This window comes from Corynebacterium sp. HMSC077D03 (assembly GCF_001808545.1).
Taxonomy (GTDB): Bacteria; Actinomycetota; Actinomycetes; order Mycobacteriales; family Mycobacteriaceae; genus Corynebacterium; species Corynebacterium simulans.
Genome location: NZ_KV793706.1, coordinates 1 through 57,671 on the forward strand (window position 1 = coordinate 1; position 57,671 = coordinate 57,671).

At 60.0% G+C, this 57,671-nt stretch carries 51 protein-coding genes, 1 tRNA gene and 1 pseudogene (1 of these 53 running past the window's edge); 12 read left to right on the forward strand and 41 right to left on the reverse strand.

Translation table 11 applies throughout. From position 1 onward, the window contains the following. Positions 1–262 precede the first annotated feature (262 nt). The 22 genes and pseudogenes from tyrS to uvrA form a co-directional block, all read right to left on the reverse strand. Positions 263–1,522, reverse strand: a complete 1,260-nt coding sequence (gene tyrS, locus HMPREF2888_RS10445) for a tyrosine--tRNA ligase (protein WP_061922618.1) — start codon at positions 1,520–1,522, stop codon at positions 263–265. A 47-nt stretch (positions 1,523–1,569) separates the two neighbouring features. Further along, positions 1,570–1,755 (reverse strand): Trm112 family protein, encoded by a 186-nt coding sequence (locus tag HMPREF2888_RS10450; protein ID WP_061922621.1) that lies wholly within the window; start codon positions 1,753–1,755, stop codon positions 1,570–1,572. A gap of 112 nt (positions 1,756–1,867) precedes the next feature. Next, on the reverse strand, positions 1,868–3,301 hold the full coding sequence (gene argH / locus HMPREF2888_RS10455; RefSeq protein WP_061922624.1) for an argininosuccinate lyase: 1,434 nt from the start codon (positions 3,299–3,301) through the stop codon (positions 1,868–1,870). After that, positions 3,301–4,518 carry an argininosuccinate synthase gene (locus HMPREF2888_RS10460; protein WP_061922627.1) on the reverse strand — a complete coding sequence of 406 codons (1,218 nt, stop codon included), beginning with the start codon at positions 4,516–4,518 and terminating at the stop codon, positions 3,301–3,303. The genes argH and HMPREF2888_RS10460 overlap by 1 nt, the downstream gene beginning before the upstream one ends. 62 nt (positions 4,519–4,580) lie before the next feature. Continuing rightward, the gene (locus HMPREF2888_RS10465) at positions 4,581–5,093 is read right to left on the reverse strand and encodes an arginine repressor (RefSeq protein WP_256374959.1); all 513 of its coding nucleotides are present in this window, start codon (positions 5,091–5,093) and stop codon (positions 4,581–4,583) included. Positions 5,094–5,200: 107 nt separating this feature from the next. Continuing rightward, positions 5,201–6,172, reverse strand: coding sequence for a lactate/malate family dehydrogenase (locus HMPREF2888_RS10470; protein ID WP_141744861.1), 972 nt, complete (start codon positions 6,170–6,172; stop codon positions 5,201–5,203). Between the two features lie 38 nt (positions 6,173–6,210). Then, positions 6,211–7,386: pseudogene (locus tag HMPREF2888_RS10475) on the reverse strand (acetylornithine transaminase). Continuing rightward, the gene (argB, locus tag HMPREF2888_RS10480; RefSeq protein ID WP_061922633.1) at positions 7,383–8,312 is read right to left on the reverse strand and encodes an acetylglutamate kinase; all 930 of its coding nucleotides are present in this window, start codon (positions 8,310–8,312) and stop codon (positions 7,383–7,385) included. The pseudogene HMPREF2888_RS10475 and the gene argB overlap by 4 nt, the downstream one beginning before the upstream one ends. 30 nt (positions 8,313–8,342) lie before the next feature. Further along, positions 8,343–9,509, reverse strand: a complete 1,167-nt coding sequence (gene argJ / locus HMPREF2888_RS10485) for a bifunctional glutamate N-acetyltransferase/amino-acid acetyltransferase ArgJ (RefSeq protein WP_235591044.1) — start codon at positions 9,507–9,509, stop codon at positions 8,343–8,345. Between the two features lie 72 nt (positions 9,510–9,581). Next, on the reverse strand, positions 9,582–10,655 hold the full coding sequence (gene argC, locus HMPREF2888_RS10490) for an N-acetyl-gamma-glutamyl-phosphate reductase (protein ID WP_061922639.1): 1,074 nt from the start codon (positions 10,653–10,655) through the stop codon (positions 9,582–9,584). 174 nt (positions 10,656–10,829) lie between these two features. Next, on the reverse strand, positions 10,830–12,398 hold the full coding sequence (locus tag HMPREF2888_RS10495; protein WP_049147599.1) for a YfcC family protein: 1,569 nt from the start codon (positions 12,396–12,398) through the stop codon (positions 10,830–10,832). 73 nt (positions 12,399–12,471) lie between these two features. Further along, positions 12,472–13,407, reverse strand: a complete 936-nt coding sequence (arcC, locus tag HMPREF2888_RS10500; RefSeq protein ID WP_061922642.1) for a carbamate kinase — start codon at positions 13,405–13,407, stop codon at positions 12,472–12,474. 33 nt (positions 13,408–13,440) lie between these two features. After that, positions 13,441–14,436, reverse strand: a complete 996-nt coding sequence (argF, locus tag HMPREF2888_RS10505) for an ornithine carbamoyltransferase (protein WP_061922645.1) — start codon at positions 14,434–14,436, stop codon at positions 13,441–13,443. Positions 14,437–14,785: 349 nt separating this feature from the next. Further along, positions 14,786–15,766 carry a helix-turn-helix transcriptional regulator gene (locus HMPREF2888_RS10510; RefSeq protein ID WP_061922648.1) on the reverse strand — a complete coding sequence of 327 codons (981 nt, stop codon included), beginning with the start codon at positions 15,764–15,766 and terminating at the stop codon, positions 14,786–14,788. A 175-nt stretch (positions 15,767–15,941) separates the two neighbouring features. After that, the gene (pheT, locus tag HMPREF2888_RS10515; protein WP_070518756.1) at positions 15,942–18,470 is read right to left on the reverse strand and encodes a phenylalanine--tRNA ligase subunit beta; all 2,529 of its coding nucleotides are present in this window, start codon (positions 18,468–18,470) and stop codon (positions 15,942–15,944) included. Between the two features lie 36 nt (positions 18,471–18,506). Continuing rightward, positions 18,507–19,553 carry a phenylalanine--tRNA ligase subunit alpha gene (pheS, locus tag HMPREF2888_RS10520; RefSeq protein ID WP_061922654.1) on the reverse strand — a complete coding sequence of 349 codons (1,047 nt, stop codon included), beginning with the start codon at positions 19,551–19,553 and terminating at the stop codon, positions 18,507–18,509. An 86-nt stretch (positions 19,554–19,639) separates the two neighbouring features. Beyond that, on the reverse strand, positions 19,640–20,440 hold the full coding sequence (locus tag HMPREF2888_RS10525; protein WP_061922657.1) for a TrmH family RNA methyltransferase: 801 nt from the start codon (positions 20,438–20,440) through the stop codon (positions 19,640–19,642). Between the two features lie 150 nt (positions 20,441–20,590). Then, a complete protein-coding gene (locus tag HMPREF2888_RS10530) occupies positions 20,591–21,022 on the reverse strand; it encodes a TM2 domain-containing protein (protein ID WP_061922661.1) in 432 nt (143 codons plus the stop codon). A gap of 254 nt (positions 21,023–21,276) precedes the next feature. After that, entirely contained in the window at positions 21,277–21,660 is a 384-nt protein-coding gene (rplT, locus tag HMPREF2888_RS10535; RefSeq protein WP_061922666.1) for a 50S ribosomal protein L20, read from the reverse strand. A 54-nt stretch (positions 21,661–21,714) separates the two neighbouring features. Continuing rightward, complete coding sequence (gene rpmI / locus HMPREF2888_RS10540; RefSeq protein WP_046646844.1) at positions 21,715–21,909, reverse strand: 50S ribosomal protein L35; 195 nt, start codon at positions 21,907–21,909, stop codon at positions 21,715–21,717. 36 nt (positions 21,910–21,945) lie between these two features. Continuing rightward, the gene (gene infC, locus HMPREF2888_RS10545) at positions 21,946–22,467 is read right to left on the reverse strand and encodes a translation initiation factor IF-3 (protein WP_082778602.1); all 522 of its coding nucleotides are present in this window, start codon (positions 22,465–22,467) and stop codon (positions 21,946–21,948) included. Between the two features lie 304 nt (positions 22,468–22,771). Beyond that, the gene (gene uvrA / locus HMPREF2888_RS10550; RefSeq protein WP_061922673.1) at positions 22,772–25,609 is read right to left on the reverse strand and encodes an excinuclease ABC subunit UvrA; all 2,838 of its coding nucleotides are present in this window, start codon (positions 25,607–25,609) and stop codon (positions 22,772–22,774) included. A 112-nt stretch (positions 25,610–25,721) separates the two neighbouring features. On the opposite strand from uvrA, the gene HMPREF2888_RS10555 reads away from it, so the two are divergent. From HMPREF2888_RS10555 to HMPREF2888_RS10570, 4 genes are all read left to right on the forward strand, one after another. Next, positions 25,722–26,324 (forward strand): MBL fold metallo-hydrolase, encoded by a 603-nt coding sequence (locus HMPREF2888_RS10555; RefSeq protein WP_061922676.1) that lies wholly within the window; start codon positions 25,722–25,724, stop codon positions 26,322–26,324. 127 nt (positions 26,325–26,451) lie between these two features. Continuing rightward, complete coding sequence (locus tag HMPREF2888_RS10560; protein ID WP_061922679.1) at positions 26,452–27,369, forward strand: DoxX family protein; 918 nt, start codon at positions 26,452–26,454, stop codon at positions 27,367–27,369. Between the two features lie 87 nt (positions 27,370–27,456). Then, positions 27,457–29,688 carry a HelD family protein gene (locus HMPREF2888_RS10565; RefSeq protein WP_061922681.1) on the forward strand — a complete coding sequence of 744 codons (2,232 nt, stop codon included), beginning with the start codon at positions 27,457–27,459 and terminating at the stop codon, positions 29,686–29,688. A gap of 10 nt (positions 29,689–29,698) precedes the next feature. After that, on the forward strand, positions 29,699–30,763 hold the full coding sequence (locus HMPREF2888_RS10570) for an App1 family protein (protein ID WP_083296649.1): 1,065 nt from the start codon (positions 29,699–29,701) through the stop codon (positions 30,761–30,763). A 66-nt stretch (positions 30,764–30,829) separates the two neighbouring features. Here the strand turns inward: HMPREF2888_RS10570 and HMPREF2888_RS10575 are convergent, their stop codons facing one another. From HMPREF2888_RS10575 to rpsA, 5 genes are all read right to left on the reverse strand, one after another. Then, positions 30,830–31,270 carry a universal stress protein gene (locus tag HMPREF2888_RS10575; protein WP_061922687.1) on the reverse strand — a complete coding sequence of 147 codons (441 nt, stop codon included), beginning with the start codon at positions 31,268–31,270 and terminating at the stop codon, positions 30,830–30,832. A 192-nt stretch (positions 31,271–31,462) separates the two neighbouring features. Continuing rightward, the gene (uvrB, locus tag HMPREF2888_RS10580; protein ID WP_061922690.1) at positions 31,463–33,556 is read right to left on the reverse strand and encodes an excinuclease ABC subunit UvrB; all 2,094 of its coding nucleotides are present in this window, start codon (positions 33,554–33,556) and stop codon (positions 31,463–31,465) included. Positions 33,557–33,574: 18 nt separating this feature from the next. Then, positions 33,575–33,937, reverse strand: a complete 363-nt coding sequence (locus HMPREF2888_RS10585; protein WP_210386819.1) for a DUF4259 domain-containing protein — start codon at positions 33,935–33,937, stop codon at positions 33,575–33,577. 69 nt (positions 33,938–34,006) lie between these two features. Beyond that, positions 34,007–34,606, reverse strand: coding sequence for a dephospho-CoA kinase (gene coaE, locus HMPREF2888_RS10590; protein WP_070518758.1), 600 nt, complete (start codon positions 34,604–34,606; stop codon positions 34,007–34,009). A gap of 80 nt (positions 34,607–34,686) precedes the next feature. Then, complete coding sequence (gene rpsA, locus HMPREF2888_RS10595; RefSeq protein WP_070518759.1) at positions 34,687–36,147, reverse strand: 30S ribosomal protein S1; 1,461 nt, start codon at positions 36,145–36,147, stop codon at positions 34,687–34,689. A 239-nt stretch (positions 36,148–36,386) separates the two neighbouring features. Between rpsA and HMPREF2888_RS10600 the strand changes: the two genes are divergently transcribed. Next, positions 36,387–37,124, forward strand: coding sequence for a class I SAM-dependent methyltransferase (locus HMPREF2888_RS10600; protein ID WP_070518760.1), 738 nt, complete (start codon positions 36,387–36,389; stop codon positions 37,122–37,124). 30 nt (positions 37,125–37,154) lie between these two features. Then, positions 37,155–37,610, forward strand: a complete 456-nt coding sequence (locus HMPREF2888_RS10605) for an RDD family protein (RefSeq protein ID WP_201040707.1) — start codon at positions 37,155–37,157, stop codon at positions 37,608–37,610. A gap of 67 nt (positions 37,611–37,677) precedes the next feature. Here HMPREF2888_RS10605 and polA read toward each other — a convergent pair whose 3' ends face one another. Beyond that, positions 37,678–40,269: a DNA polymerase I gene (gene polA, locus HMPREF2888_RS10610; protein WP_235591060.1), complete on the reverse strand. Its 2,592-nt coding sequence runs from the start codon at positions 40,267–40,269 to the stop codon at positions 37,678–37,680. Positions 40,270–40,420: 151 nt separating this feature from the next. Here polA and HMPREF2888_RS10615 point away from each other — a divergent pair. The 6 genes from HMPREF2888_RS10615 (at position 40,421) to HMPREF2888_RS10640 (ending at position 45,208) form a co-directional block, all read left to right on the forward strand. After that, positions 40,421–40,494: transfer RNA gene (locus HMPREF2888_RS10615), tRNA-Leu, on the forward strand. 225 nt (positions 40,495–40,719) lie between these two features. After that, a complete protein-coding gene (locus HMPREF2888_RS10620; protein WP_061922705.1) occupies positions 40,720–41,556 on the forward strand; it encodes a DUF368 domain-containing protein in 837 nt (278 codons plus the stop codon). A gap of 9 nt (positions 41,557–41,565) precedes the next feature. Next, positions 41,566–42,444 carry an ABC transporter substrate-binding protein gene (locus HMPREF2888_RS10625; protein WP_070518761.1) on the forward strand — a complete coding sequence of 293 codons (879 nt, stop codon included), beginning with the start codon at positions 41,566–41,568 and terminating at the stop codon, positions 42,442–42,444. Beyond that, positions 42,437–43,366, forward strand: a complete 930-nt coding sequence (locus tag HMPREF2888_RS10630; protein ID WP_070518762.1) for an amino acid ABC transporter permease — start codon at positions 42,437–42,439, stop codon at positions 43,364–43,366. Before HMPREF2888_RS10625 ends, HMPREF2888_RS10630 begins: the two co-directional genes overlap by 8 nt. Further along, complete coding sequence (locus HMPREF2888_RS10635; RefSeq protein WP_062038895.1) at positions 43,366–44,130, forward strand: amino acid ABC transporter ATP-binding protein; 765 nt, start codon at positions 43,366–43,368, stop codon at positions 44,128–44,130. Before HMPREF2888_RS10630 ends, HMPREF2888_RS10635 begins: the two co-directional genes overlap by 1 nt. An 88-nt stretch (positions 44,131–44,218) precedes the next feature. Further along, positions 44,219–45,208 (forward strand): HNH endonuclease signature motif containing protein, encoded by a 990-nt coding sequence (locus HMPREF2888_RS10640; protein ID WP_061922720.1) that lies wholly within the window; start codon positions 44,219–44,221, stop codon positions 45,206–45,208. Between the two features lie 50 nt (positions 45,209–45,258). On the opposite strand, the gene nusB is transcribed toward HMPREF2888_RS10640, so the two are convergent. From nusB to HMPREF2888_RS10705, 13 genes are all read right to left on the reverse strand, one after another. Beyond that, a complete protein-coding gene (gene nusB, locus HMPREF2888_RS10645; RefSeq protein WP_061922723.1) occupies positions 45,259–45,738 on the reverse strand; it encodes a transcription antitermination factor NusB in 480 nt (159 codons plus the stop codon). 8 nt (positions 45,739–45,746) lie between these two features. Continuing rightward, complete coding sequence (efp, locus tag HMPREF2888_RS10650; protein WP_061922726.1) at positions 45,747–46,310, reverse strand: elongation factor P; 564 nt, start codon at positions 46,308–46,310, stop codon at positions 45,747–45,749. A gap of 82 nt (positions 46,311–46,392) precedes the next feature. Next, positions 46,393–47,484 (reverse strand): M24 family metallopeptidase, encoded by a 1,092-nt coding sequence (locus tag HMPREF2888_RS10655; RefSeq protein WP_070518763.1) that lies wholly within the window; start codon positions 47,482–47,484, stop codon positions 46,393–46,395. Between the two features lie 63 nt (positions 47,485–47,547). Beyond that, the gene (gene aroQ, locus HMPREF2888_RS10660) at positions 47,548–47,973 is read right to left on the reverse strand and encodes a type II 3-dehydroquinate dehydratase (protein WP_062040602.1); all 426 of its coding nucleotides are present in this window, start codon (positions 47,971–47,973) and stop codon (positions 47,548–47,550) included. Positions 47,974–47,985: 12 nt separating this feature from the next. Beyond that, entirely contained in the window at positions 47,986–49,056 is a 1,071-nt protein-coding gene (gene aroB, locus HMPREF2888_RS10665) for a 3-dehydroquinate synthase (protein WP_070518764.1), read from the reverse strand. Between the two features lie 13 nt (positions 49,057–49,069). Beyond that, a complete protein-coding gene (locus HMPREF2888_RS10670) occupies positions 49,070–49,606 on the reverse strand; it encodes a shikimate kinase (RefSeq protein ID WP_070518765.1) in 537 nt (178 codons plus the stop codon). Positions 49,607–49,609: 3 nt separating this feature from the next. Next, positions 49,610–50,821, reverse strand: coding sequence for a chorismate synthase (gene aroC / locus HMPREF2888_RS10675; RefSeq protein ID WP_070518766.1), 1,212 nt, complete (start codon positions 50,819–50,821; stop codon positions 49,610–49,612). Between the two features lie 51 nt (positions 50,822–50,872). Next, positions 50,873–51,262, reverse strand: coding sequence for a prepilin peptidase (locus HMPREF2888_RS10680; RefSeq protein WP_062040590.1), 390 nt, complete (start codon positions 51,260–51,262; stop codon positions 50,873–50,875). Positions 51,263–51,273: 11 nt separating this feature from the next. Further along, on the reverse strand, positions 51,274–52,080 hold the full coding sequence (locus HMPREF2888_RS10685) for a shikimate dehydrogenase (protein ID WP_070518767.1): 807 nt from the start codon (positions 52,078–52,080) through the stop codon (positions 51,274–51,276). Further along, positions 52,080–53,267, reverse strand: coding sequence for an endolytic transglycosylase MltG (gene mltG / locus HMPREF2888_RS10690; protein WP_070518768.1), 1,188 nt, complete (start codon positions 53,265–53,267; stop codon positions 52,080–52,082). Before mltG ends, HMPREF2888_RS10685 begins: the two co-directional genes overlap by 1 nt. A 37-nt stretch (positions 53,268–53,304) precedes the next feature. Further along, positions 53,305–53,847 (reverse strand): Holliday junction resolvase RuvX, encoded by a 543-nt coding sequence (gene ruvX / locus HMPREF2888_RS10695; protein ID WP_061922754.1) that lies wholly within the window; start codon positions 53,845–53,847, stop codon positions 53,305–53,307. Positions 53,848–54,064: 217 nt separating this feature from the next. After that, entirely contained in the window at positions 54,065–56,752 is a 2,688-nt protein-coding gene (alaS, locus tag HMPREF2888_RS10700) for an alanine--tRNA ligase (RefSeq protein ID WP_070518769.1), read from the reverse strand. Between the two features lie 91 nt (positions 56,753–56,843). Continuing rightward, positions 56,844–57,671, reverse strand: partial view of a replication-associated recombination protein A gene (locus HMPREF2888_RS10705; protein WP_070518770.1) — the 3' portion only. The gene runs 537 nt beyond the window's last position; the window shows 828 of its 1,365 coding nt (coding positions 538–1,365); its start codon lies beyond the right edge, outside the window; it ends in the stop codon at positions 56,844–56,846.

Below are 57,671 nucleotides of genomic sequence, written 5' to 3' on the forward strand. Positions count from 1 at the left end.
TTGGCACACTATTGAGTTCTCAGACATCATTCGCATTAGTTCAACAACATTTAACCTGCTGTTTCTCTAAGCGACTGGAGTTCATACTTTAGCTAACAAGTCGATATCTTGTCAACCAAGAGTTAATCTCTCCGCCGACCGCTTGTCGCGGCGACTTCGATAAATATACGCACGCCCCTAAAGGTTGACAAATCGCCAGGTCAAACACGAAAACCGCCCACCTTTGGTGGACGGTTCTCACGACTTGTCGCGCTAGAGGCCTTTAAGCCAGGCGTGCGCCCGCAAAGTTCTTCTTGCCGCGGCGTAGGACGAGCCAGGTGCCATGCAGTAGGTCCTCTGCTGCAGGCTCCCAGTCATCCGATTCAATGCGCTGGTTGTTGACGTAAGCGCCACCTTCCTTAATGGTGCGGCGTGCAGCGCCCTTGGAGTCAGCCAGACCAGAAGCCACCAGAAGGTCAACGATGGTCCGCGGCTCGCCTTCCGTAATCTCAGCGACTGTGGTTTCAGACAACGCACCCGCCAGGGTCTTTTCATCCAGTTCTTTAAGCTCCGCCTTACCGAAGAGTGCCTGGGCAGCAAGCTCGACTGCCTTGGTTGCCTCTTCACCATGAACCATGTTGGTCATCTCCTGAGCCAGGCGACGCTGCGCAGCGCGCTTGTATGGCTCTTCCGCCACGGCCTTCTCGTACTCCGCGATTTCTTCCTGAGTCAGGAAGGTGAACCAACGCAGGTAGTCAATGACGACAGAGTCGCCAGCGTTAAGGAAGTACTGGTACCAGGAGTAAGCAGAGGTCTTTTCAGGATCCAGCCACAACTTGCCGCCGCCGGTGGACTTACCGAACTTCTGGCCTTGGGCGTCGGTAACGAGCGGAACGGTGAGCGCATGGACCTTAGCGTTATCCATGCGACGGTTCAGATCGACACCAGAGACAATGTTGCCCCACTGATCGCCGCCGCCGATCTGCAGCACGCAGTCGTATTCACGGTGCAGGTGTACGTAGTCGTTGGACTGCAAAAGCATGTAGGAGAACTCGGTGTAGGAAATTCCGTCGGATTCCAAGCGGCGCTTGACGGTATCGCGGTCAAGCATCGTGTTCAGCGAAAAGTTCTTTCCGATATCACGCAGGAAGTCGATAACGGAAAGGTTCATGGTCCAATCAGCGTTGTTAACCATGATGGCGGCGTTCTCGCCTTCGAAGTCCACAAAACGACGCAGCTGCTTCTGGATTGCCTGCAGGTTCTGCTCGATGACGTCCATGCTGAGCATGGAACGCTCGCCGACGTCGCGTGGGTCACCAATAGTGCCGGTCGCACCACCAGCAACGGTGATCGGACGGTGGCCAAATTCCTGGAAGCGGCGCAGCATAATCATCGGCACTAGGTGCCCTGCGTGAAGGGAATCCCCCGTCGGGTCGAAACCGCAGTACAGGGTAATCGGCTTTTCGCACTCTTCGCGCAGTGCGTCGAGGTCGGTGGACTGGTTGATGAGGCCGCGCCAAGACAGCTCGTCAATAATGTTCATAAAGGTCTTCCTAATTTCTTCCTAGATTCGAGGTGCAGAAAAGTTTGTTAGGCCTCTGCTTGTGCAGGCCATGCTTTTGCGTGATCAGCTAGCATCACTGGGATGTCGTCCTCGATGGGATAGGCAATGCCGAGACGCTCATTGACCAGAACCTGTGCATCCTCGTTATAGGTCAGCGGCCCTTTATCTTGGGGGCAGACCAAAATCTCTAGAAGTTGTGGATCAAGACTCATGGCGTTAATCCTACACTCGGCGCTTCGGCCGGCGGCTCCAACCCAGCGATGCGAAATGCACAAGCGAAAAGCCGGCCGTCTTCACTCCCTGAAGATGACCGGCTCCACTGGCTTAAGCTTCTGGGATCACCGAAGCCTGTGCCCATTTCTTAAATTCCGCGGCAATCTCGTCAACGCGTTCACGCTGTTCAGCGACCCGCATACCTGCGGTTCCACCCTTGGTAGAACGCGAGGCCACCGCACCATCGATGGTGAGTACGTCACGCACTGCAGGGAGCAAGCGCTTATCGACGCCGGCGAGCTCCTCATCGCTGAGGTCCACCAGGTCCACTCCCCTTGCCTCGGCAATCTGAACGCACGCGCCCGAAGCCTCATGTGCCTCGCGGAACGGAACGCCTTGGCGAACCATCCACTCGGCGAGGTCCGTTGCCAGAGTGAATCCACGTGGGGCAAGCTCACGCATGCGGTCTTCGTGGAATTCCAAGGTAGAAACCAGGCCGGTCATGGCTGGCAGCAGCAGATTGAGCTGCGCCACCGAGTCAACAATCGGCTCTTTATCCTCTTGCAGGTCACGGTTATAGGCCAAAGGCTGTGCCTTCAGTGTGGCCAGCAATCCGGAAAGGTTGCCAATGAGGCGGCCCGTCTTACCACGGGTTAGCTCCGCAACATCGGGATTCTTCTTCTGCGGCATGATGGAAGAACCGGTCGACCAAGCATCATCCAGGGTGACGTAACCGTATTCCGGAGTGCACCAATAGATGATTTCTTCCGCCAGGCGAGACATATCGACCGCGATCTGTGCCAAGACGAAAGCTGCCTCCGAGGCAAAGTCACGCGATGAGGTTCCGTCCAGAGAGTTCTCCGCAGCAGAATCGAAGCCCAGCTCCGTAGCTATTGCCTCTGGGTCGAGGTGCAGCGAAGAACCCGCAAGCGCGCCAGAGCCATAAGGCGATACAGCAAGGCGCTTGTCCAGATCCTTTAAGCGATCGACGTCGCGAAGCAAAGGTTGCGCGTGCGCCAGCAGCTGGTGTGCCAACAAGATCGGCTGCGCTGCCTGCGAGTGAGTCTTACCCGGCATGATTGCCTCCGGGTGCGCTGCTGCCTGCTGAGACAAAGCATCCACCAGGTCAGTGACCTGCAGAGCAATATCGCGAATGGCATCGCGGACCCACATGCGAAACAGGGTTGCTACCTGGTCGTTGCGGGAACGACCCGCGCGCAGGCGGCCGCCGACCTCAGGCCCGACGATGTCGATAAGCCCGCGCTCCATCGCACCGTGGACGTCCTCGTCGGTGGGCAACGGGCGAAACTCGCCGGAGGCTACCTTCTCCCCCAGCTGTGTCAGGCCATCGAGCATGGTCTGCAGGTCGGCGTCGGAAAGCAGGCCTGCTTTGTGCAGCACCTTGGCGTGTGCCTTGGAAGCCAGGACATCATATGGCGCCAAGACCCAGTCGAAGTGAGTAGATACGGACAGGGCAAACATTGCCTCGGACGGGCCGCCGGTAAAGCGGCCGCCCCACAATGCGCCCTCGTTAGTCTTATGCATTATTTCTTTCCGGTTGGGAAGCCGCCGTCGCGGTCACGCTGGTTGGAGATCTGGGTGGACAAGCCGTGCAGCTGGACAAAGCCCTTGGCCGCGGACTGATCGAAGGCGTCGCCAGTGTCATAGGTGGCCAAGTCGAAGGAGTACAGAGACTCACCCGAGCGGCGACCATTGACAGTTGCGGTGCCGGCGTGGAGAACCATGCGGATATCGCCGGTGACGTTCTCCTGGGAGGACTCGATGAAGGCGTCCAGGGAACGCTTCAGCGGCGAGTACCAGAGGCCGTCGTAGACCTCTTCGCTCCAGCGAGCGTCGGTCAGGCGCTTATAACGTGCGAGCTCACGCTCGACGGTGACATCCTCCAGCGCCTCGTGAGCCTTGATGAGCACCATGGCACCCGGGGCCTCGTAGACCTCGCGGGACTTGATGCCCACGAGCCGGTCCTCAACCATGTCGAGACGGCCGACGCCTTGTGCACCCGCGCGGCGATTGAGCTCTTCGATTGCTTCCAGAACGGTCACCGGCTTGCCGTCGATGGCGACGGGCTTGCCTTTTTCAAAGGAAATGATGACCTCATCGGGGGCGTTACCCAATGCCGGATCCTCGGTGTAGGCGTAAAGATCCTTTGTTGGCGGATTCCACAGATCCTCCAAAAAGCCGGTTTCTACCGCGCGGCCCCACACGTTTTGGTCAATAGAAAATGGCGAGGATGCGGACTGCTCAATCGGCAGGTTGATCTCCTCTGCGAAGGCGATTGCCTTGTCACGAGTCCAGGCGTAGTCACGCGCTGGCGCGATGATCTCTAGCGAAGGATCGAGTGCGCGGAAGGAAACCTCGAAGCGGACCTGATCGTTACCTTTACCTGTGCAACCGTGGGAAACATGTGTTCCGCCGTGCTCCTGCGCAGCTTTCACGAGGTGTTTGGTGATAAGCGGGCGGGAAATCGCAGAAACGAGCGGGTACTGCTTCATGTACATGCCGTTAGCCTTGATGGTAGGCAGGCAGTACTCTTCTGCGAATTCATCCTTAGCGTCAATGACGATGGACTCGACCGCGCCGCAATCGAGGGCGCGTTGGCGTACCGACTCCATATCCTCGCCACCCTGGCCAAGGTCAAGAGAGACAGCAACAACGTCGCCGCCGGTCATCTTAGCCAGGTAAGGGATCGCCACGGACGTATCCAGTCCGCCGGAATAAGCCAGTACAACACGTGCGCTCATAATCATTCTCCTTTGGTTATCTTCGAGCTATCGTTAATATTATACAATAGAACGTATAAAACCTAGACGTCGCGTGCTGTGAGCTTCTTCGCAAGTTCCTCGCCGGTGGTCGACTCGCGCGCGAGGACGAAAATAGTGTCATCACCAGCAATGCAGCCGACTACATCGCTCAAACCAACGCGGTCAATAAAGGAGGCCAAATACTGCGCAGCGCCGGCTGGAGTGCGCAGCATGGCGATGTTTCCTGAATGATCATGCGAGACAACAAGTTCGTCGAGCATGCGGCGCAGCTTCTCGCGGGGTCCGTTAAGCTGGTCTTCGAATTGCTCCAGCTCTCCGCCGACCATATAGAAGGAACGCCCGCCACCGCGCTTTACTTTCTTCGCGCCGAGCTCGTCAAGATCGCGCGAAAGGGTTGCCTGGGTAATGTCGATTCCCTCATCAAGCAGCAGCTCAGAAAGCTGCACCTGGCTGGTGACACGGGTGCGATCCAGAATTTCCAGGATCTTGGCTTGGCGCGCATTGCGCGTGGTCGGCGTCGTTGTCATCGCTAAAGAATTCTCCTTAAAACTCATGCCGGCAATCCGATATCCTCAAATGCGCTAAGTCTTAGTGCATTAAATTCGCTTTCAAGCATAAACCTTCAGCGTGAAGGATTCCGGAATTGTCCCGGCGGGAGCCATTAACTCTGCGTACGCTCGAAAGTTGCGCGGATATAGCTTGCGGACTCAGCCAACTTCTGGGTCTCCCATTCATCGAGCTTGGGGGCCAAGCGCTTTTCGACACCGCCGCGGCCGACAACCGATGGCATGGAAAGCGCAACATCGTCGATGCCGTATTCCCCCTCCAGCATGGAGCAGACCGGATGAACCGCCTTCTCATCCAGCATGATCGATCGCGCAATCGCTACCGCGGAACGTGCCACACCAGCGTCGGTCCAGCCCTTTGCATTGAAGACGTCGTAGGCCGCGCCGACGACGGTTTCTTTGAGCTCTTCCTTACCTGGTAGCGAGCCCTGGTGGAGCTCTTCGAGTTCTTCCCAGCCCAAGCCCTGGACGTTCATTTTCGACAGCACTGGGAAGGCCGTCATGCCATGTTCACCCATCATGTAACCGGTGACAGACTTTGGATCGATACCGAGCTCGCGCCCTATAGCCCAGCGCAGACGCGCTGAATCGAGCATGGTGCCGGTACCAAAGAGTAGCTCGCGCGGGTAGTCGAACTCGCGGTGCGCAAGGGTAACCATTGCGTCCAGAGGATTGGTGATAAACAGGATGACCGCTTCACTCGTATGGGCAGTGATGCCTTCCATGACGTTGCGAATAACGTGGCCGGAAGAAACTGCCAACTCGGCACGGTCAGGAGCAGAACCCGGATTGTCCGGGTCCGGCTGCATGGACGCACCGGCAGATACGATGATGAGATCAGCATCAGCGCAGTCCGCGTAGGTACCGGCGTGGACGTGGATATGGTCAACGCCAGGCACGCCGGTGGATTGATCATGGTCCAGCGCCTCACCGTGTGCCACCTTATCGTTGACATCGATTGCGGCGATATCCGCGAAAAGGCCGGACTCCATGGCATAAGCAAGGACCGAGGATCCAACGTGACCCAGGCCAATACAAACAAGCTTTGTGGTGTTTAGGTTCTTCATGTTCCCGAGCATAAACCTCTCGCCGGACACGTGGCGCTTTAGCTGACGGTGGCGTCGGAAAGCGCCAGCGCAAAGCGGTTAACCGCGGCGTCCAGCTCTGCCTCTTCAATCACCAGCGGCGGCGTCAACCGCACGACGGAATCATTCGGCGCATTCACAATTACTCCGTGCTTGAAGCCGGCGCTGACCACCTGTTTGGCCACAGGGCGTTCCAGCACCACGCCCAGCATCAGGCCGCGACCGCGCACTTCTACTACGCCAGGCAACGCAGCTACGCGTTCTGCGAGCCGCTCTCCCTTGTTGCGTACCTCAGAAATGAACGCGGCGTCGATAGTGTCCAGTACCGCATTTGCCGCCGCACACGCAACGGGATTGCCGCCAAAGGTCGTGCCGTGGCTCCCCGGAGTAAGCAAATCCTTCGCCGCGCCCCGTACGATGGTCGCGCCGATGGGCAGGCCCGCCCCCAAGCCTTTGGCCATGGTGATCACATCGGGCAAGATTCCCGCGGACTGGAAAGCGAAGAAGTCACCAGTACGCCCGACGCCAGTCTGAACCTCATCAACAATCAAGAGGAGCCCATATTCATCGCATAACTGGCGCACCTTAACCAGAAATCCATCCGGCGCGGGAATCACTCCGGTTTCGCCTTGGATAGGCTCCAAAATGATTGCCGCGGTATTGGCTGGATCCTGCTCCACCAATGTGCGCAGATATTCAATGTCGCCATAGGGATAAAATTCCACGCCAGCTGGCAGCGGCTCGAAAGGCGCCCGTTTGCCCGGCTGCCCCGTCATCGCGAGCGCGCCCATAGTACGCCCGTGGAATCCGTGGTGCGCCGCCAGCACCCGCTTCTTTCCAGTCAAGCGCGCTACCTTGAACGCAGCCTCGTTGGCCTCGGTACCGGAGTTGCAGAAGAATACCCGGGCATCGCTATCGCCCACCCGAGCCTCGAGCTTCTGTGCAACCTCAACCACAGGCTCGCTAGCAAAAAGATTGGATACGTGCGCCAACTTAGCCACCTGCTGGCTTACCGCCTGAACTACGGCAGGATGCCCGTAGCCTAGTGAATTGACCGCAATGCCGGCCAGCATGTCGATGTAGGACTTCCCCTCTTCATCAACCACGGTAGATCCTGCACCTGAGACCAATCCGAGCGGCGGAGCGCCCTAGGTATTCGTGATCGCCTCGTTCCACCGCTTTATAAGCGAAGTCATGCGTTATCGTCCTTTCTAAAGACCGTTCCTTCCGGATAATCAGCGCGGTCATAGTTATCAGGCAGAATCATCGTTCCGATGCCGCCGGAGGTCAGCAGCTCTAGGACCACCGCATGCTCGGTGCGGCCATCGAAAACGTGGGCCGCATTTACCCCTGCCTCCACTGCTTTAAGGCAGGCCTCCATCTTGGGAATCATCCCGCTGTCTAAGGTGGGCAAGAGCTGCGAAAGCTCGCTGCACTCAATCTTGGAGACCAAAGAATCGGAATCTGGCCAGTCGGTATAAAGGCCCTCCACGTTGGTTAGGACCACGAGCCTTTCCGCGCCCACAGCGCTAGCGAGCGCACCCGCCGCGGTATCCGCATTCACGTTATAAACCTCGCCATCCCTACCGGGCGCAATGGTTGACACCACGGGAATCCTTCCCGCATCCACGATGTCCATCAAGGCTTCGGGGTTGACGTCGGTAATATCGCCGACCAAACCAATGTTTGTCAGCCGCCCATCGATGTTGACCAGGCGCTTTCGGGCGCGAAATAGTCCTGCGTCCTCGCCCGAAGTGCCCACCGCGTAGGGCCCGTGGGAGTTGATGAGGTTGACCAATCCCCTGCCCACCTGGCCAAACAAGACCATCCGTACGACTTCCATCACCTCCGGGGTGGTTACCCGAAAGCCACCTTTGAATTCGCCCTCGATGCCGAGCCTGCCCAGCATCTGATTGATCTGCGGGCCGCCGCCGTGGACGACAATCGGCTTCGCGCCCACCGCGCGCAGAAAAACCATGTCTGCCGCGAACGCCGCCTTGAGCCGCTCATCCACCATGGCGTTGCCGCCATACTTCACCACGACTATTTTGTCGCGATAATGCTGGAGCCACGGCAGTGCCTCCGCCAAGACCGTGGCCCGATCCAAGTTCGTTAACTGCATAGTCTCCTCGCCTTTGCCTATTCCCCGAAGCTAAGAGCTATAGGCCGAGTTGATTTCGACGTACTGATGAGACAGATCCGTAGTCCGTACAAATGCTCGGCCTGGCCCGTTAAGACCTAAGTGAACGTGGACGTCAATATCGATTCCTGAAAGGTCCACCTCGCGCGCGCCGGGCGCGCCCGTGGAGTTGATGCAGACAGGCTGATTGTTGAAGGCAACAGAAATGTTTTCCGGATCCATATCCGCGTCCGCCATGCCCACTGCCGCAAGGACGCGGCCCCAATTGGGATCGGAGCCAAACATCGCACACTTGAACAGGTTATCCCGGCCCAGCGTCCGCGCAGCGGCAAGCGCCTGCGCATCGTCAGTGGTGCCCTCGACGGTGATTTTGACGCGCTTGGTCACCCCTTCCGCGTCGGCCTGCAGCTGATCCGCGATATCGGCACAGGCTTTAAGAACAGCATCGTCGAGCTCTTCCTGCGAAGGCTCGATGCCCGATGCACCATTTGCCAAGATGATGACGGTGTCATTAGTCGAGGTCGAGCCATCAATATCTAAGGTATTGAAGGTCGCATCGCATGCACTGTGCAGCGCTTGCTGCAGCGCGGCAGGCGTGGCCGCGGCGTCGGTTGTCAGGCACACGAGCATCGTTGCAAGCGAGGGCGCCATCATGCCCACGCCCTTGCCCATCGCACCCAAAGTCCATCCACCACCGTGCACCACAGCTTCCTTCGCCACGGTATCGGTGGTCATTATCGCCTCGGCGGCAGCGTGACCTCCTTCTGAGCTGAGTTGCCCCACGACGCCGCGAACGCCGCCCAATGTTTTATTCATCGGCAAAGGCTCGCCAATCAGCCCTGTGGAGCATACAGCGATATCTTGCCCGACAATTCCAGTTAGAGCAGCAAGTTCATCCACCATGGCTTGGGCATCTTTGTCGCCTTGCTTCCCGTTACAGGCGTTGGCGTTGCCCGAGTTATACAACACGGCCCTTACCTGCCCGTCTGCGACGGCGGCCTTGGAAAGTTTTACCGGTGAGGCAACGACCCGGTTGCGGGTAAATACCGCCGCTGCATTAAAATGTGGGCCTTGATTTACAACGAGCGCCATATCTGATTTTCCAGATGGCTTAATCCCAGCAGTGGTTGCTCCCGCCACAAAACCTTTCGGCGCGGTAACGCCAGTTGGTTTGGTCACGGGCACTCCTGGCGTGGTGGGTGATAGAGACATGATCTTCTCCTAATTAAAAAGGTGGCTATTAATAACCGCCTAGGGCGCGACGGCCGCCTGTGGCAGGCCGGCGGCTTCTTCAAGCCCTAGCGCGAGATTCATACATTGAACGGCGGCACCGGCGGTACCCTTGGTCAGATTGTCGAGCGCAACAGTGATGAGCAATCGTCGGGCACGACCGTCCACATGGGCCTGGATATGCACCATGTTGGAGCCCACTACGTTCTGCGTTTCTGGCTGGATTCCTCCTGGCAAAACTAGGCAAAAAGGCTCGTCCTTGTAGAAGTCCGCGAAGGCTTTGTGCACCTGGGAGGCATCCACTCCTCCAGCAAGAGGAGCGCTGATAGTTGCCAAAATCCCCCGCACCAGCGGGGCCAAGACCGGAGTAAAGCTGAGGTTGAGCTCAGCGTCACCGTGCACGAAAGGCGCCAGGTTCTGCACCATCTCCGGGGTATGACGGTGCGTGCCGCCCGGCGAATAGGCGCGCAAACTGCCCATGGTCTCAGCACCAAGCAACCCCACTGCGGCCTTCTTGCCGGCGCCGGAAACGCCAGTAACCGCAACCACGTTGAGCTCAGGTTCGATGAGCTCCTGCGCCAAGGCCGGCACAGCACCCAAAGTCACGGCGGTGGGAAAGCATCCCGGCACCGCTACCTGCGATGCCCCCTGCAGCTGTGCGCGGTTTCCAGGCAGCTCTGGGATGCCATAAGGCCATGCGCCCGCGTAATCCCCGTCATAGAATTCCCGCCAGTCCTCTTCGCTGCGGAGGCGAAAGTCGGCCGCGCAATCAATCAACACCGGCGCTGCGACGCCGGTGCTTTGCGACGCCGCCTCAATCTCCCGCGCCAACTTCGCCGAGTGCCCGTGCGGCAGCGCCTGGAAGACCACCGAATGGCCAAGCAGGTTTTCCGCCGCAATGTCTTGAATAGTATTCCCCCACACCTGCGGCGCATTTGGCACGACCTGCGCCACCGGTTGCCCGGCTGTGGAGTGACCACAGAGGGCGCCAATCCGCAGCTTACCGGACAAATATGCTGGATGGGACAAGAGTAGGCGCAGAATCTCGCCGCCTGCATATCCGGAAACGCCCGCGATGGCTACTGAAATACTCATGCGGGAAACAATAACAAGTTATGCAAGGCACTGCAATATATACGAGGAGTCTTTTATATCGCTCCAAAACGCAAAGTGCCTCCCGCGGCCCTCCTCTAACAATTGAGTGGAGAAGAAAGCCAAGCGGGAGGCACTAAACACTGAGCCTGAGGGCCTCCACCCTCGAGCCACAGCTTAGGAGTAAATCAGCACCTGAGTTACCAGCATGATGCCGCCGAAGACCAGAAGGAAGACCATCATCGGCCAGACGAAGCGCAGCCAGTGCGTGTACTTCATCTTCAGCATCTGCAGCGTTGCCATGACCAGGCCGGTCGGGCAGATGAACAGCATTGCATACTGTCCCCACTGATAAGCACAGACCACAATCCAACGGTCGATGCCCACCGTATCTGCCAGCGGCGCCATAATCGGCATGGACAGCACAGCTAGGCCGGAGGAGGAAGGAACAACGAAGCCCAGCAGGAAGAAGATGATCATCAGCATGATGATGAAGACTGGACCATGCATTCCCTCAACCAGGTTGGTTGCAGAGTTCAGCAGTGTATCGGAGATATGACCATCATTGAGCACCAGGTTGATGCCGCGGGCCAGACCGATAATCAGGGAAACGCCGACCAGGCTGGAAGCACCCTCAGTGAAGGCGTCGCAAAGCTCAGCTTCGCCCAAGCGATTCTCACCGGTTGCCGCAATGAACATGATGGCCAGGGCCACCGTGAGGAATGCGGCCGCCATCGTTGGGAACCACCAGCCCTGGGACATAACACCCCAGACCATCAACGGGAACGCGATAGCGAAGAGGATGAGGATGACCTTCTGACGAAGGTCGAACTTCTTAACGTCACCGGTGGCGTCCATGGACCACTGGCCCTCAAAGACTTCCTTATCCTCCAGGACATAGGAGAAGTTCGGGTCTGCCTTGAGGCGACGCGCATACCAAGCCATGTAGCTAATCACCACGATGCCGCCGACGACACAGCCGACCAGACGCCATACGATGCCGTCTGTGAAGTTGATACCCGCCGCGTTCGACGCGATAACAACCGAGAACGGGTTAATCGTAGAGAACGCCGTACCCATGGAACCTGCCAGGAAGATGGCGCCCACCACGACGATGGCGTCATAGCCTAGCGAGATAAAGATTGGGGCGAGGATTGGGTAAAAAGCAACAGCTTCCTCCTCCAAGCCACAGGCGGAACCGCCCATCACCATCAGCACGGAGACCACGACGACGAGCAGGAACTCGTGCCCCTTCGTCTTCTTGGTCAGTGCGACCAGGCCCGACTCGAAAGCGCCCGTTGCGCGGACCACGCCAATGAGGCCACCCAGCACGAGGATGAACACGATGATGTCAACGGCCTCGATGGTGCCCTGCACCATGCTGACCGGGATATCCCACAGACCAGCCGGGTTCTGCGTGACATGCTCATAAGTGCCCGGGACGGAAACTGCCTGCGTCAGTGCACCAGAGGTGAACTGATCGATGTTGATCTGCACGCCCAGGCTATCGAGAGTCTTCTGCGTAGCGTCCAGAACGTCGACCGAACCATCAGGGTTGGTCACGTTCAGCTTGCCCGAGTCAGGGTCATACATCAGCTTCGAATACGAGCCTGCCGGAACCAGCCAGGTGGCGATTGCAGAGATGACCGTCAGGGCAAACAGAATCGTAAAAGCAGACGGAACTGAGAAGTGAAACCTCCGCCTCTTCTTGGGGTCTGTATCCTTCTCTTTCATTGGCGCGGTCATGGCGCCTTCCTTTCATGTGATAAAAGGCCGGGGAAGCCAGCACATACTGTCTTACCCGGCCAATAAATTTCTCCTAAGAGGTTATAACGGTTCCGACGGAACCAGTCATGGCTTCACCGGCATGTTCGAGCGAGGTGATGATTGCTCGACGGCCGGCGCCCGAACGGGCGAACTCCAAGCAGGCTTCCACCTTCGGCAGCATTGAGCCTGGTGCAAAGGCTGCATCATCAATCAGCTTCTGTACCTCGTCAACGGTGACCTTCTCCAGAGCCTTTTGTTCTGGGGTGTTAAAGCCGGAGTAGGCGTAGTCAACTGCGGTGAGAATCAACAGGGTGTCTGCCTCAATCTGCTGAGCGATAAGAGCCGCGGTGCGGTCCTTATCGATGACTGCGGTGACACCGCTGAGCTGGCCTTCCTTGCGGACTACTGGGATGCCGCCACCACCGGCTGCGATGGCAATGCCACCGGAGCCCAGGATGTTGGCGATGCTCTTTGCCTCTACAACCTCGATAGGAAGTGGCGAGGCAATGACCCAACGCCAGCCGCGGCCGGAATCCTCGACGTAGGTGTTGCCGGTTTCCTTAGCCAACCGCTTTGCCTCTTCCTCGCTGTAGTACACACCGATGGGCTTGGTTGGGTTATCAAAAGCCGGGTCGTTTTCGTCGACAACCGTCTGCGTGATGAGGGAATAGCAGTCGCGCTCTAGGTTCCGCATGCGCAGCACATTCTCAATGGCCTGCTGGAGGTGGTATCCGATGTAGCCTTCGGACATTGCACCGCACTCGGCGAAAGGAATCTCTGGCGTGGTTCCCTCCTGGTGTGAGAAGTCGGAGGAAACCTTGATCATGCCAACCTGTGGACCGTTGCCGTGGGTAACCACGACCTCGTGGCCGGCCTCGATGAGGTCAACGATTGAGTCGGCGGTCTGGCGGATTGCTTCCAGCTGCTCGGTTGGGGTGTTTCCAAGGGCGTTGCCACCGAGGGCAACGACAACACGTCGCTTATCCATTGCACTTTCTCCTGGTGAAAAGACCTTGATTTTCTAGGACAAGGTGGCGTACATGACCGCCTTGATGGTGTGCAGACGATTCTCTGCCTCATCGAAGACCTTGGAGTAAGCGGACTCGAAGACCTCGTCGGAGACCTCCATCTCGCTAACGCCGAGCTTCTCGGAGATTTCCTTGCCAATGACGGTCTTGACATCGTGGAAGGAAGGCAGGCAGTGCATGAAGATGGCGTCGTCGGCAGCCATTGCCATGACATCCTTGGTGACACGGTATGGCTCGAGCAGCTTGACGCGCTCCTCCCAGAGCTCAGCCGGCTCACCCATGGACAGCCAGATGTCGGTGTAGATGACGTGAGCGTCGGTGCAGGCTTCCTTGACGTCTTCGGTCAGAGTGACGGAGCCGCCGGTCTCGGCTGCAATCTTGGTGCACTCCTCGACCAGGCCATCTTCTGGCATCTGTGCCTTCGGGCCACAAGCGACGAAGTGCATGCCGAGCTTTGCACAGACAACCATGAGGGAGTTTGCAACGTTGTTGCCTGCATCGCCCATGAAGACCAGCTTCAGACCCCTCAGGCCCTGTGGGAAGTTCTCCTCTACAGTGAGCATGTCTGCAATCATCTGGGTTGGGTGGAACTCGGTGGTCAGGCCGTTCCAAACTGGAACGCCTGCGTTTGCGCCCAAGTCCTCAACAATCTCTTGAGCGAAGCCGCGGTACTCGATACCGTCATACATGCGGCCCAGCACGCGAGCGGTGTCCTCGATGGACTCCTTCTTGCCCATCTGCGAGCTATCCGGAGCCAAGTAGGTAACGCCCATGCCAAGGTCGGAGCCGGCAACCTCGAATGCACAGCGGGTACGGGTCGAGGTCTTCTCGAAGAGGAGGACGATGTTCTTGCCCTCGAGGTAGCGGTGCGGCACACCGGCCATCTTCATTTCTTTGAATTGCTTGGAGAGGCGGATAAGGTAGCGAATCTCGTCTGGGGTGTAGTCCAAGAGCTTGAGGAAGTTACGTCCGCTGAGGCTTACTGGCATTGTTGCCAACTCCTTTCTTTAATAGGGCCTTTTGCCCTATTTTCACTCCGGCTACTCCCCTTCAATTCACACTCATGGGGTGCGCCGGCCGAACCCGGAAGCCTTGTGCTTCTCATCTGAAGTTCTGGCTTTATCGTGACTCGATTTCCCCACCCAAGCAAGCGCTAATCGAGCTTATTTTTCATTAAATCCGGAGTTGACCGCCACTAAACCCGGTTTAAACCACTCTTGAGGTGCAGGTTTACACGCAAGGTTTATATTGTGACATCCATCTCTTCGTCTAGAGACGGTAACGCAACCTACAAATTCACCCGGTTTAAACCGCTGCCCAAACGCGAGCAAAAGCCGGTTACATTACCCCTGACCAGTACCCCTCGACCAATAGGTCACGAGACTCGTAGGATGACTTTTTCAAAATGTTGTGAACGTGGACCTTTACGGTAGAAAGCGAGATGCCGAGTTCGTCCGAGATCTCGCGATTGCTCTTGCGGGCAAGCACCAGGCCGGCCACTTCACGCTCGCGCTTCGAAAGGCCATGGACCTCCGAAAAGCGCTCAAGGCTGCGCTCATGAAAGTCATCCGCTGCCGCATCTGCGATTGGCTTAACCGCCGCATCCGCACCAACGTGGCGCAGAACCACTCGCGCATGAGAGATGACCGCCCAGCCGATGGCAACGATTAGAACGTTTTCCATAAAATTGCGCTCCGGCAAGAATGAGAGCACATCGGGCCCGGCAGCCTCCCAGTCAAAGATGAGCTGATAGTAAACGTTCTCTGCCACCACCAGCACGGCACAGATAGCGACCTGGAAGAAGAGATGGCGGTAGGAATAAAGGCGTGCGCGCTCCGCGGGATCATTCGCGCGCAAGTAGCAGCCAAAGCCATAGCAAAGCAGAAATGTCAGCGTGATAGGCCGCATGTTGAAGAAAAGGAACTGGCGTAGAGCCGGGTCCTCTACTGCCCACAAGGCCGCGACGCTGCCTATCAGGAACAGCCCGACGCAGGCATGCGGCAGAAAGCGCCAGCCATTTAAGTAGCGCTGCACCACGATGGCCATCACAGCCATCATCACGCCACCCAGCAATATCGACTCGAAAGGCGCCGTAATTGCGTAAACAGAAACCTCACGGTTAGCCATTCCGCCGTGGATGAACTGCGTTCGAAAGACAAGCGCTATATCGAACGCGTAGACGCCGAAGAATACCGCCAACAGTTTGAAGACTTGGGAGCGGGTGGCCACCAGGCATCCCACGCAGACGCCGGCGACTAGGACGCTGGCTAGCAGCATGCAGATAGTGAAATAGAAGACGGCATACTCTAGCACCAGCACCTACTTTCCCAGCAGCGAGAGAGAAACTGCCGGTCTCAAGTCACGTTCAATAGCGGGAGTAAGTCTAGCTCAGAAGGTTAAGGATTGATAAGAAAAGGCCGCGCAGCCACCCCATAGAAAAGGTGATCTGCGCGGCCCTTTTACGACGAGCTAGAGTTCGGCAGCTGAACCGAGCTTAAGCGCGCATCTGCGCACCCAAACGCTGCTCGGCCAACTTCGCTGCAGCCAGACGGTGCTCGTTTGCTTCCTCGTCGGTCAGCGTGCGGTCGGAGGCACGGAAGATCAGCTGGAAGGCTAGTGACTTTTTATCCTCACCGAGCTGCTCACCGCGGAAGACGTCGAAAAGCTCAACGCCCTCGAGCAGTTCGCCGGCGCCTTCCTCCACGACCTTACGCACGGACTCAGCAGGAGTGTCTTCGTCGACTACCAACGCGATGTCTTGGTGCAGTGCCGGGAATGCAGACAGAACCGGAGCCGGGAACATCTCCTCAGTAGGTAGCGCGTTTACGTCCATCTCCATCGCGCAGGTGCGTGCCGGCAGGTTCAGTGCCTCGAGGATCTCTGGATGCAGCTCGCCTGCATGGCCCACGACGACGCTTTCACCATCGACGACAGCCTTGATCGCTGCGCAACGGCCCGGGTGCCACGGCAGCTCGGAGGCAGCCTCTACCTCGATCTCTACGCCGGCCGCGCGAGCGACCAGGCGCGCAGACTCAATGGCATCGGCGTAGGTGTAGGCGCGACCCTTGCCCCAGGGGCCCTCGTGCTCGACGTTGCCGGTAGCAACGGTGGCCACGTGCAGCGGCTGGTACGGCAGGGAGTCGCGCAGCTCCTGAACGACGGCGTCGCTTGGACGCTCCTCAACGGAAGGCATTGCGGAAGCGTCCGCACGCTTGAACGAAACCTGCTGCAGGCCGAACAGCGCGAGGTCGTTACGGCCGCGGGCGACGTTGCGTGCGACTGCTTCGAGCATGTTCGGCAGCAAGGTGGTGCTCAGAATTGCCTTATCTGACTCGAGCGGGTTCTGCACGGAAACGGTCTTGCGGCGCTCGTCATCGCCTTCCAGGCCCCAGACATCGAAGGTGTTGTTGGCGATGAACGGCGAAGGCAGCACCTCAGCGTAGCCTGCATATGCCAAGCCGTGACCGATAGCGCGGCGACGCTTCTGAGCCGGGGTCAGACCGCGGCCACCAACTGGGGTCGGCAAAATGGTCGGGATGTCCTCTAGGCCTTCCAGACGCAGCACCTCCTCGATGAGGTCAACATCCATGGTGATGTCGGTGCGCCAGGTTGCCGGGGTAACCAGCAGGTTGTCACCGGACTCTTCAACCTCGCAGCCGACCTCTTGGAGACGGTTCACGACGGTCTCACGGGAGTATTCAACACCGGCGTACTCGCTCGGCTTGGTGGCGCGCATGGTGATCTGCTGCGGGCGAGCGACCTCGCCGACCAGGGTGCGGCCGGCCTCGATGGTTCCGCCAGCGATCTGCACGAGCAGTGCACAGGCGACGTCGAGTGCGACCTCAACGATGGCCGGATCTACGCCTCGCTCAAAGCGACGGGATGCCTCAGAAGACAGTTTGTGGCGGCGCGAGGTGCGAGCCACGGTGATGGAATCCCAGTTCGCGGCCTCGAAGTAGACGTTGGTGGTGCCGTTTTCGCCCTCGGTAATCTCCGAGCTCGTTCCGCCCATCACACCGGCCAGAGACTGGATGCCGTTGTCGTCGCAGATGACTACGTCTTCGGCGTCGAGGGTGCGCTCGACGTGGTCGAGGGTCTCGAACTTCTCCCCTGCCTGCGCGTTACGTACAACAAGGTCACCAGAAATCTGATCGGCGTCGAAAGCGTGCATCGGCTGGCCGAGCAGCAGCATGACGTAGTTGGTTACGTCGGTTGCGGGGTTAACAGGGCGTTGGCCTGCCAGCATGAGCTCGCGCTCCATCCAGAACGGAGTGCGCGCGGTCGGGTCAATGCCAGTGACCTTCCGCAGGCCAAAGCGCTGTGCCTTGGTCTCCTCGCGCAGCTCAACATTGATGAGTGAGCCACTAGCCTCCGGCACGGCGCTGACATCGATGCCAGCAACGGAAGGGTCCTGCGCCGGGCACGCGTAATCAAGGCCGAAGGCCGAAGCAACCTCGCTGCCGAGGCCGCGCAGGGAAAGCGCGTAGCCACGGTCCGGAGTGATGTTGACGTCGAAGACAGTATCGTCCAGCCCCAAGAACGGACGGGCATCCTGGCCGACTTTGTCCGCGAACTCCTCGCCCAAGGTGATGATGCCATCGGACTTCTCAGCGATGCCCAACTCGGCCGCGGAGCACATCATGCCCGCAGAGATCTTGCCGTAGGTCTCACGTGCGGAGATCTTGAAGCCGCCTGGCAGCTCTGCGCCCGGCAGGGAGACTACGACGTAGTCCCCCAAGCGGAAGTTACGAGCGCCACAGATGATGCCCTGCAGCTCGCCGGTGCCGTTAGCGTCGCCGACATTGATCTGGCAGTAGCGGATGGGCTTCTTGAAGCCCTCGAGCTCCTCGAAGGAGTCAACGTGGCCGATAACGAGCGGGCCGGTGATTTCTGGCAGGCCCTCGTAGCCCTCGGTCTCAAAGCCGACGCGAACGAAACCAGCGTCGAGTTCTTCCGGGGTGACGGACCAGCCGGGATTTTTCGCGCCAAGCAACCTGGTTACCCAGCTCTGGGAAATAAGCATTGTGTCTAGATTCCTTCCTAATTGCGGGGTAAACGGTTATGCCTGGACGCCGAACGGCAGGGTGAAACGAACGTCGCCTTCGACCATGTCGCGCATATCGGTCAGGCCGTTGCGGAACTGCAGGGTGCGCTCCAAGCCCATGCCAAAAGCGAATCCGGTGTATTCCTCCGGGTCAACGCCTACTGCGCGCAGGACGTTCGGGTTGACCATGCCGCAGCCGCCCCACTCGATCCACCCGGCGCCGCCCTTCTTGTTCGGGAACCAAACGTCAACCTCAGCGGAAGGCTCGGTGAATGGGAAGTAGTTGGTGCGCATGCGCGTCTTGGTCTCTGGGCCAAACAGTACCTTCGCCAGGTGATCCAGAGTGCCGCGCAGGTGTGCCATGGTAAGCCCCTTGTCCACTGCCAGGCCCTCGACCTGGTGGAAGACTGGGGTGTGGGTGGCATCGAGCTCGTCGGTGCGGAAAACACGGCCCGGGCAAGCAATGTAGAGCGGGACATCGCGGTCCAACATGGTGCGTACCTGCACCGGTGAGGTGTGCGTGCGCAGAACCTGTCGCGAATCTTCCTTACCCACGTGGAAGGTATCTTGCAGGGTACGTGCCGGGTGGTCAGGTTTGAAGTTCAGGGCGTCGAAGTTAAAGTACTCCGCCTCGACCTCAGGACCCTCGGCGATCTCCCAGCCCATGCCAACGAAGATGTCGGCAATGCGCTCCGACAGCGCGGTAATTGGGTGCAGTGCACCGGTCTGAGTGCGGGTGGTCGGGATGGTCACGTCGACGGTCTCTGCCGCCAGCTGCGCCTTCCGGGCCTCTGCTTCCAGCTGCTGCTGGACCTGGGCAAAGCGCTTCTCGACGCGCCCGCGCGCCATATTGACGTTCTTGCCTGCGTCCTTGCGCTGGTCCTTTGGCAGGCTGCCGAGCATGGTGCGTGCCTGTGGGATATAGCCTTGCTCGCCCAAGTGCTCACGGCGAGCGGCAGCCAGCTCATCGAGGCTTGTAGCAGCGTCAAATGCAGCTATGGCGGAATCGGCAGCCGCGCCCAGCGCGGCTTCGGTCAATTCGATCTGAGATGTGTCGGACACGTGCCTTGAAACCTTCTTCTTGCGCGAAAACTAACGGCGCTAATCATACCGTAGTGACCGTCACAAGAAGCCAGCAGGGGCACCAGCTAGCGGCTATGAGACTTCGCGGATTCGTAAAGGCAGATAGACGCGGCGGTGGCGAGATTCAGCGACTCCGCGCGGCCCAAAATAGGAATGCGCACGCGCATGTCTGCCTCGTCGAGCAGCTCCCCTAGCCCGTGTGCCTCGTTGCCAAATAGCCACGCGGTGGGCTGGCTGAGATCTGCCTCGGCAAGGTCGACCTCGCCGTCGGCTGCGGTGGCAAGAATCTGCATGCCGGACTTGCGCAACTGCCCCAGGACGTCCTTGATGTTAGGGTCGCGCGCAACGGGAACGTGGAAGAGCGAACCTGCTGAGGAACGCGCCACCTTGCAGCCCAGGGGATCCACGGTCTCGCCGGCGAAGATGACGCCGTCGGCGCCCATGGCGTCAGAAGTCCTGATCAGGGTACCCGCGTTGCCTGGCTCCGAGGTCAAGACCGGAACCGAGACCAGACGTGGTTTGGCGTTGAGAATCTTGCCCACTGACCACAGCACCGGCTTGCAGAGCGCAAAGAGCCCGGTGGTGCTTGCGGTATCGGACATATGGCGCGCTGCTTTATCCGTGATGGGATGGACGTAGACATCCATGTAGCCGGCAGCGGTGACAATGTCTGCGAAACGCTCGGCTGCCTTCTCGGTGACGAAGACATCGGTTGCGGCACCGGTGGATACTGCCGCGTCCACCGCATTTTCGCCCTCAATGATGAACTGCTTGGCCTTGCGCCTATTGGCTGCGCGGTGCAGCTTGACCGCATTAACGATGCGCGGGGTTCTCTCAGTAAAAGCAGATTCAAAGTCCAATTCCATAGACCCCAATCTAGCAGCGCATACGGCCCACGCACCAAAAGGATTAAGCCACACCCAAAAAGCATCAAAAGCCCCAGAAAACCACCAAACCCACCACAGCAAAAGCCGTAGTGGGCAAGTATTAGAGCGCGGGCTTAAGTGAGCAAACGCTTAGCGACGCAGCGGAATGCCGCGGCCATCGCGGTCGTAGCCGCCGGCACCAGCGATGATCATGATGAACTCGACGAATGCCCAGATCTCGAGGGCGCCACCGATGAAAAAGCCGATGATCACGATGAGGGTCACAGCGGAAACCACGAAGGTAATCAGCTGTGCGATACCGCGGTTGGTCTTGCCCAAATAGAAGTTGTGTGCGCCCAAGTATCCGAAGAAGAAAGCCAGCAGCATCGCTGCAACCCAGGACTTCTGCTCAACGCCTGCTGGGTACTGCTGAACTGGGTAGGCCTGGCCGAACTGTGGCTGACCGCCCTGGTATGGAGCAGGCGTAGGAGCGTTATTGTTGAACTGCTGCGGCTGCTGGCCAAACGGGTTCTGCGGCTGGTTGCCGTAGCCTTGAGGGTTTCCGTTGTTTGGATAGGTCATAGAAGGCTCCTGAGAAATGGGCAAAAGATGAAAAGGAGTACACGCCGGAAAAGTCCGCGCCGTGTGTCACAGACAAATTAGCACGAGCTAACTGCGATTTCCTAGATGGGTATAGATAGCTGGGGAAAAATCCCCAAACAGCTAGACGCGCAGACAACACAACATAAAAGCTCCCCCTACCCTTTCACGCCAAAATTGACGGAAAGTAGTAGCGGGAGCTTTAAAAGCAATACGCTTTGCGCTTACCTATTTAATTAGGCAGCCTTCGGAGCGTTGATGTCCTCCGGCAGAGCAGCCTTGGCGGCCTCGCACAGTGCGGAGAACGCCTCGAAGTCGTTGACTGCGAGCTCAGCGAGGATCTTACGGTCAACCTCGATCTCAGCCAGGCGCAGGCCGTGGATGAGGCGGTTGTAGGTGATGTCGTTCATGCGGGCAGCGGCGTTGATGCGCTGGATCCACAGCTTACGGAACTCAGACTTACGGGCGCGACGATCGCGGTAAGCGTAAGTCATGGAGTGCAGCCACTGCTCCTTAGCCTTACGGTACAGGCGGGAACGCTGGCCGCGGTAGCCCTTAGCGGACTTCAGAATCGCGCGACGCTTCTTCTTGGCGTTAACTGAGCGCTTTACTCGTGCCACAGTATTACTTCCTTATCTTGTGTGGGTCTAGTAAGTGGGTTGATTCGGCGCTAATTAGGAGCGGCCGAGCAGGCGCTTTACGCGCTTGACGTCGGAAGGTGCAACGTCCTTGGTGCCCTTAAGACGACGGGTCTGCTTGGATGGCTTGCCCTCCAGCAGGTGGCGGCGGCCAGCCTGCTCACGGCGCAGCTTGCCGGAACCGGTCACCTTGATGCGCTTGGCGGTGCCCTTGTGGGTCTTCTGCTTCATGAGAATTAAGTCCTTAAATCCTAAGTGGAGTTTGGTCTACTTCTTGCCCTTGCGGACGGGTCCCAGAACCATGGTCATGTTGCGACCATCCTGCTTGGGGCGGGACTCGACGGAGCCGTACTCAGCGACATCCTCGGCGAGGCGCTCCAACAGGCGGAAACCAAGCTCCGGACGCGACTGCTCGCGGCCACGGAACATGATGGTTACCTTGACCTTGGAACCCTTCTCCAGGAAGCGCACCACGTTGCCCTTCTTGGTCTCATAATCGTGATCATCGATCTTCGGACGGAACTTCTGTTCCTTGACCACAGTCTGCTGTTGGTTCTTGCGGGCTTCGCGAGCCTTCTGAGCCTGCTCGTACTTAAACTTTCCGTAGTCCATAATCTTGGCTACGGGCGGCTTTGCATTAGGTGCAACCTCAACAAGATCAAGGTCTGCTTCATATGCAAGCTTGCGAGCATCATCAGTACGGACGATGCCCACCTGTTCACCACCGGGGCCAACTAGACGGACCTCGGGTACTCGGATGCGCTCATTGATGCGAGCTTCAGCGCTGATTGTGGTTCTCCTCGATTAAGGGGGTGGGTTAGTGATGTGCCTACCGAGACCACAAACGAAAAACCCGGTCTGCCATAAGGCAGCCGGGAGTTCTCACAAAAATGCCGAGGTATTAACCTCAACCCTTTTACCTTTATCCTTCGAACCAAAGAGATTCGCGGCTTCAGGTGGGAGAAACTCCGCTTGTGACCCGTGACCTCCTGGAGAAGGCCCTACGGGCGGTAGTGCTGATTAGTATAACCCCCACTTCCCGCAGAGCCAAATCGCCACGCGCAACTAATTGCGCGCTCACTGCCAGAGGCGACTACAGGAGCTCCTTCAGGAACTGGCCTGTATAGGAGCCTTCCACCTTTGCGACATCTTCTGGTGTGCCCTCGGCTACGACGCGACCGCCGCCATTTCCGCCTTCGGGGCCCATGTCCACGATCCAGTCAGCGGCCTTAATCACGTCAAGGTTGTGCTCGATGATAAGAACCGAATTACCCTTGTCCACCAGCCCTTGGATAACCAGCATGAGCTTGCGAATGTCTTCGAAGTGCAGGCCCGTGGTTGGCTCGTCCAGAATGTAGACGGTGCGCCCCTTGGTGCGTTTTTGCAGCTCAGCAGCAAGCTTTACGCGCTGCGCCTCGCCGCCAGACAGCGTGGTGGCCGCTTGACCCAGGCGAACATAACCCAGTCCGACGTCGACAAGCGTGGCGAGGTAACGGTGAATCGAGGTGATCGGCTCGAAGAACTCGGCGGCCTCGGAGATAGGCATATTGAGGACCTCAGCGATGTTCTTGCCCTTGTAGAGGACCTCCAGGGTTTCACGGTTATAGCGCGCACCCTCACAGACCTCACACGGGACATAAACGTCCGGCAGGAAGTTCATCTCGATCTTCAACGTGCCGTCACCCTGGCAGGCCTCGCAGCGACCACCCTTGACGTTAAAGGAGAAACGGCCTGGCTTGTATCCGCGCACCTTTGCCTCTTGGGTCTCCGCAAAGAGGTTGCGAATCTTGTCGAATACACCGGTGTAGGTAGCCGGGTTGGAACGCGGGGTACGGCCGATCGGGCTCTGGTCCACCTGCACCAGCTTGTCGAGGTGCTCGACGCCCTCGACGCGCTTGGCGCGGCCTGGCACCTGGCGCGCACGGTTGAGCTTGTTGGACAGCGTCTTTGCCAGAATCTGGTTGACCACAGTGGACTTGCCAGAACCCGATACACCGGTGATGCAGCAAAGCACGCCCAGCGGGATCTCAACGTCGATGCCCTTCAAGTTGTTTTCCCGAGCGCCGACTACCTTGAGCTTGCGTTCAGGGTCAATCTCACGACGCTTATCCGGCACCGCCAGCACACGCTTGCCAGACAGATACTGACCCGTAAGCGATTCTTCCTTACCCATGATGCCGGCGGGCTCGCCTTGATAGACAACCTCGCCGCCGTACTCGCCGGCGCGCGGGCCAACATCAACAAGCCAGTCGGCCTCGCGGATGGTGTCTTCATCGTGCTCAACCACAATCAACGTATTGCCGATGTCGCGGAGGCGCTTCAAAGTAGCGATGAGGCGCTGATTGTCGCGCTGGTGCAGACCAATGGAAGGCTCATCCAGCACATACAGCACGCCAGCCAGACCCGAACCAATCTGGGTTGCCAGGCGGATGCGCTGCGCCTCACCACCAGAAAGCGTGGAAGCGCCACGATCCAAGGTGAGGTAATTCAAACCCACGTCGAGCAGGAATCGCAGGCGGGCCTGAATCTCCTTCAATACGGCGCCAGCGATGATTTCCTCGCGGTGCCCCAGTACGAGCGAGTCGAGGAATTCCGCGGCCTCTTCGATAGACAGCGCGGACAGCCCCGCGATGGACTTCTCGCCGTGCGCGGTGGAGGCAAGCCGCACAGCCAGGATCTCCGGGCGTAGGCGCGTGCCATTACAGGTATTGCAAGCCACCCGGCGGGTGTACTGCAGCAGGCGGTCCTTCTGCGACTCGGAATCGGCCTGCTCGAGCTTGCGCTCCAAGAAGCCGATCGCACCCTCAAAGGGAGCGCTCCAGTTGCGCTGCCTGCCGTAGCGGTTTTTATAGCGCACGTTTACTTCCACGTCGGTGCCATAAATCAGGGCATCGCGCTGCTGCTTTGTCAGCTGTGAGACCGGAGTCTGCGGATCAAAGCCCAACGTCTTACCAAGCCCCTCGACGAGCTTGACGAAGTAGCGCGAATTCGGGCTGGAATGCCACGGCTGGATGGCGTCGACTGCTGGGGCGTCAGGATCCGGAATCAGCAGATCTACGTCGACCTCGAGGCGGGTACCTAGACCGTCACATTCTGGACAAGAGCCGAAAGGCGCGTTAAAGGAAAACGCACGCGGCTCGTATTCCTCAATGGTTAGGGTGTGGCCATTGGGGCAGGCGGCCTTCTCCGAGTAGGTATGAGTGAGCTCGGGGCGATCGATGAAGTCGAGGGTAACGAGACCGTCTGCCAGGCGGAGCGCAGTTTCGACAGAATCGGTCAGACGCTGCTTCTGTGAGGCCTTGACCTGCAAACGGTCCACCACCACGTCAATATCGTGCTTGATCTGCTTCTTCAGCGTCGGCGGCTCAGTTAATTGATAAACCTCACCATCAACCCGCACGCGGGAAAAGCCCTGAGATGCAAGATCGGCAAAGAGATCCACAAACTCGCCCTTGCGGTGTCGCACCACGGGAGCCAGGACCTGGAACTTTAGCTTTTCCTCGAGTTCAAGCACTGTGTCCACGATTTGCTGCGGGGTCTGACGCTCAATCACGGCGTCGCACTTCGGGCAATGCGGCGTGCCCGCGCGAGAGAATAAAAGGCGCAGATAGTCGTAGATCTCCGTGATGGTGCCCACCGTAGAACGCGGGTTGTGGTTGGTGGACTTCTGGTCAATCGAGACCGCGGGAGAAAGACCGTCAATGAATTCGACGTCAGGCTTGTCCATCTGGCCTAGGAACATGCGGGCGTAGGAGCTCAGCGATTCAACATAACGCCGCTGGCCTTCCGCGAAGATAGTGTCAAAAGCCAACGATGACTTGCCGGAACCGGAAAGGCCGGTAAAGACCACCATCTTGTCGCGCGGCAGGTCGATATCGACGCCCTTGAGATTGTGCTCGCGAGCACCGCGTACGACCAAACGATCAGCCACTTATTGCCTCCTTTGTCAGCCTAGCTTCGCGCCCATCCTAGGTTCTGTTGGGGATAAGCGGCCAGACCAGTGAAAAATGTCTATCTCGAAATCTACCCGTAGGGTTGGACACATGAATAACGCGCTAAAGCTTAAAAGTATTTCCGTGTCCGAGATGGACAACAACTGCTACCTCATCTGTGCCGGCGAAGAAGCACTGCTTGTCGACGCCGCGGATGACGCTCCCGCACTCCTCAACCTGGCCAAGGAAAACGGCGTACGCATTAGCGCCGTGCTTACTACCCACCGCCACTGGGACCATGTCCGCGCCACTAAGGAAGTAATCAAAGCTACCGGCGCTACCCACTACGCCTCCTTCCTCGACTCCCCTGCGATGCCGGCGCCTGTCGACGTCGAGTTGAAGCAGGGAGACACACTGACTTTCGCAGGCCACGAATTCCCGGCGATTATTTTGCGCGGCCATACCCCAGGCGGCGTCGCCATCGCCGTCGATATCGATGGAACCACGAATCTCTTCGTGGGCGACAGCCTCTTCCCCGGCGGTGTGGGCCGCACCGATTCGGAGGGTGACTTTGTACGCCTTTATAAAGACGTCAACGAGCGCATCTTCGATGTCTACCCAGATTCCGCCATCGTGCGACCCGGCCACGGCAAGTCCACCACTTTGGGTGAGGAGCGTCCAAAACTTGCTGAATGGTGGCAGCGCCGCTGGTAGATGCGACCTTTGCGCACCAAGTGGTGGGTGGATAAGCACGGTTTCCGCCCACAGCGGTCGGCGTTTTCCGTACACTGGTGAGAAGTTCGTTACTTTACTAAATGAATCTCGACGAATGGAGTAACAAGTGATTCGTAAGTTTGCTCGCCCTATGCTGGCTTCTGTTTTTGTCTGGGACGGCGTCGATACCCTGCGTAACGCCTCCGACCACGTAGCCGAGACCGAGTCCGTTCTGCAGCGTCTGCGCAAGGTTGTCCCGGCACAGTACGCCGGTTACATCCCGAACGACCCAGAGCTGGCTGCCCGCGCAGTCGGCGGCCTGAAGGTCGGCGCCGGCTCCACCCTGGCGCTGGGCAAGGCACCGCGCACCTCCGCAGCAGTGTTGGCGCTTTCTACCCTGCCTAATCTCCTCGGCCGCAACGCCTTCTGGGAGGTAGAGGATTCTGAGGAGAAGAACAATCGCCGCAACGGTTTCATTACCAACACCGCTCTGCTTGGTGCACTGTTCATCGCTACCCAGGACACCGAGGGTAAGCCTTCCCTGGCATGGCGCGCATCCAAGTCCGCCGAGCGCACCAACAAGAAGATCCAGAAGGCTCTGCCGACCAAGTCCGAGCAGCAGAAGTTCGCTGATAACCTCTCCGACCGCGCCGATGAGTTCTCCACCAAGGCCAGCGATTGGTTCGAGGGCGCTAAGGAATACGTCGATGACAACAAGGATGACTGGCAGGCAACCGGCAAGGACCTGGTGGATTCCGCTCGCTCCTTCATCGAGGACAGCGCCGAGCAGGCAAAGAGCTTCATCGATGACAACAAGGATGACTGGCTGTCCACCGCCCAGGAAAACGCTGAGCTGGCTCGCAAGAAAGCTGTGAAGGCAGCTTCCAAGGCTCAGGAGCGCGCTGACGTCGCTCGCGCACAGGTCGATACCAAGGCCAACAAGCGTGCTGCCAAGAAGGCTTCCAAGCGCGCTGAGAAGCTGCAGAAGGAAGCTTCCAAGAAGCTCGACAAGGCAATCAACAAGTTCGGTGACCGCCTGAACTAAGCCCTTAACCTCCAACGGCCCAGCAAGGTATGCTGGGCCGTTGTCGTTTTTATCAATCTCTTCGCGCATTGAGGTGTATTAACCGTCGTGGCCTCCCCAGAACATAACCCAAACCACCCGCAAAACGAGCAGGTAGCACAGGAGATTGCCGCTGAGCAGGCCTACGTTGACAGTCTCTTTTCAAGGCTCGACCACGAGGTCGCCCAAGCCAACGAACGCCTCAACGAGGTGCAGGCCGCAGTGGACCCACACACGCCTGATGCGGATGCCCTAGTCCGCCGTGAAACGGAGTACCACGGACTGCAGGCCAAGCTGGACCGTCTAAATCTCGCGCAGCTAGGCCTCGTCTTCGGCCGCATCGATATCGATGCCCCAGGCGATAATCCCACCGCAGAAGGACTAGACCGCCGCTACATCGGCAGGATGGGCCTGGATGCCCGCGAAGAGAATTACCGCACTCTCCTGCTGGACTGGCGCGCGCCGATGGCACGTCCTTTCTACCTGGCCACCACTGCGCAGCCAGAGGGCGTTACGGTCCGCCGCCACATCCGTACCAAGGGCCGAACCGTAACTGATATCAACGATGAAGTCCTCTCCGGTGCTGGCGCGGCGGAAGAAACCGCGGGCGTCGCCAGTGAGTCCGCGCTCTATCACGCGTTGCAGCGTGCTCGCACCGGCCACATGGAATCCATCGTGGAGACCATTCAGCGCGAGCAAGACGAGATCATCCGCGATAACACCCGGGGCGTACTCGTGGTCGAAGGTGGTCCCGGCACGGGCAAGACCGCAGTCGCTTTGCACCGCGTGGCTTATCTCCTCTACACCCATCGCGAGCAGCTGGCGGCCACGGGCGTGCTCATCGTAGGGCCTAATTCCACCTTCCTTGACTACATCTCGCGCGTCCTTCCAGAACTGGGTGAAACCGGCGTGGTTCTTTCCACCATCGGTGAACTCTTCCCCGGCGTTCGCCCCACCCACCAAGAATCTTTGGCCGCGCGCGAAATCAAAGGCTCGGAGGCGATGGTGGAAATTCTCGCAGCCGCGGTGAAAAACTACCAGACGCTTCCAGAAGGCCCGCGCCGCATTCGCGCGGAGCACTTGGAGCTGACCGTCGACCCCGCGATGATTAAGGCAGCCCGCACCCGCGCGCGGCGTTCGCGCAAGCCGCACAATGACGCGCAGGCAGCCTTCGCCGAACATCTCACGGAGTCACTCGCCCAGCAGATGGCAGAAAAGATTGGTGCCGACCCGCTAGGTGGCAAGAACCTGCTTTCACGCGCGGACATCGACCAGCTCCACGATGACCTGGCGGAGGAACCACAAGTGCGCGAGCTCATCGACGAGTTCTGGCCTACCCTGGATCCGCGCGCAGTACTGGCGGATTTGCTATCTTCGCGTGCGCTTATCGACGCCGCGGCACCGGACTACGACGCCGAAACCCGCGACGGCCTGTACCGCGTGCAGGGCGACGCCTGGGCGCCTTCCGACGCCGCGCTCCTCGACGAGCTCGCGGTACTCATCGGAATGACGAACCCAGAGGAGGAAAAGGCTGCCGCGGATCAGGCCTGGCGCGAGCAAGTTGCCGACGCCGAAGACGCGCTCGACATCTTGTCCTCCTCCGATTCCACGGATAACGACGATGACATGTTCGACGCCGAGATCCTATCTGCACACGACGTCATCGACGCTGAGACCCTTGCCCGCCGCCAGGAGGTGCGCGATAACCGCACCACCGCGCAACGTGCCCAGGAAGACTACACGTGGGCCTACGGCCACATCATCGTCGACGAGGCCCAGGAATTAAGCCCGATGGAATGGCGCATGCTCTTTCGCCGCAGCCCGTCGCGCTGGATGACGCTCGTGGGCGATACCGCGCAAACCGGAGCGCCCGCTGGCGTAGACGATTGGGCCGAAGCGCTCGAACCCTTCGTGGCCCAGCGCTTCCGCCACCACAAGCTGACCGTGAACTACCGCACGCCGCAGCCGATTACCGAGCTGGCCAATTCCCTCCTCGAGCTCATTAACCCCGAGGCAGCTCCCGCCGTGGCGGTCCGCGACGGCGCGGAAGTTGTCTTCACCGCGCAGCCAGCAACGCACGCCCCGGGGACTTTCACCGATGCCGACGGGCGCTTGAACGCCGTCATCACGCGCGAGAACGTCGAGGAGATCAAGGGGCTCGAATTCGACCACGTGGTGGTCGTTGACCCTGATGCCATCGTGGCCGCCTCGCCACAGGGCCTGCAAAATCTCTACGTTGCGCTCACGCGTGCGACGCAGACGCTGACCTTGGCCGGACGCTTCCAAGAGACTTTCCACTAGTCTGGTGGGCATGGCTTTATCTGACATCGCACGCAAAATTGAACGCGCCACAAATAAGGCGACGCTAGAGCGCACCACCCGCAAAGGCTGGACGCCGGAACTTACGGGTTATGCCGGATACGGCAACACGGAATTCGTCCACGTTTTGGGCCGCGTGCTCATGCACGATCCGGCGGCCGAGGCCACCGAGACGTGGGCGCAGCGCGGTTACCGTCAGTTTTTCACGATTCAGGTAAACAACCTCGACGTCCGTGTCACGGTCAATGGCAAGACCGTCCACGGCCGGACCAATTACAACGGCTATCTCGATATCTTGGTCCACGAGCATGGCCTAGGTGCCGGCTGGCACGAGGTAGTCATCGAGGCAGACGGCGCCGAGCCCATTACCTCCGAGGTGCTCATCGTGTCTGAGGACTCCCCGCTAGGCGTCGTCAGCGATATCGATGACACCGTCATGGTGACGTGGCTGCCGCGTGCGATGACTGCGGCCTGGAACTCTTGGGTCAAGCGCACCAACTCCCGCCAGCCGGTTGAAGGCATGGCGCGCTTCTATCAGCAGTTGCAGGAACAGCACCCGGAGATGCCTTTCATCTATCTGTCCACCGGCGCGTGGAATACCTACGACACCCTGGTCAGCTTCATGGAGCACAACGGCTTCCCGCGTGGTCCACTCCTGCTGACTGACTGGGGCCCTACCCCCACCGGGCTTTTCCGCAGCGGCCAAGAGCACAAGCGCGTGCAGCTGCGTAACCTCTTTATTGCTTTCCCATGGATGAAGTGGCTGCTCATCGGTGACGATGGCCAGCACGATCCGCTCACCTACGGTGATGCCGCGAACGAGCACCCAGACCGCGTGGCCGCGGTGGCCATCCGCAACCTTTCGCCGCAGGAGCAGTTGCTTTCCCACGGTTCACTGGGCCCGCTTGCCGACGCCAACGAGGAAGGCTCGTTTAGCATCCCCCTCATCCAGGGCGGTTCCGGCTCGGAGCTCGCCGCACAGATGCACAAGATTTGGGCGGAGCTTGAGGCTGAGGCCTTTGCAAAGGACGCACCGGAGTCCGACGACGTCGAGTAGCACAAGCGAAAAGCCCAGTCAGATTCCCCGCGAGGGAATCTGACTGGGCTTTCTTAAAGCGAGAAATTAGCTCACGGTGTGAACAATCATAACGTCGCAGTCAGACTGACGAGCAACGTCAGCCGGCACGGAACCCAGCAGGCGGCCGGTCAGGGAGTTGATGCCGCGGTTACCAACGACGAGCAGCTCAGCCTGATTGTCATTAACGATGGACATCAGGGCCTGGACCGGGGTGCCCGGGCGGACGGCGGTCTCTACCTTGGTGGCACCGAACTTCTCAGCGTGCTCCTTGCCGGTGGTGAGGTTAGCCTCTGCCTTCTGGTCACCCAGAATGGTCACGGAATCCTGGCGCAGGGTCTTGGAAGCCTGCTCCTGGTTCTCGTAGTAAGCGCAACCGATGATGAGAGTTGCATCGAATGCGGCGGCGATCTTAGCGGCGCGCTCCACTGCCAGGAGGGAGGACTTGGAACCGTCAGTGCCGACCACGATCTTCTTGTAATCGCTCATGATGACCTTTCTTCAGGGGCCTTATACCCCAAATGATGATGCAGAATGTGCAAATTGCTAATCCTTATAAAGGCGCAAACGTAAGTTTAACAACTTTGTGACCTGTCCGTTGCGCAACGTGGCATTTTATACCCCGAATGGAAAGTGCTGTTTTTCTCACTTTTTGGCACCGCTTGTCGTCACCGCAGCACACTAGATTCCCGCCTCTTTCAGGCCACGCAATTCCTTCTTCAAATCGGCAATTTCGTCACGCAAACGACCCGCCAATTCGAACTTCAACTCGCGGGCCGCAGCCCCCATTTGGGCGGTGAGGTCGTCGATAAGCTTTTGCACTTCGTCGGCAGCCATGCTCGAAACGTCGGGTTTGTCCACCATCGCCGCTGGGTCGGCAGAGTCCTGCTCTTCCCCATCGGATTCGTAGACCTGGTCCAAGATGTCCGCAATCTTCTTGCGCAGCGGCTGCGGGTCGATGCCGTGTTCCTTGTTATAGGCAATCTGCTTTTCACGGCGGCGCTCGGTCTCATCAATGGCCTCTTGCATGGACTCGGTGATTTTGTCCGCGTACATGATGACCTCGCCCGAGACATTTCGAGCCGCACGGCCGATAGTCTGGATGAGCGAGGTGGTCGAGCGCAGGAAGCCCTCCTTATCCGCGTCCAGGATGGCCACCAGAGAAACCTCCGGAAGGTCAAGGCCCTCGCGCAAGAGGTTGATGCCCACGAGGACGTCGTATTCACCAAGGCGCAACTGACGCAGCAGCTCCACGCGCTGTAGGGTGTCGATGTCCGAATGCAAGTAACGAACCTTGACGCCGTGTTCCAAGAGATAGTCGGTGAGGTCCTCGGCCATGCGCTTGGTCAGGGTGGTAACGAGCACGCGTTCCTGCTTTGCGGTACGGGTGCGGATCTCGTCGATGAGGTCGTCAATCTGCCCCTTGGTGGGCTTGACCGTCACCTTTGGGTCGATCAGGCCGGTTGGGCGAATGACCTGCTCGACATACTCGCCCTGGGAGGCAGTCAGCTCGTAGTTGCCCGGAGTAGCAGACATATAGACGGTCTGGCCCACGCGCTCTTCGAACTCGTCAAAGGTCAGCGGGCGGTTATCCGTGGCCGAAGGAAGGCGGAAGCCAAACTCCACGAGGTTGCGCTTGCGCGACATATCGCCTTCAAACATGCCGCCGATCTGCGGAACCGTCACGTGGGACTCGTCGATGATGGTCAGGAAGTCCTGCGGGAAGTAATCCAGCAGCGTGGCCGGCGCAGAACCTGCCGGGCGGCCGTCGATATGGCGGGAGTAATTCTCGATGCCTGAGCAAAAGCCCACCTGCTCGATCATCTCGAGGTCATACTCGGTGCGCATGCGCAGGCGCTGGGCTTCGAGCAGCTTGCCGCGGTTTTCTAGATCCTCCAGGCGCTCAGCCAGTTCCGCCTTGATGTCTTCCACGGCCTTGGCCATGCGCTCCGGCCCCGCCACGTAGTGCGTCGCCGGGAAGATGCGCACCTCGTCGACGCGTTCTAAGACGTCACCGGTCAGCGGGTGGATGTAGTAAAGCTCATCGACATCGTCGCCGAAGAACTCAATGCGCACCGCACGCTCCTCATATGCCGGAATAATATCCACGGTATCGCCCTTGACACGGAAGGTACCGCGGGTAAAGCCGACGTCGTTGCGCTCGTATTGGATATCTACCAAAAGGCGCAGGAAGCGATCGCGGTCGATCTCCTCGCCTTCCTCAATGACCACCGAGCGGTCCAGGTAGGACTGCGGGGTACCCAAACCGTAAATGCACGAAACGGAGGAAACTACGACGACGTCGCGGCGGGACAGCAGCGACGAAGTGGCAGAGTGACGCAGCCGCTCGACGTCCTCATTGATGGAGGAATCCTTCTCGATGTAGGTATCGGTCTGCGCGATATAGGCCTCGGGCTGGTAGTAGTCGTAGTAAGAGACGAAGTACTCCACGGCGTTATGCGGCAGGAGCTGGCGCAGCTCGTTCGCAAGCTGTGCCGCCAGGGTCTTGTTCGGCGCCATAACCAGCGTGGGGCGCTGCTGCTGCTCAATCAGCCAGGCCGCCGTTGCCGACTTGCCGGTACCGGTAGCGCCCATGAGCACAACGTCGCTTTCGCCACGACGCAGGCGCGCGTCTAGCTCCGCGATGGCGGAGGGCTGGTCTCCGGAGGGTTCAAACTCTGATTCCACCTTGAATTCGGCGGAGCGACGCTCCACCTCGCCCACTGGGCGATGCTCAGAGACCGGCAAAATTGGATGTTCCGCTGCAAATGCCATGCCCGCAAGTCTAGCGTTTTAGGGCAAGGCAGCGCGCACAGCCATAATCCACGTCTCTAGCTCACCGGTCGGTTCCCACAGTGCGTACACGGAAGAGGAATCCGGGTCGAGGGTGGCGTTTATCTGCTTGCGTAACCACGCCCGCGACTGCGGCTTGTAGAGCGCGTTGATGCTTTCTGCGCTAACACCCTGGGGCAAATGTTCAGGTGAGGTCTTGGCCAACATGCCAAGGGCAATGACCATCTCGGCCTCGTCGACGTCGAGTTGCGGGGCGGCGCACATGCGCTTGAAACGTTCGAAATCGAAGGAGCCATCACGAATAGCGGTGAGCAGGTCGCACGCCGCGTGATTGTCGAAAGGTCCTACATCCCACGTTCCCATAGATTGAGACAATAGGAAAGAAAAGTGAACGCAGCTAAAGCGCAGCGTTAACATTCATCGCTACAAAATTTAAATTTTCGCGTCGAGGGCCGCCACCAGTCGCTCTACTTGCGGCACCAAATCCTCGCGCGCACCGTTGTTGTCGATGACGAAATCCGCTGCGGCCAGGCGCTCCTCATCCGGGATCTGAGCCGCTATCCGACGCTGCGCGTCTTCCTCGTCCAAACCTCGGAACTCGACAAGGCGCCGCACGCGCTCCTCAACAGCGACGTCAACCACGACCGTATAGTCCATGTCGCGGTGCAGGCCTTTATCCACTAACAAAGGCATGTCATAGACGGTAAAAGTTTCACCGCGTTTGCGGGCCTGCGCGAAACGGGATTCAGTCTCAGCCGCAATGCGCGGGTGGGTGATTTCGTTGAGGCGCGCGGTAGAGGCGGCGTCGCCAAACGCGCGCTGTGCCAACAAGCCTCGATTCAAGCTGCCATCCGCCTGGAGGATGTCGGAACCGAAAGATTCTGCCAGCTCCGCTAGGGCGGGCTGGCCCGGCTCGACGATGTCGCGCGCAATCTGATCTGCGTCCACCACGTTCCAGCCGCGTTCTGCCAAAAGCTCGGCCACGGTGGACTTTCCGCTTCCTATGCCACCGGTCAAACCAATCAGTTTCATAATTGGCCAGGGTACGCGAAAAGGCCGCACCCCGCGTTTGGAAACAAACGAAGGATGCGGCCTTTATGAGCTAGCTGGGATTAGTTGCCAGCGAGCTTGTCGCGCAGAGCAGCAAGCTGCTCGTCGGAAGCCAGGGAGCCGCCAACCTCAGCCGAAGCCTCGGATGCCGGAGCTGCATCGTTAGACTCGGAGGAATAGTTGGAGGACTCGTTAGCCTCTGCAGCCTCAGCGGCTGCGGCACGGTTGCGCTCGATCTGAGCGGTGTGCAGGTTGAAGCGACGCTCGGACTCTGCGTAGCGTGCCTCCCAAGCCTGACGCTGCTCGTCGTAGCCCTCGAGCCACTCGTTGGTCTCTGGGTCGAAGCCCTCTGGGAAGACGTAGTTGCCCTGCTCGTCGTAGGAGTCAGCCATGCCGTACTTGGACGGATCGAACTCTTCGGTGTAGTCCTCGTCTGCCTGCTTAACGGACAGGGAGATACGACGACGCTCGAGATCGATGTCGATGACCTTGACCATGACTTCCTGGCCAACGGTGACAACCTGGTCCGGAACCTCGACGTGGCGCTGAGCCAGCTCGGAGATGTGAACCAGGCCCTCGATGCCTTCCTCGACGCGAACGAATGCGCCGAACGGAACGAGCTTGGTGACCTTGCCCGGGACGATCTGGCCCACAGCGTGGGTGCGGGCGAATACGCGCCACGGATCTTCCTGGGTAGCCTTCAGGGACAGGGAGACGCGCTCGCGGTCGAGATCAACGTCGAGAACCTCAACGGTGACCTCGTCACCGACGGTGACGACCTCAGATGGGTGATCGATGTGCTTCCAAGACAGCTCGGAAACGTGAACCAGGCCGTCGACACCGCCGAGGTCGACGAATGCGCCGAAGTTGACGATGGAGGAAACAACGCCCTTGCGGACCTGGCCCTTCTGCAGCTGGTGCAGGAACTCGGAGCGAACCTCAGACTGGGTCTGCTCGAGGAATGCACGGCGGGACAGAACAACGTTGTTACGCTGCTTGTCCAGCTCGATGATCTTTGCTTCCAGCTCCTGGCCGATGTACGGCTCCAGGTCGCGGACGCGACGCATCTCGACGAGGGAAGCAGGCAGGAAGCCACGCAGGCCGATGTCCAGGATGAGGCCACCCTTGACAACCTCGATAACGGTACCGGTAACTGGCTCTTCCTTGGCGTGCAGCTCCTCGACTGCGCCCCAAGCGCGCTCGTACTGTGCGCGCTTCTTGGACAGGATCAGACGGCCTTCCTTGTCCTCCTTGGTGAGAACGAGTGCGTCGATCTGATCGCCGACCTGGACGACCTCATCTGGGTCGACGTCGTGCTTGATGGACAGCTCGCGGGATGGGATGACGCCTTCGGTCTTGTATCCGATGTCGAGCAGGACCTCGTCGTGGTCAACCTTGACCACGGTGCCCTCGACGATGTCACCATCGTTGAAGTACTTGATGGTGGCGTCAACGGCAGCGAGGAAGTCCTCAGCGGTTCCGATGTCGTTGATCGCAACCTGAGGGGTGTTAGAAGTTGGCATATGTAGAAATGCTCCGAATTGATGTAGGAGATCGTAAATGGACAGTTACGCGTCTCTCGAAAAGCGTCTCTAAACAGGCAAAATAGCGATAGTTTAGGATGGATTCCGATCCCGCCGTGACGATGTATAAAGCCCTCCTACGGAAGCCTTAGACAACCCACGGCATAGACACGCCCGTGCAATACTACATCCGCGCAGCTAAAACGGCAAATACTTCAATTTTCACAAGGACTTCATCCATGCAGACTCCCTCCCGCGCGAACCAATCCTTTTGGGACAACGATGCCGCGGCCTATCATGCCGCGCATCCGGAATATCTTTCCTCCTTTTATTGGTGCCCGGAGATGCTGCACGAGGCTGACGCACACCTGCTTGGCGACGCCGCCTTCCTCGCCGCCGCGCGCGTGCTCGAGATTGGCTGTGGTTCAGCCCCTTGTACCGCGTGGTTGCAGGATAGGGCGGGTTTTTCCACCGGCTTCGATATCTCACGCGGCATGCTTTCCCACGCGCCGAGCGGCCTGCCGCTAGTACAGGCAGATGCCCTAGCGCTGCCCTATGCCGACGAGTCCTTCGACATCGCCTTTTCCGCTTTCGGCGCTTTCCCTTTTATTGCTGACTTAGACGCGGCGCTCGCGGAGGTCCGCCGCGTGTTGCGCCCGGGCGGGCGCTTGGTCATCTCCGCTACTCACCCGATGCGCTGGATTTTCCCCGATGACCCGCTAAACCTCACCGCTGAGCTTTCCTACTTCGACCGCGCCTACTTAGAGCACGACGCTGATGGCAACTTGAGCTACGCGGAGTTCCACCGCACACTCGGCGACTGGGTGCGCGCCATACAAACCCGCGGCGGTTTTCTCATCGAGGACGTCCTCGAGCCGGAGTGGCCGCAAGACCTCGACATCACCTGGGGCCAGTGGTCGCGCGAGCGCGGCGAAATCTTCCCCGGCAGCATCATTTTTATCTGCACCGCCGTTTAGCAGCAATCGACTATGAGTAATCTATAGCGCATGGATTTTTTGGTTAAAGAGCGCTTGGGCATCACCCTCCGCCGCGTCGTGGCGTGGTGGATTGATGCCTTCCTCGCCGCCGCCATCATCATGGTGGTGCGGTGGACCATCAACGCGCTTTTCGACGCCCCCATCACAGGCCACGCCGCCGCCATCTACGACATCGCGGCCCTTGCCAGCGTGTTCTACCTCTACCGCGTTATCTGTGAGGCACGCAAACGCACCTCGCTGGGCAAATGGTCGCTGCAGTTGCGCGTCATCACTGACAAGCCCGGCTGGTGGTCGGCCGCGCTGCGCAATAGCTGGATTCTTCTCACGCTCATCTCTTTGACCGGCGTGCCACACGTGGAGGCAGTCGTTCTCGGCGTGCTAGGAATATCAGTTTTGGCAACGGGCCAAACGCCCTTCGACATGCTGGCTAATTGCCTAGTCGAGCGCCGCCCACTGCCTTTCTAACTTCGCCTTCGCGTAGGCCGGGATACCGTGGTCCTCGATGCCCTGGGCTACCAGGCGTGCGCGGGCCTTAGTGCGCTGCGGCATCCCAATCCTTACCGGCACCGGCGGAGACCTCGAGCGGGACGTTGAGCTCGATGGCCGAATCCATCTCGCGTTCTAGAATCTCGCGGACCGCATCAGCCTCGCCTGGGGCGACTTCCACCACAAGTTCGTCGTGGACCTGCAGCAGCACGCGGGAGCGCATGCCCTCGAGCGCCCTATCCACGCGAATCATGGCGACCTTGATGATGTCCGCAGCCGTGCCCTGAATCGGAGCGTTCAGCGCTGCACGTTCGGCATTCTCACGCGCGAGGCGATTATCGGAGTTCAGCTCCGGCAGGTAGCGACGGCGCCCGAAGACGGTCGCGGTGTAGCCATCCTTGCGGGCTTGCTCAACGACGTTGTCGAGGTAGCGTTTCACGCCCCCGAAACGCTCGAAATAGCTTTCCATGATCTCCTTGGCCTCGCGGGCCGGGATGCCCAGCTGCTGGGACAAGCCAAACGCGGAAAGCCCATAGACTAGACCATAAGACATCGCCTTGACACGGCGGCGTAGCTCCGAGGTCACCTCATCGACCGGCACGTCGAAGACCTTCGAGCCGACGTAGTTGTGCAGATCCTCGCCCTCGCGATAGGCCTCGATAAGCCCTGGATCCTCAGACAGATGGGCCATCACGCGCATCTCAATCTGGGAATAATCGGCCGTCATCAAGGTCTCGAACTCCGCGCCCACGATGAACGCGGAGCGAATCTGGCGCCCTGCCTCCGTGCGCACTGGGATGTTCTGCAGGTTCGGCTCGGTGGAGGAAAGTCGGCCCGTGGAAGCCACCGTCTGGTTGAAGGTGGTGTGGATGCGACCGTCCGGCTGCACGGTCTTTATGAGGCCTTCCAGGGTGGTCTTCATCTTCTGATACTCGCGGTGAGCAAGCAGATGATCGAGGAACGGGTGCGGGTGGTTGACCGCCAGCTGCTCAATCTCCTTGGCCGCGGTGGAATAGCCCGTCTTGGTCTTCTTCGTCTTCGGCATCTCGAAGGTCTCGAAGAGCACGGTCTGCAGCTGCTTTGGCGAGTTCAAGTTCAGCGTCTCGTCGCCAGCCAGCTCGCGGGCAGCACGCTCCTGCTCGGCAACCTGCTCGATGAAGGCATCGCGCTGGGTTTCTAGAATCTCCACGTCCACGGCGATACCGGTGGCCTCCATGCGCGCGAGGATGCTCACGAGCGGCAGCTCCAAGTCGGCATAAAGCTCGAAGGAATCGATATCCTGCAGCTGCTTAGTAAGCGCCGCGGCCAGCTCCATGATGGCACCCGCCTGGTTCACCAGGGAAGAATCATCCAGCAGCGAGAGCTGGTCGCTGGCCTGGGCGAGAGTCTTCTTCAGGTGACGTTGATAGACATCCGGCAGGTCATATGTGCGCTGGCCCGGGCGCAGCAAGTAGGCAGCGATCGCGGTATCGTGCGCGATGCCACGCAGCTCGATGCCGCGGCCTGCCAGCATATGGAAAGCGGCCTTGGCCTCGTGAAAATACTTCGGCGCAGAAGAAGAAAGCCAGGCGGCGAGCGCGGCGTCATCCTCCGCGCTCAATTCGCCGAGTTCGACCTGCATGCCTTCAAAGTCGGCGTCGACAAGCGCGAGTGCGCTAGCATCGCCCTGGCCCGGGCGGGGGTCCCCCGTGACGAAGACCGCGACGTGCTCCTTGCCCTCCAACCACTGAGCCAAAGGCTTGTCGACGACCTTAATCTCCTGCGTCGGTGCCTCCTCCACGGCCGGCGCCCCACCGCCGTCGTTCGGGATGGCCTCCAGCACGCGCTCGCGGAGATTGGTGCCGAACTCGAGCTCGTCGAACTTCTCGGCCACCTCGCTAACGGTCGCGCCTTGGAATGCCAGATCGTCGGGGCCAACCTCTAAATCCATGTCCGTGATCATCTGCGTGAGTTTGCGGTTCATGCGCACCTGCTCGATGCGATCGCGGAAGTTCTGACCGGCCACGCCCTTGATTTCCGCGGCGTGCTCGATAAGACCCTCGAGGGTGCCGTATTGGAGGATCCACTTGGTGGCCGTCTTCTCGCCCACCTTGGGAACGCTCGGCAGGTTATCGGAGGGATCGCCGCGCAGGGCCGCAAAATCCGGATACTGCTGCGGAGTCAGACCGTACTTCTCCTCCACCGCGGCCGGGGTAAAGCGATGCAGGGTGGAAACGCCGCGCATGGGGTACAACACGGTGGTGTCCTCGTTGACCAGCTGCAGGTAGTCGCGGTCGCCGGTAACGATGAGGGTTTCATAATTATCGGCCTGGGTAGCCAGCGTGGCCACGATGTCATCGGCCTCGAAGTTCTCGCGGGATAGCGTGGTGATACCCAGGGTGCCGAGCACCTCGCGGATGAGCTCTACCTGGCCGCGGAACTCCTCGGGCGCGGCCTCGCGCTGGGCCTTGTACTCCGGGAACATCTCGGTACGGAAGGTCTTGCGCCCGACGTCGAAAGCCACGCCCACGAACTCCGGTTTCTCCTCGGCGACGATGTTGGAGAGCATGGACAAAAATCCATACACCGCATTCGTGTGCTGGCCGCCGGAAGTGGCGAAGTTTTCTGCCGGCAGCGCATAAAAAGCGCGGAAGGCCATAGAGTGGCCGTCGATAAGCAAAAGGCGCGGTTTGGTGGTCTTATTGTGTGTTGTCGAAGAAGTCACTCGCCCCATCATAGAGCCTTTACCCCCACCTAATTAGTAATTGCTCGCCCGGCTGCGCTAAACTGCTTTCCAGTCAACAAGACGCGCCCCTGTAGCCCAATTGGCAGAGGCAATGGATTCAAAACCCATTCAGTGTGAGTTCGAGTCTCACCAGGGGCACTACCTTCATCCCCTCGCTTGGCAGCTTTGCCCGGCGAGGGGATTTTTTACGTTCGGGGCCGCAAAATATTGCCACGTTGCGTGAATAATATGCCGCGAGTGGTATTTATTGTGATAGGTTTATTCCTCGGGCGGCGCGGCGTTTCTCCGATCCGCTTAAAATCTCGGCCATATTGCGGCACGTCACGCCCCAGAGCCCGATCATTCAAGGTTAGTTTCGAAAGTATGCAATATATTCTCAACGCCATTCGCGGCGCACTCATAGGCTCGGCAGAGCTCGTCCCCGGAATCTCCGGTGGCACTGTCGCGCTTATCGTGGGCATTTACGAACGCGCGCTGCACAATGCAAACTTTCTCATCTCTGGCCGGTTCAAAAAGGTGGAATGGGGCTTTCTCGCCTCCGTCGCGGTAGGCATGTTCGCGGCCGTATTTGGACTGTCGACGCTGTTGCACAACTTCGTCGAGAGCCAAGTATCGATATCAAGCGCCCTGTTTTTAGGAATGGTGGCGGTATCCATCTTCGTGCCGATCTCCATGATGACTCGGGCTGAGCGCTTCAAGGTCTCCTCCATCGTCACCTTCGTGGTGGCGGCCGCGCTTATTTTCTTCGTCACGGGATTTACCTCGGAACCGGTGGACAATCCCTCGCTCATCGTGGTCTTCTTGGCCGCCATGGTAGCGGTCTGCGCGCTCGTGCTCCCCGGTGTCTCGGGCTCGCTGATTCTACTGACGATGGGCCTTTACCAGCCGGTCATCGGCGCCGTTTCCGACCGCGAGCTGGGCACCATTGCCGTATTCGCCTTGGGTGCCCTGTGCGGCCTCGCGGCGTTTGTAAAACTGCTGAACTACCTATTGGATAATCACCGCTCGCTGACGCTGGCAGCCATGGCCGGCTTCATGTTCGGCTCCCTGCGCGCTTTGTGGCCGTGGGGCGCGGACCAGGACGCGTCGAGCGGGGCAATCATCGCGATAATGGTGCTCGGCGGCATCATCGTATCCGTATTCATCCTCATCGACGCGCGCAAGGCCAAGGCCTACAACGAGCCAGAAAAGCAAAGTTAGAACACCCCAATGAAAAGAAAAGTCGCCACCACAGCCGTGGTACTAAGTTGCACCGTCCTAGCGACGGGATGCGTCACCAACAAGGAATCCTCCATGCCTGAGGGTTGGCAAGCACCTGACATCGAGATGGTTCCGGAAATCGCGGCGATGTACCACGACAACGATGGCGTGCTCACGGCGGGCACCAACCCGCCGTTTGCGCCCTTCGAGTTCAAGGACTCCGATGGCGCGCTCGTCGGCGTTGAGATGGACATCACCAACGCTATTGCCGACGTCCTGGGGCTCGAGTTCCAGCCCGTCGAACAGGATTTCTCGCTCATCCTGCCCGCGGTGCAATCCGGACAAATCGATATCGGTGCCTCCGGATTTACCGATAACGAGGAACGCCGCAAAAACTTCGACTTCGTCGACCACCTCTACGCCGGCATCCAATGGGCCGAGCGCACCGAGGGCATTAAAGACGTAGACCCGCAAAACCCGTGTGGGCTTACCGTCGCGGTCCAGCGCACCACGGTCTCAGAAACCGACGACCTTAATCCGAAACGCGATGCCTGCGGCGGTGACCTGCGCATCCTGGCCTATGACACCAGCGACAACGCGGCGCTTGCCGTGTTGATGGGCCGCGCGGACGCAATGTCCGCCGACTCGCCTGTCTCCTCCTGGGCAGTCAACCGCTCAGGGGGCAAGATGCGCATGGTCGGTGACATGTTTGACGCCGCACCTTATGGGTTGGCGGTGCCGAAAGACTCCGAGCTCGGTCCTGCTGCCGCTGCGGCACTGGACTACCTCATCGAAACAGGCGAGTACGAAAAGATTTTGAGCCGCTGGGGCATCTCTGAGGGCCTCGTGGACCAGGCAATGATTAACGAAAGGCCAGTCAATGACTAAGACAACTCCGGCCGCGCAGCCGCAAGAAATTCAGGCTCGTCCCCTGCGTCACCCATGGCGCTGGGTCTTTGCCACTATCCTCGTCCTTCTAGGGCTCTGGTTTGTCATCGCCTCCGCGCGCAACGAGGCATTTGGCTGGGATACCTACTTCCAGTACCTCTTTGACAAGCGCATCGGGGCCGCATCCCTGCATACCCTGGCCATTACCATCCTCGCGATGCTCATCGGCGTCGTCGGTGGCGCGGTGCTCGCGGTGATGCGCATGTCCCCCAACCCGGTTTTGCGCGGCGTCGCCTGGCTATTTTTGTGGATCTTCCGCGGCACCCCGGTCTACGTGCAGCTGGTGTTCTGGGGCCTTTTATCCGCGCTATATCAATCCATCAACCTCGGATTCACCGAGATTTCGCTCTCGGGAGTGTTGACCAACGCCTTCCTGCTGTCCGTGCTGGGTCTCGGCTTGAACGAGGCGGCCTACATGGCAGAAATCGTCCGCTCCGGCATTTCTGCAGTGCCGGAAGGCCAGAAAGAAGCCTCCAAGGCTCTGGGCATGGGCTGGTGGATGACCATGCGCCGCACTGTGCTTCCGCAGGCGATGCGCATTATCATCCCGCCGACGGGCAACGAGTTCATCTCCTTGCTCAAGACCTCCTCGCTCGTGGTTGCGGTGCCCTATACCTACGAGATTTTCGGCCGCGCCACCGATATCTCCGCCGCTCTCTTCGAACCCATCCCACTGCTTATGGTCGCAGCCACGTGGTATCTGGTGATCACCTCCTTGCTGATGGTGGCCCAGTACTTCTTGGAGCGCCGCTTCGAACGCGGTGCCACGCGTGAGCTCACCGGGCGTCAGCTAGCAGCGCTTGCCGACTCCGAGGGCACAATCCCCCGTAACGTTTCCGTCATCCCGGAGGTAAATAACTAATGGCTACGCCAATGATTTCCGCACAAAACGTGCACAAGTCCTTCGGCAGTTTGGAAGTGTTGAAAGGTATTACTCTCGACGTCATGCCGGGCGAGGTCGCCTGCCTGTTGGGGCCTTCAGGCTCGGGCAAGTCGACGTTTTTGCGCTGCTGCAATCACCTAGAAAAGGTCACGGCGGGCCGACTATACGTCGACGGGGACCTGATTGGTTACCGCGAGCGCGACGGAGTCCTCTACGAGATTACGGAAAAGCAGGCCGCCGCCCAGCGCACCGATATCGGCATGGTGTTCCAGCAATTTAACCTTTTCGCCCACCGGACGGTGCTCGAAAACATCATTGAGGCGCCGGTGAACGTGAAAAAGCAGCCGGTGGAAAAGGCAAAGAAACGCGCGATGGAGCTGCTCGAACAGGTAGGCCTTGCGCACAAGGCGGATGCCTATCCGGTGCAGCTTTCGGGCGGCCAGCAACAGCGCGTAGCCATCGCGCGGGCGGTGGCGATGGAGCCGAAGCTGATGCTTTTCGACGAGCCGACCTCCGCACTCGATCCCGAACTCGTCGGCGAGGTGTTGCGCGTGATGAAGGAACTCGCCGCGGGTGGAATGACCATGCTGGTGGTCACCCACGAGATGGGATTTGCCCGAGAAGTCGCCGACAAGATTTTCTTCATGGACGGCGGCCAAGTCATCGAATCTGGCACTCCGCAGCAGGTCATCGACGATCCGCAGCACCCGCGAACCAAGGAATTCCTCTCCTCGCTGCTATAGCGAGCTTACGATGAGTTATCCACAGATTTAGCCCGAAAAAGAAGTTAGGGCTAGCACTTGGGTGACTAGCGCTCCTAGCGTTTAAGGCATGACTCTTCAGGCATACCTTGACGCACTGCGCCCCGGCATGGATATCATCGCCGGGGCCCAAGGCATGTCTGCCGCGCAATTAGAAGCCCTCGGCGCCCCGGATACCGAGGCCCGCATGCTCGCCCGCTTGGCGCACACCTACTTCGGTCCGACCAAATTTAGCGCCAAACAGCGCACGGCCCGCGAGTCCACGCACAGTCTGCCGGTGCTAAAAATCATCGAACGCTACGCCGCCAAGGCGGCCAATCAGGCCGAAGCGTGGCGGCTGCGCGAGAAACTCTGCGCGCTCCAGGCGCCCGCCAGCGACATCGAAAAGCAGGCGCGCCGGCTGACCCGCAGGCCAGCACGGGGGCCGCGTGCTGGGGCGCGGTTGTATCGACGTCGCAAAGCGTGGACACTTGCCATCACCGGCCCCAACGACATGATTGCGGACTTATGGGCGCGCTTGGATAAGACCAAGCCTGTGGAACAACTGACCGGCCTTCTCTACGGCGGCGTGAAGGCTGCACAGCGCCCGACGCCGCGCACCAACGTCATCGTGCGCCTGCCGGAGTTTATCGACGTCCTGCACGGCACGGGCGACGACATCACCCTGCGGCTGACCAACGGCGCCACCATGACTGGAAAAGATTACCTGGAGCGCGTGCTTGCCGACGCCGGCCTCGGCGAGCTGTTTACGCTCATCCATCCGGTGGAAGGCCCGGTGAACCTATACCGCGCACAGAGGCACGCCAGCTCGAAGCAGCGACTTATGGCGGCCGCGGAAAATCCGACGTGTCCGTGGCCGGAATGCAACATCGGCGCCGATGAAGCCCAGGTCCACCACATGCACCCCTGGCGCTTAGGCGGCGAGACCAACATGGCGAATCTGACCACCTGCTGTGGCTACCACAACGGGGTCAACCAAGACGACCCGAACGCCCCACCAGGCCGCGGGAGGCTAGACCGCATCGATGGTGTGGTCACTTGGCACCGCGGGCGATGCTAAAACGCGCAAAAGCGCTGCTCCATTGAGGGGAACAGCGCTTGTTGGCGTGCCTAAATTTCCTCTGACATGGGGTTATCTGCGGACTGGGCTTGGATGACGTCGTCAAGCACGGCGTGAATATACGGCGGTGCCTGATGATTGGAGTACTCGGAAGCTAGCTCCACGCCCTCCACGAGTGCGGTTGCGTTCGGGACATCCTCGTTGAAAAGAATCTCCCACACGGCCACGCGCATAATTGCGCGGTCGACGGCGGGGATACGGTGCAGCTCCCACTCAGAAGAAAGGTAACGCTCGATGGTCTCGTCGATGGCGTCGAGCTCTTCGGCCGCGCCCTTGACGATGACCTGGGTGTACTCGGCAACCGGGGCGACGCCGTTGGCATCCTCGCGGGCCAGCTGGACGCGGTCCTCGATGATGCTTACGGGATCGACGTCGCGGTTTTCTGCCTCGTACAGAATGTCCGCGGCGCGGCGGCGCGCGCGGTAGCGCGCCGTATGGCGCTTGTAGTTGATGTCTTTTTGCTCAGACACGTTGCGCCCTAGTTGTTGACGCGGGAGAGGTACTCGCCGGTGCGGGTATCGATCTTGAGGACGTTGCCGATCTCGATAAACAGCGGTACCTGGATCTCGGCGCCGGTCTCGAGGGTAGCTGGCTTGGTGCCGCCGTTGGAGCGATCGCCCTGCAGGCCTGGCTCGGTGTGCTCAACCTTCAGGTCAACGGAGATCGGCAGCTCGCCGAAGAGAGCCTCGCCGTCGTGGAAGGAGACCTGCACCCGCATGTTCTCCTGCAGGAACTTGCCGGCCTCGCCGAACTTGTCGAAAGGCAGCTCGAACTGCTCGAAGGTCTTATCGTCCATGACAACGAAGTTCTGGCCATCGTTGTACAGGTAGGTCATGTCGCGACGATCTACCGTTGCGGTCTCCACCTTGACGCCAGCGTTGAAGGTCTTATCGGTGACCTTGCCGGAGACGACGTCCTTGAGCTTGGTACGCACGAATGCAGGGCCCTTGCCCGGCTTAACGTGCTGGAACTCGACGATCTGCTGCAGCTTGTTGTCAATCTTGAGAACGAGTCCGTTCTTGAAATCGGTGGTATCAGCCATGGATCAAACTCCCAGTAAAAATAGTGGTGAAAACAGTGTTCCAGCATACCTTATGCAGGTTTGCCAGCATAACAGGGCCAAATTATAGAACCTGCAAGTCCTTCGGGAATGAAGTGATGATCTTCGGCACGCCGGAGGTGATGATAAGCGTATCCTCAATGCGCACTCCGCACTTGCCCGGTACGTAGATACCCGGCTCGATGGTAAGGGTCATGCCCTCGGCAAGTTCGCCCTTACCCGTTTGCGCAGCAGCCGGGCCCTCGTGCACGTCAAGGCCGATGCCGTGGCCGGTGGAGTGCACGAAGTACTCGCCGTAGCCGGCCTCGGTGATGATGTCGCGGCAGGCGGCGTCGACGTCGACAAGCTTGGCCCCTGGCACCGCCGCCTTGACGCCAGCCTCTTGGGCGCGCAGGACGATATCGTATATCTCGCGGGAGAGCTCGTTCGGCTCCCCAACCGCGAAGGTACGGGTGCAATCGGAGTTAAAGCCACGCAGGTGCGCGCCGAAGTCGATGGTTACGAGGTCGCCGGAGACCAGTACGCGATCGTCGGCGCCGTGGTGCGGCTTTGCGGAATTCGGGCCGGAGGCGACGATGGTATCAAAGCTCACGCGCTCAGAGCCCAGCTTGCGCATGCGGTATTCCAGGTCCGCCGCGATCTGGCGCTCAGTGCGCCCCACTGCTACCTCGCCGGCAGCAACCAAGCCCTCCAGCGCTTCGTTGGCCAGCGCCGCGATGTGTTCGAGGCGCTCCAGCTCCTGTGGGTCCTTTACCAGGCGGATATCTTCGATGACTCCGCTCATCGGAACCAGCTCCACTCCCTCGGGCGCTGCCTCTTCTAAGGCCTTGAGCTCAGATACGGAGACATAATCGGCCTCAAAGGCCACGCGCAGTGGTCCCTCGAGGCGCCTGAGCAACGCCGGACCCACCGGGCGGCCCAAGACTGCTTCGAGGTCTGGGACTTCTTCTGCAATCTGGGTGGTATAGCGGCCATCGGTTGCCATCAGCGCCGAGAGGTCCTTGCGCAGCAGCAGGCCACCGTTGGAGCCGGAGAAGCCGGAAAGGTAGCGCACATGCACCAGGTGGGTTACCAGGACGGCGTCGATGCGCATGCCGGCTACCTCTGCGGCGAGCTTGCGGCGGCGGTCACTAAAGCGGGTATCAGCGAGTGTCATGTGTTAATCCTTTTCTTCTTGACGGTCAACCCATGATAACGCCCACCACCCGCGGGTTTGGGGCTAATCGTTGAGAAAATAACCGAGTGCGGCCTCGTATCCGTAGATACCCAATCCGGCGATAACCCCGCGCGCGATCGGGCTTAAATAGGAATGTTGGCGGAACGGCTCGCGCGCGTGCACGTTGGAGATATGCACCTCGACGAAGCCGGCGCCGTCGGCAACCTCAGCAAGGGCGTCGCGCAGCGCGACTGAAGTATGCGTAAAGCCGCCAGGGTTGATGATGACGGGCCAGCCGGCGTCGGCAGCCTCGTGGACCTTATCGATAAGCTCGCCCTCGTGATTGGACTGGAAGAACTCCAGCTCTGCCTCACCTGCGGCCGCACGCATGCGCTTTTCGACGTCCGCGAGACTCGTCGTTCCATACACTTCCGGCTGCCGCTTGCCCAGGCGGTTTAGGTTGGGGCCGTTGAGAACCAAAATCTTCATGTCTGCTCCGAACTAGTGGGAAATGGCTGCATAGGCCGCGCGCAATTCGGCCTCGGTAGCATCTTCGATGCGGGTGGTCTCGCCGATGCCGGTAAGGGCTACGAAACGAATAGCACCCCCGCGGTTTTTCTTATCCCTCGTCATGACCTGGTAAAGCTCGTCGAAGTGGCCTGCTTCGTAGGTGGTGGGCAGGCCGAGCGAGCGCAGGATCTGGGAGTGGGTGTCCAAAAGGGCGGCGTCGATAAGCCCGCGGGCGTGGGCTAGGTTGGCGACGAACATCATGCCCACGGCCACGGCGCGGCCGTGACGCCAGGTGTAGTCCTCGCGCAGCTCGATGGCGTGGCCGAACGTGTGTCCATAGTTGAGGGTCTCGCGCAGGCCGGCCTCTTTGAGATCCTCGCCCACCACGCGGGCCTTGACCGCGATGGAGCGCTCGATAAGCTCGGGCAGCCCGCGCAGCGGGTCGAGGCAGGCGGCGGGATCTGCGAGGTAACGCGAGATGATGACTGGATCGTGGATGAAACCGGTCTTGACGATCTCCGCCGACCCGGCGACGATTTCATCCTCTGGCAGGGTGTGCAGGCGGTCCGAGTCTACGAAGACGGAATCGGGCTCGTGGAATGCCCCGACCAAGTTCTTGCCGGCAGCGGTGTTAATGCCTGTTTTGCCGCCGACGGCGGCGTCGACCATCGCCAGCAACGTGGTGGGCACCTGGATGACCTTAATGCCGCGCATCCACGTCGCGGCAAGGAACCCCGCGAGGTCGGTGGCCGCTCCCCCTCCGAGTCCCACGATGGCGTCGCGGCGGCTGAAGTTTGCCTCGCCGAGGCTGTCCCACAGACCACCCACGACGTCGAGGCGCTTGGCGGCCTCGGCATCGGGAATGGGCAACAGGGTAACCACGACGTTACGCGCGGCAGCCTCCGCAGCAAGCTGGCGAGCGACGGCCGCGACGGCAGGCTGGAACACGATCCCCACCTGGCCCGCACCGGTTGCGCTGAGCCGGTCTGCGATGGCTTCGGTCAAACCCGCGCCGACGGTGACCTCATAAGGGCTAGGGCCTGAAACTGGAATCGTGGTCATGAATACTCTTTTCTTAAAGCGTGTCGATAAAGCCCAAGATGGCGCCGACTACCTGCTGTGGGCTGCGCTTATCGGTGCGGACCTTCAAGTTGGCGACCTGCTCGTAGTACGGCCTGCGCAATTCCAGCAGCTCAGCGTAGTGAGCCAGGGGGTCGGCGGCGGCGAGGACGGGGCGGTTGGCGTCGCCAAGCGTGCGCGCAACGCCCTCCTCCGGGGAAATGTCAAGGAAAATGACAGTGTGGCGGTCCAGGAGGTCGCGGGTTCCTTCATCGAGCACGGCCCCGCCGCCCAGGCTGACGACGCCGCGCGAACGCAGCGCTTGCTTTACCACTTCCGCCTCCAGCTCGCGGAAGGCCGGCTCCCCCAGCGAGGAAAAGACCTCGCCACAGGCCGCGCCCTCGCGCTGTTCAATCATCTGGTCGGAGTCGACGAGTTCGCAGTTGAGGGAATGAGCTAAACGGCGCCCGATGGAAGACTTACCCGCCCCAGGTGGCCCAATGAGAACAACGCGGGGACGCGGGCTACCAGTCACGGAAACCGGTGTGGTCATTACTTACTCCTGTTCAAAAGCAAGACGCTGGGAAACATACTCATTGTAGGCGGCGATATTGCGCTTGGTCTCCATGACGCTATCGCCGCCAAATTTTTCTAGCACCGCGCGCGCGAGAACGAGGGCGACCATGGCTTCGGCGACCACGCCCGCGGCGGGCACCGCGCACACGTCGGAACGCTGGTGGATGCCGGTGGCTGCCTTGCCGGTTGCCATATCCACGGTCTGTAGGGCGCGCGGGACGGTGGAGATCGGCTTCATGGCAGCGCGCAGACGCAGGGTCTCGCCGTTGGTCATGCCGCCTTCGAGGCCGCCGGCGCGGTTGCTCAGGCGAGTAACGCCCGCGCCTTCCCGCACCATCTCGTCGTGGGCCTCGGAGCCGCGGCGGCGGGCCTCCTCGAAGCCGTCGCCTACTTCAACACCCTTGATGGCCTGGATGCTCATCAACGCAGCGGCGAGCTGGGCATCGAGGCGGTCCTCGCCGGAGATGTGCGAGCCCAGGCCAATGGGCAGGCCTTCGACAACGACCTCGACGATGCCGCCCAAGGTATCTCCCTGCTTTTTGGCGGTCTCAATTTCCGAAATCATCGACGCTTGCGCATCCTCGCCGAAGGCGCGCACGGGTGAAGCATCGATGGCGTCGAGATCCGCGTGCGTCGGTGTGGGGCCCGCATAAGGCTCCGAGGCGCCGATGGAGATGACGTGGGAGATAACCTCCACGCCGAGGGTCTCGCGCAAAAAGTTGCGCGCGATGGTGGCGGCGGCCACGCGCGAGGCGGTCTCACGAGCTGAAGATCGCTCCAGGATCGGGCGCGCCTCGTCGTGGCCGTATTTGACCATGCCTGCAAAATCCGCGTGGCCCGGCCGCGGGCGGGTCAGCGGGGCGCCACGGCCGGAAGCCATGGCCTTGGCGGTCTCCTCGTCGGACATGTCCAGCGCGTGTGGTGACATGATGGTGGTCCACTTGGGCCACTCGGTGTTGCCGATCATGATCGCAATCGGGCTGCCCAGAGTCTTACCGTGGCGGATGCCAGAAAGGAGAGTTAATTCGTCGGCTTCGAACTTCATGCGGGCGCCCCGGCCGTAGCCTAAGCGGCGGCGTGAGAGCTGGGCGGCGATGTCATCCTGCGATACTGGTACTCCGGCCGGCATGTGCTCAAGCATGGCGATGAGCGCCTGGCCGTGGGATTCACCTGCGGTAGTCCAACGAAGCATGCGGGTTATTATCGCACGCCCCGCACACGCGGGCTAGCACTAGGGTCGAACTTAGAGCGCAATCACACACGCTGCCGCAGCCAGCAGCATTCCGGGCCCGTGCGGGGGTGCGGCGTCGCGGCGGGCAAGGCCCCATAACGCAGTGCTAAGCGACGCCCCCATCATCGCCAGCAACTGCCCCATCACCCCTACTTCGTGGACGGTCCACATGCCCAGCGGGAAGGCGAGTTTAATGTCGCCGCCACCGACGCCGCCGCGCCAGAGCGCAAGGGCGAGATAGAGGCCGGGCCAGATGAGTCCTGCGGGCGAAAAGATGCACAGTGCGATAAGGCAGGCGGGCAGGGTAAGCCAATTGGGCAGGCGTTTATAGCGGATGTCGTATATACACAGCATGACTATCCACGCGGCGATGCAGGCGTGGATATAAAAATTTCCCCCCATGGGGCCACAGCCTAGCTCAAGGCTGCGTCGAGGGCAGCGCGCATGGCGGCTTGTGGCGCGGGATGGCCGGTAAATTGCTCAAACTGGCTGTAGGCCTGGTTGGCGAGCATGACGTGGCCGCCCACTGTGGCGTAGCCGTTGGCGGCCGCATGCGAGACGAGCGGGGTGGGCCAGGGATCGTAGATGACGTCGAGGACTGGCGCGTGGGCTAGGTCAAAGAGGTGGCCGTCGAGGGCCGCGGAGGGAACCGTGGAGACGACGAGCTCTGCCGCGCGCGCGAGGGCGGCGAGGTCATCGTCGAAGGTGGCGCGATAAAGCTTGAGGCCGAGGGCGTCGGCAAGCGGGGCGAGCTCGGCGAGCCGGTCAGAGCGGTTCAGCACGGTGACGTCGGTAATACCGCGCTGCGCCAGGCCCCAAAGCGCGGGGCGGGCGGTGCCGCCAGAGCCGATGAGAAGCGCGTGACGGGCGGTCTTTTCCCCCATTAGGGCCGCCAACGCACCGGCGACGCCCTCGGTGTCGGTGTTGTCGGCGCGCCAGCCCTGCTCGGTGCGTACAAGGGTATTAGCAGAGCCAATGAGTTCGGCACGTGCAGTGCGCTCCGTGGCGCAAGAAAGGGCGGCGAACTTGCCCGGCATGGTCACCGAGAAACCGCGGAAATCAGCAGGCGCCTCCTCGAGAAAGCGCGGCAGCGACGCCGCCGTGACCTCAAAGCGGGTATAGTCCCAATCCTCTAGCCCCAGGGCTGCATAACCGGCGTTATGCAGCACCGGGGACAAGGAATGGTCGATGGGTTGACCTAGAACCGCCGCGCGTGGCATTACTCGGCTGGCTTTGCTTCAGAATCCTCGCCACCCTGCACGCCGCCGCGCTGGGACTCGAGAATGCCGGAGTTGATGGCCTTATCGACGTTGGCCAAGTGCTCGTCGTAGTTATCGGTGAACACGGTGGTGCCATCAGCGTCGATTGTGGCGAAGAACAGCCAGTTGCCCTCCTCTGGGTGCTCCATGGCGTCGATTGCCTCAACGGAAGGAGAAGCAATCGGGGTATCCGGCAGGCCCTCCTTGGCGTAAGTATTCCACGGGGTTACCTCGGCGCGAGCTTCGTCGGAAGTCGCCAGCTCCACGTCCGGCAGGCCGTAGTTAACGGTGGAGTCCAGCTCCAAACGCATCGGCTCGTCCAGGCGGTTCAGGATGACGCGGGCCACCTTACCGAACTCGCCGGCTGGGGACTCGCGCTCGACCAAGGATGCTGCAACCAGCAGCTCGTATGGGGTCTTGCCCATAGCCTGCGCGCGGTCGACGATGCCAGTCTCGTTGTAGCGCTCGGTAGAACGAGTAATCAAGTCCTTCAAGATGGCCTGCGCGTCCATGTTCGGATCGACCACATACTGGCCCGGAGCAATAAGGCCCTCAAGGCGCTTCGGATCCTCGCCACGGGAGCGAATCTTCTCCAGCGCCCACTCTGGCGCGCCAAGCTCGGCCGGATCGACGGTCGCCGCGACCTTCTCCAGTTCTTCCTTGGTCACAGAGCCGCCCTCTTGCTCAGAGACTTGCGAGATCAGCGAGTAGACGCCGTAGCGAACATCGCCGCCGACAACCTTGACGTCGGAAAGCGTGGCTCCGCCCTGCACATCCAAAGGATCGACCTTGTTTTTGTCATCGAGCAGCGCAGAAACCGCCGCCTTTGCATTCATCTCCTCCTGCAGGCGGTAGAAGCCCGGCTGAATGCTGCCAGCGCGAGGGTTGGAGTTGGCCGCCGAGGAGAAAGCATCCGCGGTCTTGACCACGTTCTTTTCCACGAGCGACGGGCCGAGCTGGCTCATCGACGAGCCTTCTGGGACCTCGACCAGCTGCACGGTGCCGTTGCCGGTTCCCTCATAGTCCATGCTGCTGCCTCCTCCAAGCAAGCGGAAGCCGATGTATCCCAGGGCGCCGATGATAAGCACCACGGAGGCCACCACCACGGCAAGGCCGTGCTGGCGGCGCTTGACGTGCTTCGGCTCCATGGAGCGCCCGATTCGTTCTTGGTTTCGGCTCACGTAACTAGTCTCCTGCTGTTGAAGGCTCGTGGGTGGTTGCATCTGCTTGAAGCGCGTTGTTACGTGCGTCCAACCAGGATTGCAAGATTTCTACTGCGGCTGCTTGGTCGATGACTTTGCGGCCCTTTTTCTCGGATACCCCCGACGCCCGCAGCGCTGTCGTGGCGGCTACTGTGGTCAGCCGCTCGTCAGCCATGCGGACAGGTGGTTGCCCTATCGTTACATCTTTTCCCAGCCTGCGGCGGATGCGAAACGCGATTTCCTTGGCGTGTTTGACACTTTTCGAGCCGTTGCCCTGCAGATCGCGGGGCAGGCCTACTACTACCTCTACCGCTTGGTACTCGTGAATGAGCTCCAAAATGCGGTCGATATCGCCTTTATCGCGGTCTTTGAAACCGGTTTCGCGAGCGACGGTCTCGACAGGAAGCGCCAGCTTGGCGTTGTTGTCAGAGACCGCGACACCGATACGTACGGTGCCTACATCTAGCGCTAGTCGACGCCCATTTCCCGGATCGTCCACCCCGGGAGTATCGGGTTGTACGGCCATGCTCTATGAATGCCCCTTCGCGGTTGGATGCGACACAAAAGTCGCAAAACGGTAACGATGACATCTAGATTCTAGTCATATTATTTGCGGCTATGGTTCGCAGGGGCATAAGTTTTAGGTTATTGGCTGTTTAAAGGCCTAATGTTTACCCCTATCGCGCAAAAATCCCCGCACCTTTTGGTCTAAAGATGCGGGGAGTTAAGCGGCTAAAAAAAAATTAAGCCTTTTCGAGCTCGTCACGCAGGGCGTTGAACGCGGCCGGAAGGCCTGCGGCGTTAGCGCCGGAGCCTTGCGCCATGTCTGGCTTGCCGCCGCCCTTGCCGTCGATGTAGCCGGCGAACAGCTTGACCAAGTCGCCAGCCTTGATGCCGCGCTCGATGGCGGCTTTGGTGACGCCGGCGATAAACGGCAGCTTGCCGCCCTCATTCTCGGAGGCGAGGACAACCACGCCCGGCTTGTCGCCGAGGCGGTTCTTCAGGTCGGTGGCTACGGTGCGCAGGTCGCCGCCGCTGACGTTGTTCGGCAGACGGGTTGCCACGAGGCTAAAGCCGTTGACCTCGACGGCGGAGTTGACCATCTCAGCGGTCTGGGACATCAGCTGGGCCTTGTGCAGGTCCTCGATCTGCTTCTCAGCAGCCTTGAGGCGCTCGGTCAGCTGCGCGATGCGCTCTGGAAGGTCCTCGGACTGAATCTTCAGCTCGCGGGAAACGCCCTCCACAAGTGCGGTTTCCTTTGAGTAGTAGCGGAACGCATCCAGGCCAGAGTAGGCCTCGATGCGGCGCGCACCGGAGCCCACGGAGGACTCGCCCAGCACGGAAACCGGGCCGATCTCCGCCGTGTTGGTGACGTGGGTGCCGCCGCACAGCTCGATCGAGAACGGGCCGCCCATCTCGACGACGCGGACCTCAGAGCCGTAGTTCTCACCGAACAGCGCCATGGCGCCCATCTGCTTCGCCTTCTCCAGCGAGGTCTCGATGGTGTTGACGGCAAAGTGGGCGTCGACAGCCTGATTGGTGATGAGAGCGATCTCCTCCAGCTGGGCCGGGGTCAGCTGCTCGGTGTAGTTGAAGTCGAAACGCAGGTAGCCCGGGCGGTTCAAGGAACCTGCCTGAACTGCGGTTGGGCCCAGCACCTTGCGCAGCGCCGCGTGGATGAGGTGGGTGGCCGAGTGCGCCTGGACTGCGCCGTGACGCCACTTCTTATCGACCTCAGCGGTCACGGAAGCACCCAGGTCGATGCCGCCGGCAGTGACGGTGGCCTTATGGACCCACAGCTTCTTGCCGATCTTTTGGACGTCGCCCACCTCAAGCAGGCTCTCGCCCGCGTACAGGCGGCCGCGGTCCGCGGTCTGTCCACCGGCCTCAGCGTACAGCGGCGACTGGTCGAGGATGACCTCCACCTGCTCGCCCTCGTGGACCTCGTTGACCTTCTCTCCATCGCGAACCAGACCGATGATCTTGGCGTCGGAAGTAAGCGTCTCGTAACCGGTGAAGACGGTCGGGTTGTTATCGACCCACTCACGGTAGAGAGAAAGGTCGGCGTGGCCGTGCTTCTTTGCCTGGTTATCGGCCTTCGCGCGGCGGCGCTGCTCTCCCATCGCGTCGTTGAAGCCATCCATGTCGACCTCAAGGCCGGCCTCCTGGGCCATCTCTAGGGTGAGGTCAATTGGGAAGCCATAGGTATCGTGCAGCTCGAATGCCTTCTCGCCGGAGAGCACCTTGGTGGTTGCAGCACGCGAGGTGGACTTGAGCTCTGCGACGGCTTCGTCGAAAAGCTTAGTGCCCGACTCCAAGGTCTTGAGGAAGGCCTTTTCCTCCGCGATGGCAACGCGCAGGATGCGCTCGCGGTGCTCCGCAATTTCCGGGTAGGACGGAGTCATGGTGTCCATGATGGTGTTCATGAAGCGCTCCATGCTCGGCGCGGTAGCCCCCAGCAGGCGTGCGGAACGGATGATGCGACGCAGCAGGCGGCGCAGGATATAGCCGCGGCCTTCGTTGCCCGGGGTAACGCCGTCCAAGATGAGCATCATGCCGGTACGGGAGTGGTCCGCGATGACGCGGAAGCGGATGTTGTCCTGATCGCTTGCGCCCTCGCCGTACTTGGAACCAGAAAGCTCCTCCGCGGCGTCGATAACCGGGCGCAAAAGGTCGGTCTCGTAGACGTTATCTACGCCCTGCAGGATGCAGGCTACGCGCTCGATGCCCATGCCGGTATCGATGTTCTTCTTCGGCAGCGGGCCCAGGATTTCGAAGTTGCCCTTGCCGATGCCCTCACCGCGCTCGTTCTGCATGAAGACCAGGTTCCAGATCTCCATGTAACGGTTGTCGTCGGCCACTGGGCCACCCTCGGCACCGTATTCCGGGCCGCGGTCGTAGTAAATCTCGGAGCACGGGCCGCACGGGCCAGGAATGCCCATGGACCAGTAGTTATCCTCCATGCCCAGGCGCTGGATGCGCTCCTTCGGCACGCCTACTTCGTTGTGCCAGATATCGGCAGCCTCATCGTCGTCCAAGTAAACGGTAACCCACAGACGCTCCGGATCGAGGCCGAAACCGCCGTCCTCCACGGAGCCGGTAAGAAGGCCCCAGGCGTTTTTGATTGCGCCTTCCTTGAAGTACTGGCCGAAGGAGAAGTTGCCGGCCATCTGGAAGAAGGTGTTGTGGCGGGTGGGAATGCCTACCTCTTCGATGTCCAGGGTGCGCACGCACTTCTGGATGGAGGTCGCCAGGCCGTTGGGAAACGGCGGGTTCTGCTGGCCGAGGAAGTACGGCTTGAACGGAACCATGCCGGCGTTGACGAAGAGCAGGTTCGGGTCGTCCAAAATGAGCGACGCGCTGGGAACCGCCTCGTGTCCGGTATTCACGAAGTGCTGGGTAAAGCGTTCCCGGATCTCATGAGTCTTCACGAGCTAAAAGTCCTTCACTGTTTAAGCGGTACGTAACAGCGCTCAACTTTACCCGTATCGCTTCCTAGCACGGGTATCGGGGGAGAAAACTTTAGCGCCGCTTGCCGCGGATGATGTTGCGCAGCCGCCCCAGGTAGTCATGGATGCGCTTTTCGGCACCATGTTCGGTGGGTTCGTAGTACAGCGCGCCTTCCAATTCATCCGGGAGGTACTGCTGCTTAACGACGCCGCGCGGGTCATCATGCGGGTAAACATACCCCACGGCATTGCCGAGCTTTTTCGCTCCTTCGTAGTGGCCGTCGCGCAGGTGGGCCGGGACGTGACCGATCCGCCCAGCTTGCACGTCGGCTTGCGCGGCGCCGATTGCTTGGATCACTGCGTTCGACTTCGGTGCGGTGGCCAGGTGGATGGTGGCTTGGGCCAGCGGAATTCGCGCTTCCGGCATGCCGATCAATTGCGCGGCTTCGGCTGCTGCCACGGCGATTTGCAGCGCGGAAGGGTCGGCCATGCCGATGTCTTCGGAGGCATGCACGATAAGACGGCGTGCGATAAAGCGCGGGTCCTCGCCAGCCTCAATCATGCGCGCCAAGTAGTGCAGCGCGGCATCAACATCCGAGCCGCGGATCGACTTAATGAACGCAGAGACGACGTCGTAGTGCTGGTCACCGTCGCGGTCATAGCGCACGACGGCGCGGTTGACGTTGTCACGGATGACTTGGGCGGTCAATTCCCCACCGTCGGCCACGGCCTCGGCTGCGGCTTCCAGGTAGGTCAGCGTTCGACGGGCGTCGCCGCCGGCGAGCAGCACGAGCTGGTCGAGCGCTTCGTTGTTTGCGCTAATGCGCCCACCCAGGCCACGTTCGCTGGTGAGGGCGCGTTCGGCGAGTGCTTTCAGGGAGGCGTCGTCTAGCGGCTGCAA

What these genes read in the sequence shown, in the direction of transcription:
- tyrS (WP_061922618.1), bottom strand. Translation starts at nt 1,522, where the DNA reads ATGAACATTATTGACGAGCTGTCTTGGCGCGGCCTCATCAACCAGTCC.
- HMPREF2888_RS10450 (WP_061922621.1), bottom strand. Translation starts at nt 1,755, where the DNA reads ATGAGTCTTGATCCACAACTTCTAGAGATTTTGGTCTGCCCCCAAGAT.
- argH (WP_061922624.1), bottom strand. Translation starts at nt 3,301, where the DNA reads ATGCATAAGACTAACGAGGGCGCATTGTGGGGCGGCCGCTTTACCGGC.
- HMPREF2888_RS10460 (WP_061922627.1), bottom strand. Translation starts at nt 4,518, where the DNA reads ATGAGCGCACGTGTTGTACTGGCTTATTCCGGCGGACTGGATACGTCC.
- HMPREF2888_RS10465 (WP_256374959.1), bottom strand. Translation starts at nt 5,093, where the DNA reads ATGAGTTTTAAGGAGAATTCTTTAGCGATGACAACGACGCCGACCACG.
- HMPREF2888_RS10470 (WP_141744861.1), bottom strand. Translation starts at nt 6,172, where the DNA reads ATGAAGAACCTAAACACCACAAAGCTTGTTTGTATTGGCCTGGGTCAC.
- argB (WP_061922633.1), bottom strand. Translation starts at nt 8,312, where the DNA reads ATGCAGTTAACGAACTTGGATCGGGCCACGGTCTTGGCGGAGGCACTG.
- argC (WP_061922639.1), bottom strand. Translation starts at nt 10,655, where the DNA reads ATGAGTATTTCAGTAGCCATCGCGGGCGTTTCCGGATATGCAGGCGGC.
- HMPREF2888_RS10495 (WP_049147599.1), bottom strand. Translation starts at nt 12,398, where the DNA reads ATGACCGCGCCAATGAAAGAGAAGGATACAGACCCCAAGAAGAGGCGG.
- arcC (WP_061922642.1), bottom strand. Translation starts at nt 13,407, where the DNA reads ATGGATAAGCGACGTGTTGTCGTTGCCCTCGGTGGCAACGCCCTTGGA.
- argF (WP_061922645.1), bottom strand. Translation starts at nt 14,436, where the DNA reads ATGCCAGTAAGCCTCAGCGGACGTAACTTCCTCAAGCTCTTGGACTAC.
- pheT (WP_070518756.1), bottom strand. Translation starts at nt 18,470, where the DNA reads ATGCTTATTTCCCAGAGCTGGGTAACCAGGTTGCTTGGCGCGAAAAAT.
- HMPREF2888_RS10525 (WP_061922657.1), bottom strand. Translation starts at nt 20,440, where the DNA reads ATGGAATTGGACTTTGAATCTGCTTTTACTGAGAGAACCCCGCGCATC.
- HMPREF2888_RS10530 (WP_061922661.1), bottom strand. Translation starts at nt 21,022, where the DNA reads ATGACCTATCCAAACAACGGAAACCCTCAAGGCTACGGCAACCAGCCG.
- rpmI (WP_046646844.1), bottom strand. Translation starts at nt 21,909, where the DNA reads ATGAAGCAGAAGACCCACAAGGGCACCGCCAAGCGCATCAAGGTGACC.
- HMPREF2888_RS10555 (WP_061922676.1), top strand. Translation starts at nt 25,722, where the DNA reads ATGAATAACGCGCTAAAGCTTAAAAGTATTTCCGTGTCCGAGATGGAC.
- HMPREF2888_RS10570 (WP_083296649.1), top strand. Translation starts at nt 29,699, where the DNA reads ATGGCTTTATCTGACATCGCACGCAAAATTGAACGCGCCACAAATAAG.
- HMPREF2888_RS10575 (WP_061922687.1), bottom strand. Translation starts at nt 31,270, where the DNA reads ATGAGCGATTACAAGAAGATCGTGGTCGGCACTGACGGTTCCAAGTCC.
- uvrB (WP_061922690.1), bottom strand. Translation starts at nt 33,556, where the DNA reads ATGGCATTTGCAGCGGAACATCCAATTTTGCCGGTCTCTGAGCATCGC.
- HMPREF2888_RS10585 (WP_210386819.1), bottom strand. Translation starts at nt 33,937, where the DNA reads ATGGGAACGTGGGATGTAGGACCTTTCGACAATCACGCGGCGTGCGAC.
- coaE (WP_070518758.1), bottom strand. Translation starts at nt 34,606, where the DNA reads ATGAAACTGATTGGTTTGACCGGTGGCATAGGAAGCGGAAAGTCCACC.
- rpsA (WP_070518759.1), bottom strand. Translation starts at nt 36,147, where the DNA reads ATGCCAACTTCTAACACCCCTCAGGTTGCGATCAACGACATCGGAACC.
- HMPREF2888_RS10600 (WP_070518760.1), top strand. Translation starts at nt 36,387, where the DNA reads ATGCAGACTCCCTCCCGCGCGAACCAATCCTTTTGGGACAACGATGCC.
- HMPREF2888_RS10605 (WP_201040707.1), top strand. Translation starts at nt 37,155, where the DNA reads ATGGATTTTTTGGTTAAAGAGCGCTTGGGCATCACCCTCCGCCGCGTC.
- polA (WP_235591060.1), bottom strand. Translation starts at nt 40,269, where the DNA reads ATGGCCTTCCGCGCTTTTTATGCGCTGCCGGCAGAAAACTTCGCCACT.
- HMPREF2888_RS10620 (WP_061922705.1), top strand. Translation starts at nt 40,720, where the DNA reads ATGCAATATATTCTCAACGCCATTCGCGGCGCACTCATAGGCTCGGCA.
- HMPREF2888_RS10625 (WP_070518761.1), top strand. Translation starts at nt 41,566, where the DNA reads ATGAAAAGAAAAGTCGCCACCACAGCCGTGGTACTAAGTTGCACCGTC.
- HMPREF2888_RS10630 (WP_070518762.1), top strand. Translation starts at nt 42,437, where the DNA reads ATGACTAAGACAACTCCGGCCGCGCAGCCGCAAGAAATTCAGGCTCGT.
- HMPREF2888_RS10635 (WP_062038895.1), top strand. Translation starts at nt 43,366, where the DNA reads ATGGCTACGCCAATGATTTCCGCACAAAACGTGCACAAGTCCTTCGGC.
- HMPREF2888_RS10640 (WP_061922720.1), top strand. Translation starts at nt 44,219, where the DNA reads ATGACTCTTCAGGCATACCTTGACGCACTGCGCCCCGGCATGGATATC.
- efp (WP_061922726.1), bottom strand. Translation starts at nt 46,310, where the DNA reads ATGGCTGATACCACCGATTTCAAGAACGGACTCGTTCTCAAGATTGAC.
- HMPREF2888_RS10655 (WP_070518763.1), bottom strand. Translation starts at nt 47,484, where the DNA reads ATGACACTCGCTGATACCCGCTTTAGTGACCGCCGCCGCAAGCTCGCC.
- aroQ (WP_062040602.1), bottom strand. Translation starts at nt 47,973, where the DNA reads ATGAAGATTTTGGTTCTCAACGGCCCCAACCTAAACCGCCTGGGCAAG.
- aroB (WP_070518764.1), bottom strand. Translation starts at nt 49,056, where the DNA reads ATGACCACGATTCCAGTTTCAGGCCCTAGCCCTTATGAGGTCACCGTC.
- HMPREF2888_RS10670 (WP_070518765.1), bottom strand. Translation starts at nt 49,606, where the DNA reads ATGACCACACCGGTTTCCGTGACTGGTAGCCCGCGTCCCCGCGTTGTT.
- aroC (WP_070518766.1), bottom strand. Translation starts at nt 50,821, where the DNA reads ATGCTTCGTTGGACTACCGCAGGTGAATCCCACGGCCAGGCGCTCATC.
- HMPREF2888_RS10680 (WP_062040590.1), bottom strand. Translation starts at nt 51,262, where the DNA reads ATGGGGGGAAATTTTTATATCCACGCCTGCATCGCCGCGTGGATAGTC.
- HMPREF2888_RS10685 (WP_070518767.1), bottom strand. Translation starts at nt 52,080, where the DNA reads ATGCCACGCGCGGCGGTTCTAGGTCAACCCATCGACCATTCCTTGTCC.
- mltG (WP_070518768.1), bottom strand. Translation starts at nt 53,267, where the DNA reads ATGGAGCCGAAGCACGTCAAGCGCCGCCAGCACGGCCTTGCCGTGGTG.
- ruvX (WP_061922754.1), bottom strand. Translation starts at nt 53,847, where the DNA reads ATGGCCGTACAACCCGATACTCCCGGGGTGGACGATCCGGGAAATGGG.